Source organism: Pseudomonas sp. Leaf434, from assembly GCF_001425545.1.
Lineage (GTDB): Bacteria > Pseudomonadota > Gammaproteobacteria > Pseudomonadales > Pseudomonadaceae > Aquipseudomonas > Aquipseudomonas siliginis.
This window is the reverse complement of record NZ_LMQZ01000009.1, coordinates 625014-682684: the sequence shown is the minus strand read 5'-3', so window position 1 is coordinate 682684 and position 57671 is coordinate 625014. Positions and strand designations below refer to the sequence as shown.

Sequence of the window (57671 nt, the reverse complement as noted above, 5' to 3'; positions counted from 1 at the left end):
TGATAGTTACCTTTGCTTCATTCGATTCGTGCCATCACACCCGCGCCGAGCATCATCCGCCCATCTTCAATACTTCGGCGGATTGCATCCATGGAACAATCACTCAAACATTTGCGCTTCCCGTTGGCCATGCTGGCCGTACTGGTGATGAGCGCCTGCGGCAAAACTCCGGAGACTGCCGGCGCCCCGCCCGCTGCCAAAGTCAGCGTAGCCAAGGTGCTGGAACAACCGGTCAACGAGTGGGACGAATTTACCGGGCGCCTCGAAGCGCCGGAAACCGTTGAAATCCGCCCACGGGTTTCGGGCCAGATCGATCAGGTCGCGTTCACCGAAGGCGCGCTGGTCAAGAAAGGCGACCTGCTGTTCCAGATCGATCCGCGTCCGTTCCAGGCCGAGGTACGCCGCCTCGAAGCTCTGGTTGCTCAAGCCCGCGCCACCGCCACTCGCAGCGAAAACGAAGCCGCTCGCGGTGAACGTCTGCGTACCAGCAACGCCATTTCCGCTGAACTGGCCGACTCGCGCACCAGCGCTGCCCAAGAGGCCCGCGCCGCCGTCGGTGCTCTACAGGCACAACTGGACCTGGCCAAACTGAATCTGAGCTTCACCCGCGTGACCGCACCGATCAGCGGCCGCGTCAGCCGCGCCGAAATCACTGCCGGCAACCTGGTGACCGCCGACACCACCGCACTGACCAGCGTCGTCTCCACCGACAAGGTCTACGCCTATTTCGACGCCGACGAACGCGTATTCCTCAAATACACCCAACTGGCCCGCAACGGCCAGCGTGGCGCCACTACGCCGGTGTACATGGGCCTGTCCAACGAAGACGGCAACCCGCACCTCGGCCAGATGAACTTCGTCGACAACCAGGTCAATCCAAAAACCGGCACCATCCGTGGTCGCGCAGTCTTCGACAACGCTGACGGCACCTATACCCCGGGCCTGTACGCACGGCTGAAACTGGTCGGCAGCGGCACCTACAACGCCATGCTGATCAATGACGAAGCCGTGGGCACTGACCTGGGCAAGAAATTTGTGCTGGTTATGGATGGCGACAACAAGACCGCCTACCGCGCCGTCGAACTCGGTCCGAAAATCGAAGGCCTGCGCATCGTCCGCAACGGTCTGAACAAGGACGACACCATCATCGTCAAGGGCTTGCAACGGGTTCGTCCTGGCTCACCGGTCACCCCTGAAGTGATTCCGATGGCCAGCGAGCAGACCCTCGCCGCCCTCGCTCAACAACGTCAAGCGCTGGAAGCGAGCAACCTGCCCAAAGTTGCCCCTGCCAAGGGTGCATCGGGTTCGGCTGCGAAGCTGGCTGCTACGACCCCACGCGGTTAAGGGACGACAACTCCGATGAATTTTTCCCAATTCTTCATTTCCCGGCCGATCTTCGCAGCGGTGCTGTCGCTGTTGATCCTGATCGCCGGTGCGATCTCGCTGTTCCAGTTGCCGATCAGCGAATACCCGGAAGTCGTACCGCCGACCGTGGTCGTGCGCGCCAACTTCCCGGGCGCCAACCCCAAAGTCATCGGTGAAACCGTGGCCGCTCCGCTGGAGCAGGCCATCACCGGCGTCGAGAACATGCTGTACATGTCCTCGCAGTCGACCGCCGACGGCAAGATCACCCTGACCATCACCTTCGCCCTGGGCACTGACCTGGACAACGCGCAGGTGCAGGTGCAGAACCGGGTAACCCGGACAGAGCCGAAGCTTCCCGAGGAAGTAACGCGCATCGGTATCACCGTCGACAAGGCATCGCCCGACCTGACCATGGTTGTGCACTTGACCTCACCGGACAAGCGCTACGACATGCTGTACCTGTCCAACTACGCGATCCTCAACATCAAGGATGAGCTTGCTCGCCTCGGTGGTGTCGGTGACGTGCAGTTGTTCGGTATGGGCGACTACTCGCTGCGCGTCTGGCTTGACCCGAACAAGACCGCTTCACGTAATCTGACCGCCACCGATGTGGTGACCGCGATTCGCGAGCAGAACCGTCAGGTCGCCGCCGGTCAACTGGGCGCGCCCCCTGCCCCGACCGCGCAAAGTTTCCAGCTGTCGGTCAACACTCAAGGCCGTCTGGTTTCCGAAGAAGAGTTCGAGAACATCGTCATTCGCGCAGGCGACGACGGTGAGATCACTCGCCTGAAGGACATCGCACGCATTGAACTGGGTTCCAGCCAATACGCCTTGCGTTCGCTGCTGAACAATCAGCCGGCTGTGGCGATCCCGATCTTCCAGCGTCCCGGTTCCAACGCCATCGACATTTCCAACGAAGTGCGCGGCAAGATGGAAGAGCTGAAGAAAGGCTTCCCGCAGGGCATGGACTACAGCATCGTGTATGACCCGACGATCTTCGTTCGTGGCTCGATCGAGGCGGTGGTGCACACCCTGTTCGAAGCGCTGATCCTCGTGGTGCTGGTGGTGATTCTGTTCCTGCAGACCTGGCGCGCCTCGATCATCCCGTTGGTGGCGGTGCCGGTATCGTTGATCGGTACGTTTGCGGTCATGCACCTGTTCGGTTTCTCGCTCAACGCCCTGTCGCTGTTTGGCCTGGTACTGGCCATCGGTATCGTGGTGGATGACGCCATCGTCGTGGTGGAAAACGTCGAACGGAACATCGAACTCGGCCTGACGCCGGTCGAAGCGACCAAGCGCGCCATGCGGGAAGTGACCGGGCCGATCGTGGCCACCGCACTGGTGCTGTGTGCGGTGTTCATTCCAGCGGCGTTCATTTCCGGCCTCACCGGGCAGTTCTACAAACAGTTCGCACTGACCATCGCTATCTCGACAGTGATCTCGGCGTTCAACTCGCTGACCCTGTCGCCAGCATTGGCCGCTGTGTTGCTGAAAAGCCACGACGCGCCGAAAGACCGCTTCTCGAAAGTGCTCGACAAGATCTTCGGCGGCTGGCTGTTCCGTCCATTCAACCGCTTCTTCGATCGCGCCAGCCATGGCTACGTCGGCACCGTGCGCCGGGTTATCCGTAGCAGCGGCATCGCCCTGCTCGTATATGCGGGCCTGATGGTACTGACCTTCTTCGGTTTCTCCAGCACGCCGACCGGTTTCGTACCCGGCCAGGACAAGCAATACCTGGTGGCCTTCGCGCAATTGCCGGATGCCGCGAGCCTGGATCGCACCGAAGACGTGATCAAGCGCATGTCCGACCTCGCGCTGAAACAGCCGGGCGTGGAAAGCGCCGTAGCGTTCCCGGGCCTGTCGATCAACGGTTTCACCAACAGCCCGAACGCCGGCATCGTCTTCGTGACGCTGAAACCGTTCGACGAGCGTAAAGACCCGAGCATGTCCGCCGGCGCGATTGCCGGCGCCTTGAACGGCCAGTACGCGAACATTCAGGAAGCGTACATGGCGATCTTCCCGCCACCGCCGGTACAAGGTCTGGGCACCATTGGTGGTTTCCGCCTGCAAATCGAAGACCGGGGCAACCTGGGCTACGACGAGCTGTACAAAGAAACCATGAACATCATCAACAAAAGCCACAACGTGCCGGAACTGGCCGGTCTGTTCACCAGCTACACGGTGAACGTGCCGCAGGTCGATGCCGCCATCGACCGTGAAAAAGCCAAGACCCACGGCGTGGCCGTCAGCGATATCTTCGACACCCTGCAGATCTATTTGGGTTCGCTGTATGCCAACGACTTCAACCGCTTCGGGCGCACCTACCAGGTCAACGTTCAGGCCGAACAACAGTTCCGCCTTGAATCCGACCAGATCGGCCAGCTGAAAGTACGCAACAACAAAGGCGAAATGATCCCGCTGGCGACCTTTATCAAGGTTAGCGACACCTCGGGGCCGGACCGCGTGATGCACTACAACGGCTTCATCACCGCTGAAATCAACGGTGCCGCAGCCCCGGGCTACAGCTCTGGCCAGGCGGAAAAAGCCATCGAGAAACTGCTCAAGGAAGAACTTCCGAACGGCATGACCTATGAGTGGACCGACCTGACCTACCAGCAGATTCTGTCCGGCAACACCGCGCTGTTCGTGTTCCCGCTCTGCGTACTGCTGGCGTTCCTGGTACTCGCCGCCCAATACGAAAGCTGGAGCCTGCCACTGGCGGTGATCCTGATCGTACCGATGACGCTGCTGTCGGCCATCACCGGTGTGATCATTTCCGGCGGTGACAACAACATCTTCACCCAGATCGGCTTGATCGTACTGGTGGGACTTGCCTGTAAAAACGCGATTCTGATCGTCGAGTTCGCCAAGGACAAACAGGAAGAAGGCCTCGATCCGCTCGCTGCGGTGCTGGAAGCCTGCCGCCTGCGTCTGCGGCCGATCCTGATGACCTCCTTCGCGTTCATCATGGGGGTGGTGCCACTGGTGTTCTCCAGCGGTGCCGGTGCCGAGATGCGTCACGCCATGGGTGTGGCGGTGTTCTCCGGGATGCTCGGGGTGACCTTCTTCGGTCTGCTGCTGACGCCAGTGTTCTACGTACTGATCCGTAACTTTGTCGAACGCGGCGAGCAGCGCAAAGCAGCCAAGGCGCACACTCTTCAAAAGCCACTGGAGGCGCAACAATGAGTCTGAAAGTCTTCCTGCCGAGTCTGCTGGTGCTGGCCCTCAGCGCCTGCGCCGTCGGCCCCGACTACAAGACCCCAGCCACGGAGGCAGCCAACATCACGACCGCCACCGACGGCGCCGCCGGGCAAAAGAACTTCGACCGTTCGAAATTCGAAGGCATCTGGTGGCAGCAATTCGATGATCCGACACTCAACCAGTTGGTGACGCAATCGCTGCAAGGCAACCGTGAACTGCGCGTGGCGTTCGCCCGCTGGAAAGCCGCCCGGGCGATCCGCGACGACGCCAGCAATGACGCGATGCCGACCATCACCAGCCGCGCCAGCAGCGACTTGGGCAAGGGCCAGATTCCCGGCCAGACCACCGACCGGGTCAATAGCGAGCGCTATGACCTCGGTCTGGACATGGCCTGGGAGCTCGACCTGTTCGGCCGCATCCAGCGCAATCTGGAAGCCAGTGACGCCGACCAGCAGGCCGCCGAAGCCGATCTTTACCAGTTGCAAGTCACCATGATTGCCGAACTGGTCGACGCTTACGGTCAACTGCGCGGCGCCCAGCTGCGGGAAAAGATCGCCGTGGCCAACCTGAACAACCAGCAGGAGTCGCGCAAGATCACCATCAGCCTGCGTGACGCCGGTGTCGGTGATCAGCTCGATGTCGAACGCGCCGATGCGCGTCTGGCCAACGTCGAAGCCACGGTGCCGCAGCTGCAGGCGGAACAGGTTCGGCAGAAAAACCGTATCGCTACCCTGCTCGGTGAGCGCCCGGACAAACTGACCGTCGACCTGAGCCCGAAAGATCTGCCGGCCATCGCCAAGGCGCTGCCGATCGGTGATCCGGGTGAACTGCTGCAACGTCGTCCGGACATTCTCAGCGCCGAACGGCAATTGGCTTCGGCCACTGCGCGCATCGGCGTGACCAAAGCCGACCTGTTCCCACGGGTCAGCCTCAGCGGCTTCCTCGGCTGGACGGCCGGACGTGGCTCGCAGATCGGTTCGTCGGCAGCCAACGCCTGGGCACTCGGCCCGAGCATCACCTGGGCTGCGTTTGACCTCGGCAGCGTCCGCGCCCGTTTGCGCGGTGCCGATGCTGACGCCGAAGGCGCGCTGGCCAACTACGAGCAACAGGTGCTGCTGGCGCTGGAAGAATCGGAAAATGCCTTCAGCGATTACGGCAAGCGTCAGCAACGTTTGATCTCGCTGATCCGTCAGAGCGAATCGAGTCGCAAGGCCGCTGATCTGGCAGAAATCCGTTATCGCGAAGGCACCACCGATTTCCTCGTCCTGCTCGACGCTCAACGTGAGCGCCTGAACGCCGAAGACAGTCAGGCCCAGGCCGAAGTCGAGCTGTATCGCGGCATCGTCGCGATCTACAAGGCCCTCGGCGGTGGCTGGCAACCGGAGACAGTCGCCAGCAAGTAAAGATTGTTAAAGAGCTCCTTTGGTTGGCCGCAACCAACCAAGTTTTTTTGCCCCGCGTATCATTCGGTCGCGGGGTTTTTTTATGCCACTGAATCACCAATCCCGTGTAGGAGCTGTTGAGTGCAACGAGGCTGCGATCCTTGATGGGAATGTAGCCGGGGACGCTCTGCGTCCCAAGATCAAAAGATCGCAGCCTCGTTGCACTCGACAGCTCCTACAGGGGATCAGGGTTCCAGTACCGTCACGGTGGCGGTTGTACCGGCGCGCAGGCGATTCTTGCCGGCAAAGTCACCATCAATCCCAATGCGCACCGGCACCCGTTGCGCGAGCTTCACCCAGGTGTAACTCGGGTTGATGTTTGCCAGCAATCGGCTGCCGGGCGCGTTTTCGCGGTCGGCAATGGCGAAGGCGATGCTTTCCACTGTGCCGCCGAAGCGCTCACCACTCATCAATTGAATGCGTACGCGATCACCCTCCGCGATTCGCGGCAGCTTGGTTTCTTCGAAATAGCCGCTGACGTAGAACGAATCGCTGTCGACCAACGCCAGCAGTGCCCCGCCCGCCTGTGCGTAATCACCTTGGCGGGTAAGCAGGTTGGTGACATAACCGCTGACCGGCGATTCGACACGGGTGCGCTGCAAATCCAGTTCAGCCTGGGTCAGCGCGGCAATTGCCAGTTGCACATTGGCTTCGGCCAAGCCGAGGTTGGCCTGATTGCGCAACAGATCCGCCTGGGCAACCGCCACGTCGGTACTGGCCTTCTCCCATTCCTCACCGGAAATGGCGAAGCCTTGCTTCAGCGTACGTCGCCGGCGCTCCTCGCTCTGACGTTGTTTGAGCAACGCTTCACTGGCGACGATTGCCGCTTGCGATTGCCCCAGCGAGGCCTTGGACACCTCCACCGAGCGTCGGGCATGCTCGACCGCCAGTTGATAGCGCGCCGGATCGATCTCCAGCAACAACTGGCCCTTGTCGACATGCTGGTTGTCCTGCACCGCCAGTTTGACGATACGCCCCGAAACATCCGCCGACAGCGTTACCACATCCGCCCTCACCCGAGCATCCCGTGTCCACGGCGCGCGGGTGTAATACTCCCAGGCAAACCAGCCGAGGACGATCGCCAGGATCACCACTGCCACGGTCATCATTCGTGCAACTAGTGCTTTCAAGACATCAGGCTCCCATCAACAGAATCAGCGTGGCGCAGACACAGGCGTACAGGGCGCCTTCGAACAGCGCTTCATGCCAGACCAGGCGCAGTAGGCCCAGGCGGCGCAAGCACCAGTCCAGCAACATGAAAATCGGGATCGCCAGTAACAGAGCCTGGGCAATCGGCGGCAGATAAACCCCGCCAATTTCGAAATCAATGGGCAAGTTGCGGTTCTCCTTCCAGACCTTGAGGTTGCAAATGTTCGCCGTGGCGCTCGAGGAACGACACCACAATCAGCAGCGCCACACGCATGCGAAAAACCGACCATAAATGTTCATGGCTGGCGGCGTGCAGCTCGTCCAGCTCATCTCCGAGTTGGTGCAACGTCGCCAGCAGCGCCGGGAGCTGCACATCCGCGCGTCCGGCAACCAGGCGACCGGTCTTGCGTAACGCCGATGCCAGGCGCTGGCTGAACGCATCGGTGAGTAACGCGTTGTTCTGCGCCTGCTGCCTCAGCTGATGCATGGCCACGCCCAGGGCTACGCAAGCCAGGCTGATTTCATACAAGCGTTGCATGGCGCGATCGTTTGCCGCTGGCAGCAGGCCGAGCATGCTGGTCAGGCGATCGGTCATCCGACTCTCGAAGGCGAATTGTTGTTCATCGGTGGCCGGCATTTTGCTCAGTTGGTGCACCTGCTCCCGCGCTTCGCCGTACAGGCGCCGGATGCGCAAGGCCGGGCGGAACGGGAAGATCAGCGCATAAACGATCAGGGCCAGCATCGCTGCACTGACGTAGGCGCCGGCGAATTCGAACCATTGGATCGCCGTGTTCTGCCCAGTGCCGGTATTTTGCGGCCCGAGCATGAGGAAACTGGACAGGCCCAGGCCCATGCCGATACCGGCGGTGGCCGGACTGGAAATGCCCACGGCAATGGCATACAGCAGCGGCGCCAGCAGCAAGGCCAACAGCTCGAAATCACTGATCGCGGGCACCAGCATGAATTGATAGAACGCCGACACTACCAGCGCCAGACCCAAGCCTCGCGCATAGCTTTGCGCAGCCATCAGCGGACGCGGAAACGTCGCCATCAGCGAGCAGAGAATCCCCACCAGAATCATTCCGCCGCGCGCGCCATCCCACGCCGTTTCGATCCAGATCAATCCGCTGACCAACAGCGCGGTAAAGGCGCGAATGGCGTTCATCGAGGCCAGGGTGAAATCCAGATGCAACGGACTGCTCTGGCCGCGATAGAGGCAACTGGCCGGTCGCCCTTCCTGAATGGCGTCGCTCAGTTCGAGAATCTGCTCCAGTTGCTGCAACAGGCGCGCCTGCTCCCAACGTAGCGCCCAGGCCAGTGAACGCAGGGTCGCGCTCATGTTCTCGGTCTGCTGCTCGGCCTTGTACGCCAACGCTTCGAACTGTTGCTGCAAGGTCACGAAACGTTGCCGATCGGCGCCAGACAGCGCGCGGCCCTGTTGCGCCAGTTGCTCAAGCAACGCCAGTTCCTCGGCCCGCAGCTGCTGCACCTCCAGCGGCAGGTCGCCCTCCCAGCGTTCGATGAGCAATTCGCGCTGATGCCGTAGCGCGGTCAGTCGCGACGTCAGCAGCATCAGTTGATTGCCGAGCAGCAATACCAGGTTGTCGGCATCGCGCAAACGTGGGGCATCGAAATACAAATGACGTCGCAACCCCTCCAATGCGCTGATCTCGCCGAGCAGTTGCATCTGCCGACGCTGAAAATCGGCTTCGCTTTCTTCCGTGCGAAGCACTTCGGCGGCGTGGCTGGCGGCCAGTTTGATCACCTGATCGATTTTGGCGAAATAACCTTTGGCCACTGCTTCAGGCCGGGCTGTGAGCAGGCTCACCACGCACACGCAGGCAACGGCCAGCAGGGTTTCAGTGACGCGGGTGACCGCTAGCAAAAACGTGCCTTCCTGATCCGGGATTGCCAGCAAGGCCACCACCACTGCGGTGTAGCCACTGAGCACGAACGCCTGGGAACTGGTGTAGCGCAGCAAGGTGCCGCCCGCGGTGCACAGCGCCAGCCACAACGCCAATGTCGTGATGAACGGCAGCGGCGCCTGAGGAAAAATCGCCATGATCAGCACCGCCACCGCGGCACCCACGGTGGTGCCGACCACTTGGCCGAAACTGCGCGCCAGTGCCATCCCTGCCAATGGCTGACTGACAATCACCACAGCCATGATCGACCACTTCGGTTGTTCCAGATCGAAAATGAACGCCAGATATAGGGTCAACAGCCCGGCGGCGATGGTCCGCAGGGCAAACAGCAGAACAGCCTGACCGGGATGGATCAAAGCCTTGAAATAAGCGAACAGCGCTGGCATGGGCACACTCTTTAAAACGACTTCTGCAAGCGTAGACATTGCAGCAAAAGCCTGACGGATTTCACAGTCGACACGTGTTGTAGGACGATTCGCCGGCAACGGTTTGACTCCCGCGCCAAGCTGAACGAAGCTTGCCGCTCTGCTCAAGTTCGAAGCTTTCGGAAACCCCGCATGACTCAGTCTCGCCGCAACCTGCTGATCGGCCTAGGCCTCGTACTGATCCTCGGCGTCGTCTGGCTGTCATGGCGCAGCAGCACACCGACGATCCCCGATGCTATCAAACATGGCTACAGCGAAGCGCTGAACGCCGCGCGCACTGGTGAACCCGGAGCGGCGCGCCAGTTGTACCAGCAATTGGGCCGCCCGGACATCTCGGTCAAACGCCGGGTCTGGCTGCACGGCGAGCTGCCCAACTACCCCAGCCCGCAGGCCTTGAAACTGGCTGACATCGACCTGCATCACGAAGCGCCGCAAGTGCGCGTCGCCGCGATCAAAAGCATCGTCGGTCTGGTGCCCGGCGGGCAACGCAGTCTGCTGCTCGGACCGTTGCTCGACGACGCAGAACAAACCGTGCGGTTCGCCGCGATCAATGCCCTGCTCGGCCTGAGCCCGGACGAGCTCGGCCTGTATTTCGCACCGCTACAGCAGGCTATCGACGGCAGGCAACAGACCTTGGAAAACCAGCCGGAAAGCGCCGCCAACTATGCGCAACTGGCCCGTCTTTATATCCACAACGCCGAATACAAACAGGCCCAACAGGCGTTGGACAATACCTTGCGTCTGGAACCGGGCAACCTGGCGGCGCTGGTCATGCAGATCGATGTGCTTGACCGCCAGGGCCAGAGCGATGCCGCTCGCCAGTTGCTTGCCCGCCAGCTCAAGGCGCAGCCAGATTCGGCCTATCTGCAACATGCCCTCGGCCTGTGGCTGCTGCACCACGGCCAGCGCGAATACGCCCTGCTCGGCCTGTCCAAAGCGGTAGAACTGGAGCCGGACAACAAGGATTATCGCTACGACCTCGCCACCACTCTGCACAGCGCGGAAGAACTGGAGGCGGCGCAAAAACAGCTGCAGGAAATCGTCCAGCGCCACCCCGCCGACCGCAAGGCGCGGGTGTTGCTGATCAACTACTGGAAGGAAAGCGGCCAACTGCAGAATGTACAGATCCTGTTGGCGCAACTGGAGCAACTGAATCCGGACGACCCGGCCCTGCAACAAGGTCTTTAATCCAGTCAGGGCGGACTCAATTGGCCGCCCGTCCAAGAAAAAGCGGAACCGTGAACACGCCGTGAGGTCAAGTTACTCAGGCGGCTCACTCTAGCCAGCCGCCGGATTACCCTAGTCATAAGAGGGCGTTTTTTGACTACATCAAACGAGTTGATCAGTGCAAAGGCCGCCGTCGGCATTGTAGGCCTGGATGACATCCTTGCCGGTGGCTTGTCTCGCGGCCATGTGTTTTTGCTCGAGGGGGAACCCGGGACCGGCAAAACCACCGTGGCGTTGCATTTCCTGCGCGCCGGTGCGCTGGCCGGGGAACGCTGCCTGTACATCACTCTCTCGGAAACCGAGAAAGAACTGCGTCAAGGTGCGCTCTCCCACGGTTGGGAGCTGAACGAAAACATCAAGATCTTCGAGCTGACACCGCCCGAAAGCCTGCTCAATGCCGAACACCAGCAAAGTCTGCTGTATTCCTCGGACCTTGAACTGGGTGAGGCGACCAGGCAGATTTTCGAAGTGGTCGAACGCTTCAAACCGACCCGCGTAGTGCTCGACAGTCTTTCGGAGATCCGTCTGCTGGCGCAGAGCTCGTTGCGCTATCGTCGGCAGATTCTGGCGATCAAGCATTACTTCGTGCGCTACGACGCCACCGTCCTGCTGCTCGACGACCTGACCACCGAGTCCCTCGACAAGACCGTGCACAGTGTCGCCCACGGCGTGATTCGTCTTGAAGAGCTGACACCGAGCTACGGCGCTGAGCGTCGGCGCGTTCGAGTGGTCAAGTATCGCGGGCAGAAATACCGTGGCGGTTTCCACGACTTCACCATCATGGGCGACGGCGTCCATGTTTTTCCACGCTTGGTAGCGGCGGAACATCGCGGTGACTACCCACGTCTGCAGCTGTCCAGCGGCATCCCGCAAATGGACGCCCTGCTCGGCGGCGGCATCGAGACCGGCTCAAGCACGCTGATTCTCGGCCCGGCCGGTACCGGTAAATCGCTGATCTCAATGATCTTCGCCGCCGCAGCGGTGGCCCGAGGCGAAAAAGCCGCGCTGTTCATTTTCGATGAAGAGCTGGGCCTGCTGTTCGAACGCATGCGCCATCTCGGTATTGACCTCAAAGCCTTGCAGGCCACCGGTAATCTGCTGATCGAACAAGTAGACGCCGCCGAATTGTCTCCCGGTGAGTTGTCCCATCGCGTGCGGCGTTGCGTCGATGAGCTGGGTATCAAAACCGTGGTGATCGACAGCATCAACGGCTATCAAGCGGCGATGCCGGAAGAAAACGCGCTGGTGCTGCACATGCACGAGCTGTTGCTGTACCTGAACCGCAAAGGCGCGGCGACTTTCATGACGGTCGCCCAGCACGGTCTGGTGGGCGATATGCAGGCGCCGGTCGATATCACTTACCTGGCCGACACGGTGATTCTGTTGCGCTACTTCGAAGCCCTCGGCAAAGTCCGCCGGGCGATCTCGATTATCAAGAAACGTACCGGCAACCACGAGTCGACCATCCGTGAATACCGGATCTCCTCGCATGGCATGACCATCGGCCAACCGCTGGAATCCTTCCAGGGCGTGCTGCGTGGCGTGCCGACCTACATGGGAGCGAGCAATCCATTGCTTGAGGATGAAAGCTTGTGACGGTCAACACGCCGTTGGCCGAGCGGGTGCTGGTGCTGGCGCCCATGGGTCGCGACAGCCAGATCGCGTTGATGATCCTCAACGAAGCCGGCTACGGCGGCATGGTGGCGCCGAATCTCGGCGCTTTATGCACCGAGCTGGAGGTCGGTGCCGGACTGCTGGTGATTGCTGCTGAAGCGCTGCGCGGACCTGAACTGGAAGGGCTAATCGCCTACCTTGACCAGCAGCCCGCGTGGTCGGACATGCCAATTGTCCTGCTGACTCATCATGGCGGCGATGAACAAGGGCCGCCGTCGCGCCTCAGCACCCTGCTGGGCAACGTGACGTTTCTCGAGCGCCCCTTCCATCCCGCGACGCTGGTCAGCCTGGTCTCCGCCGCCCTGCGTGGGCGACGACGACAATATGAAGCGCGCGATCGGCTGATCGACCTGAGTGAAAGCGAACGACGCCTGCAATCGACTCTGGAAACCCTCGAACAGCAAGTCGAAGAACGCACCGCACAACTTCGCCACAACGAAGAAGCCCTGCGCCAATCGCAGAAAATGGAAGCGGTCGGCCAACTCACTGGCGGCATCGCTCACGACTTCAACAACATGCTCACTGGCATCATCGGCAGTCTTGAATTGCTGCGTCGACGTCTGGCCCGAGGCCGCACGGAAGACCTCGACAGCCTGATCGATCTAGGTGTGACGTCAGCGAACCGCGCCGCCGGCCTGACTCACCGTCTGCTGGCGTTCTCGCGCCGTCAGTCACTCGACCCGAAAGCCGTGCAAATGAACACGCTGGTGCTGTCGATGGGCGAGCTGCTGCAACGCAGCCTCAATGAAAGCATTCATCTGGAAATGCGCCTGGACGACAATCTATGGGTGGCCGAGGCCGATCCCAATCAACTCGAGAGCGCCCTGCTCAACCTGGTGATCAATGCCCGCGATGCGATGCCCGAGGGTGGCAAGCTGGTGGTGGAAACCAGCAATCAGGTGCTGCATCGCGAATTCACGGCTGCGTACAGCAATCTGGAGCCGGGCGATTACGTGATGCTCAGCGTGACTGACAACGGCAGCGGCATGCCGCAGAGTGTGGTCAGCCGTGCGTTCGATCCGTTTTTTACCACCAAGCCGATCGGCCAGGGCACCGGCCTCGGGCTGTCGATGATCTATGGCTTCAGCAAGCAGTCGCGCGGGCATGTGTCGATCGACAGTGAAGTCGATCAAGGCACCACGGTAAAACTCTACCTGCCGCGTTTCCGTGGTGAAGAAGTGGAAATTCCCGTCTCGGATTCGCAGCAGGCTCCGTATGCGATGGATGGCGAAACCGTACTCATCGTTGAAGACGACCCTGCGGTGCGCGTATTGGTCAGCGCCGTGCTCAGTGAGTTGGGTTATGCGTTCGTCGAGGCTGGTGATGCCGACGGCGCCATGCCGATTCTCAATTCGACGCAACGTATTGATTTGCTCATCAGTGACGTTGGTCTGCCGGGGATGAACGGTCGTCAACTGGCGGAGGTTGGTCGGCAATATCGCCCAGGTCTGAAAGTGTTGTTCATCACCGGCTATGCCGAGCACGCTGCGGTGCGCGGAGGCTTCCTCGACTCGGGGATGCAGATGATCACCAAGCCATTCACCTTTGATCTGCTCACCGCAAAGGTGCGCGAGATGATCAATAGCTGAATCGATAGGAGCTGCCGACGGCAGCTCCTACATATCAGGCCAGCAATTCCTGAATCTTTTCCTGCAACACATCCAGATCAAACGGTTTTTCCAGAATCGGTGCGCTGTTGGTAATCGGGCTGCCGGTCTCACGGATTTCCTGCGGATAGCCGCTGATGAAAATCACTTTGAGGTCCGGTCGCAATTTCACCGCCGGATCGGCAATCTGCACGCCGGAGATCCCGCCCGGCAGGCGGAAATCGGTAATCAGTATGTCGAGATGAGGTTTGCTGGCGAGGATCTCGAAAGCCTGCTCGCCATTTTCCGCTTGCAACACGCGATAGCCCTGCCCCGACAGGTAATCCGTCAGGACCATCAAGATAACCGGTTCGTCTTCGACGACGAGTACTACATCTTGCGCATCTACGCTCATGGGAAGCCTTTGTTCGGTCAATAGCTGCTGATACGACCGTGTGGTCACTCAGAGGTTGCGTCGGATATGCCGTTTTCCTGGATTGGCAGACAAACGCGAAACAGGGCGCCCTCGTTGATTTCACTCTCGACGACGATGGAGCCGCCATGGGCGGCGACGATCTGCTCGGAAATGAACAGACCCAGCCCGAGCCCGGCCACCACCGTCTTGGCGGACACCCGTTCGAACTGCTGAAAAATACGCTTCTGGTTCTCGGCGCTGATGCCGATGCCGTGGTCTTGTACCTCGACCCGGGCCTCGTCATCTTCGCGATAGACGCGCACCTGAATCGGGCTGCGACCACCATAACGCAAGGCATTGGTCAGCAGATTGGACACCACTTGCTCGATGCGGAACTCGTCCCAGCAACCTTCTACCGGCGCCGATGCCTCGAAGGAAACGCTGGTTTCTGCCGCTTCCATTTGCGAGGCAAAATTCTGCAGGAGATTGCTGACCAGTTGCACCAGATCGAAACGACTCGGTCGGATCGATAGTTTGCCGGTGCGGATTCGCGAGACATCGAGCATGTCTTCGATCAGGCGAATCAGGCTTTTGATCTGCCGCTCATCGCGGTCGACCATCGCCTGCATCTTGTCGAGGGTGAACGCTGAGGCGTTGTCTCGCGCCAGATGCATTTTACGCAACTGGGTTTCGAGAATCAGGCCATTGAGCGGCGTACGCACCTCGTGGGCGACGATGGACATGAAGTCATCACGCATGCGCACCGCTTGTTCCAGCTCCAGCTGGGTGCTTTGCAGTTGTTGCAGCAGCGCTTCCTGCTCACGCCGGGCCTGCTCCAACGCCTCGACCTGCTGCTTCATCGCCTTGCTCTGGCGATACAGATCGACGAAAACGTTGACCTTGCTCTTCACCGCATGGATATCCAGCGGCTTGTGCAGGAAGTCCACCGCACCGCTTTCATAGCCTTTGAACGCGTAGTTGAGTTCTCGGCCGGCAGCGCTGACAAAGATGATCGGAATGTTCTTGGTCTTCTCTGTACCGCGCATCAGCTCGGCGAGTTCGAAGCCGTTCATGCCGGGCATCTGCACGTCGAGAATGGCCATGGCGAATTCGTGCTGCAGCAACAGCGACAGTGCTTCGTCCGCCGACAGAGCCTTATAGACCGTGCGATCCTCGCGCTTGATCAGCGCTTCCAGCGCCAGCAGGTTTTCTGGCAGATCGTCAACGATCAACAGTTTGGCTTGGATATTACTCAGCATGCGATTCGTTCCAGCTCGACTAGCAGACGGCCGATGCCGTGAATGGGTAGGACATGATCCGGCTGCAGAACGTTCAGTGCAGCCTGGGGCATGGTGGCGACTTGTGCATCCTCGGGGTCTTGAACAATGGTCAGGCCGGCGCAACGCTTGACGTAAGCGAGCCCGCGCGCGCCATCGTGATTGGCGCCGGTCAGCAGGACAGCGGCGAGTGTCTCGCCGTAAACGTCAGCGGCGGATTCAAACAGGTAATCAATAGACGGCCGCGAATGATGTACGCGGTCCTCCAGGCTCAGTGACAAGCTGCGATCCGCTTCGACCGACAAGTGATAACCGGGCGTGGCGAAATACACCGTGCCGGCTTCAATGTCCTGCTTGTCTTCGGCTTCTCTGACCGGCATCGCCAGGCGCCGGGAGAACACTTCCGCCAGATGACTGCGGCGCTCTTCCGGCAGATGCAGAACGATGATGATCGGCAGCACATAGCCTTTGCGCAACGGCCCGAGCAGGGTCAGCAACGCCTCGACACCGCCTGCGGAGGCGCCGATCACGACAGCCTCGATGCGAGGCAGGCTCGGGGTGTCGTTCATGATTTGCGGTAGATCCGTTCTTGTTTGACCAACGCCTCGAACTGATTCGAATAGTTGGAAAAATCCAGGGTTTCCTTGCTGCCCAACACCAGAAAGCCGCGATGCGACAGTGATTCATGGAACAGCCCGAATGCCCGGTCCTGCAGCTTCTTGTTGAAGTAGATCAGCACATTGCGGCAGGAAATCAACTGGGTTTCGGAGAACACGCTATCGGTGGCCAGGCTGTGGTCGGCGAACGTCACGTTCTCGCACAGGCTCTTGTCGAAAATCGCGTAGCCATAGGCTGCGGTGTAGTAATCGGCAAACGAACGCTGGCCGCCGGCCTGCTGGTAATTGGCGGTGTAGGCGCGGACGTTTTCCATGGAGAAAATCCCTTGCTTGGCCTTCTCCAGCGAGCGCGGGTTGATGTCGGTGGCATAGATGATCGTGCGGTCGAGCAGGCCTTCTTCGCGCAGCAGAATCGCCATCGAATAGACCTCCTCGCCCGTGCTGCAGCCGGCAATCCAGATCTTCAGCGACGGATAGGTGCGCAGCAGCGGCACCACTTCGTTGCGGATCGCCAGGAAATGCGACGGATCGCGGAACATCTCGCTGACCGGGATCGTCAGCAGTTGCAGCAGTTGCATGAACGCCGTCGGGTCGTGCAGGACTTTTTCTTGCAGGGCCGAGATGGTTGCGCACTCGAACTGACTCAGCGCGTGCTGCACCCGGCGCTTGATCGAAGCGCCGGAGTAGTCGCGAAAGTCATAGCTGTATTTCAGGTAAATCGCCTCGATCAACAAGCGTAATTCGATTTCGCTGTTGCGCTCGGCTGAACTGCTGCGTTCCACTAGATGCGTTCCATTTTCGGTAACCACACACGTATCAGCGAGAACAGACGATCAAGGTCGATGGGCTTGGCCAGGTAATCGTTGGCGCCCGCTTGCAGGCAGCGCTCCTGATCGTCCTTCATGGCCTTGGCCGTCACCGCGATGATCGGCAGCTTGCGCCAGCGCGGATCCTTGCGGATTTCCATGGTGGCTTCGAAGCCATCCATTTCCGGCATCATTACGTCCATCAGCACCAGGTCGATGTCCTCGACTTCATGAAGTTTCTCAATCGCTTCGCGGCCATTACGGCCGATCACCACGACTGCGCCTTTGTGTTCCAGCGCGCTGGTCAGGGCGAAGATGTTGCGCACATCGTCGTCCACCAGCAGCACTTTGCGACCTTCAAAGACCTTGTCGCGGCTGCGCGCGGTCTTGAGCATCTTCTGCCGTTCATGGGACAGCTGCGATTCGACTTTGTGCAGAAAGAGTGTGACCTCGTCGAGCAATCGCTCCGGGGAGCGTGCGCCCTTGATGATGATCGAGCGCGAATACTTGCGCAGTTCGGCCTCTTCGTCGCGGGTCAGGTTGCGTCCGGTATAAACGATGACCGGCGGGAACGAGCAGATGTCCTCGGTGGACATGCGCTTGAGCAGATCGTTGCCGAGCATGTCCGGCAGCTTGAGGTCGATGACCATGCAGTCGTAGATGGTCGTGCGCAGCAATTCCAGGGCGTCCTGGGCCAGGCCGACGGCAGTGATTTCGATGTCTTCGTCGCCAATCAGCCGCGCGATGCTTTCGCGTTGCAGATCGTCATCTTCGACCAGCAACACGCGTTTGACCTTCTGCGTCAGCTTGGCCTCGAGACGGGCGAACACATCCTTGAGCTCTTCGCGGGTGGTCGGCTTCACTGCGTAGCCGATCGCGCCCATGTGCATGGCCGCTTCGACGCGGTCTTCCACGGAAATCACGTGCACTGGAATGTGTCGGGTTTCGGCGCGCTCTTTCAGGCGTTGCAGCACGGTCAGACCGGAATGATCCGGCAGGCGCATGTCGAGCAGGATCGCATCCGGAACGAATTCGCGGGCCAGGTCGTAACCTTCGTCAGCGCCGTGGGCGACCAGACACATGTAACCCAACTCATGGGCCAGGTCATAGAGGATACGGGCGAAGTTCGGTTCGTCCTCCACCACCAGAATGCAGCGGGTGGCGAACGGTGCCTTGTCACGATCGTCGGCAAAGCGCGGGATAACCGCTGGAATCGCCGATGCGAGCGGAGCCGCAACAGCAACTGGCGCAGGCGTCACAGGTGCCGGGTGAAAGGTCAGCGGCGCGGCCGAGGTATCACCGAATTCGTGATACTGGCGCGGCAACAGCAGCGTGAACGTGCTGCCCTGCCCCGGTACGCTGTCGACGCTGATCGAGCCGCCCAGCAACGTTGCCAGATCCCGCGAGATCGACAGGCCCAGGCCGGTACCGCCGTACTTGCGGTTGGTGGTGCCATCCGCCTGACGGAACGCTTCGAAGATACTTTCCTGCTGATCGGCAGCGATACCAATCCCGGAATCCTTGACGCTGAAAGCGATGTGATCATTCGGCTGCGCGGTGATGCTCAGGCTGACGGCGCCGTGCTCGGTGAACTTGATCGCGTTGGAGAGCAGATTCTTGATCACCTGCTCCAGACGCTGACGATCAGTGAACAGCAAGCCCGGTGCGTCCGGCTGGACCTCGACGGTGAACGCAAGGTGCTTGTCGGCAGCAAGCGGTTCGAACATCGAGCGCAAGCCGTCGACCAGACGATCGACGCGGGTGTTTTCGGCAATTACTTCGAGTTTGCCGGCCTCGACCTTGGAAATGTCGAGGATGTCGTTGATCAGGTTGAGCAGATCGTTGCCGGCCGAATAGATCGATTCGGCAAACTTGACCTGTTCCGCCGACAGATTCTGCTGCGGGTTTTCCGCCAGCAGCTTGGCCAGAATCAGCGAACTGTTGAGCGGCGTGCGCAGTTCGTGGGACATGTTGGCGAGGAATTCGGACTTGTACTTGCTCGAGCGTTGCAGCTCTTCGGCACGCTCTTCGAGTTGAATCTGCGCCTGATTCAACTCGGTGTTTTTCTTGTCCATCGCATCGCGCTGTTCGGCGAGCTGCTCGTTGGTCTGCTCCAGCTCCACTTGCTGGGTTTCCAGATGCGCCTGGGATTCCTTGAGAATCCGCGACTGTTCTTCCAGCTCTTCGTTGGCGGTCTTCAGCTCTTCCTGCTGCACTTGCAGTTCTTCGTTGAGCTGCTGGGTTTCGGCGAGCACTTCCTGCAAGCGTTGACGGTAACGCGCCGCTTCGATCGAGGTGCCGATGTTGCCGGCAATCAGCTCCAGCAGCTCTATGTCGCGCTCGGACAGCGGACGCAGAAAACCCAGCTCGATTACGCCGTTGACCCGATCATCATCGCTGGTCGGCACCACCAGCACGCTGTGCGGCAGGCCTGCGCCGAGGCCGGAGCTGACTTTGAAATAGTCGCCAGGGACCGCGTCGAGACGGATCAGGCGTGCTTGTTCTGCGACTTGGCCGACGATGCCTTCGCCGCTGTAAATCGTTTGATTGAGCTCTTCCTGCTCGCGGGAAAAACCATAAGTCGCCACGCGCTTGAGGCCGCCATGTTCTTCACGCACATAAAGCGCAGCGACGGCAGTGCCAAGGTATTGCGCGCAGAATTGCAGAATGTTGCGCCCCAGCAGGTTCAGCGTCAGCTGCCCCAGCACCTGCTCGGCCAATTGTGTCTGGCCGTTGCGCAGCCACGCCTGTTTCTCAAGGCGTTCGGCGCTGGCCAGTTGCGCCGCGAGGTTGGCGCTGTAATTGGTCGACAGATTGACCAGGTCACGGCGGCCGATGTAGGCCAGCAAACCGCTGATACCAACGATGAAAATCAGATAAAGGGTGATGCTCCAGATGGTGGTGCGACGCACATCCTCGTTGCGCGTGGCGCGCAGCACTTGCTCGGTTTCGATGACGTCTTCGAACTGCTTGCGAATTTCGTCGGTCAGTCGCTTGCCCCGCCCGGCCTTGACCGCACCGCGATAATCGCCGCTGCTGCGCTGCAGGTCGATCATCGATTGCGCGTAGTTGGCCCATTCCACCTGCAACGCTTGCAGGCGACGCAAGCGGTCGGTCTGCACCGGATTATCGGCGGTCAGCTCCAGCAACGTATTGAGAGCGACGTCGATACGCGGCTTGGCAACTTCGTACGGGTCGAGAAAGTGCTCGTCACCGCTAAGCAGATAGCCGCGCATGCCGGTTTCGAGATCGACAGTGAGTTTCACCGCCTCATTGGCGTTATTGATCACCCGGTCGGTATGCTCGACCCACTGGATGACGGACAGCAAATAGGTGATCAGTGAGACGAAAAACACCGCACTGAGCACGCCGACGCCCAGCGGCAGGCTGACGTTGCGACTCAGAAGTTTGCGGAACCGTTGTTCATCAACCGAGGACGGAGAGGACATGGGGCAGCCTTGTCGAACTGTTGAAAACCCGAGAGTTTGCCCCAAAACCCCGCCATGGATCCATTTTTCTCACACAAATGATGGCATTTTCCTACGCACACCTGCGCATTGGACGACGCCAACGGTTATCCTTGCCGCACCGCACTGACCTGTTCTTTTTTGTATCAGCTCGGGAACTTGTGGCTATGCGCCACTTACTCATGCAAGAGTCCGGCAAATTCGCTTGCCCGGTATCCCCCGATTTCATTTTTCTGAGAGTCCTGCCATGTCTGCCAATGCCTCCACTATCCTTGTCGTAGAAGATGACGACATCGTGCGCATGCTCATCGTGGATGTGCTGGAGGAGCTGGAATACACGGTATTGGAGGCTGATGATGGCAACGCGGCACTCGAAATACTTGCGGATCCTGGCAACGCCATTGATTTGATGATGACCGACCACGGCCTGCCTGGCATGGATGGCCGCGAACTTGCCGAAAAGGCGCGGGAGCTGCGCCCTGCTCTGCCCATCCTGTTCGCCAGCGGCTATGCCGAAAATATCGATGTGCCCAGCGACATGCATGTCATCGGCAAGCCCTTCTCCATCGATCAATTGCGCGACAAAGTTAAAGGCATTCTGAAATAAACCTGATAAATGCCCGTCGCAGATGCAACTTGTCACATCCGAAAATAATCAGCAACTAACTAACACTGCCATTGCTTAACCTGCCAGCTCTATCCTGAATCATCTTTGGCCGCGTTAATAAATAACGAAATACAGCCAGGGAACTTTCGATACTTATTCAGGATAGAGCCCATGCAGTTCATTTCTTCCGACGTGCCTGCCGCCGTCGATTGCTCCGCCTCCGACAAACAGGAACGCGCGCTTATTGTTCAGTTACTTGTTGAAGCCCTTAAGGCAACTGAGTTTGAAGTCTCGGCCGACAGTTACTCGGCAAGCGCCTCGCTGCCGGTCGCCACTGTATTCAATGTGCAAGATCGCTTCATACCCCGGGTCATCGGCAGCAGTTTTGACGAACGTTGTGAACCAGCACGCAATGCCTTGAAAAATTTAATTGCAACCCCGGAGTTTGCGCAGCTGTTACGCAACCATTCTTTTTCAGCTGATATTCAACTAGCAGTGGACACCAACGCCGGAGTTCTCGTTGTTTATGACTCAGAGTTCGAATCCCATCGTTTCAGTATTGCACTGGATAGTGCTGAAGTTTCGGTGTTTTCCGAAGAACTCGATATGCTCGCCGATTTGGCAAAAACCATCGGCGGCGTCGTTTATTCCGGCCAAGTGATTGGCATAGTGCAATGGTTGAAGTTCAACGGTTATGACGTGCCGACGAACATTGCCGAAACCCGGGCACTGATTGAATGGCTGACCTTCGAACTGCCCGAGCCACCCGCCTTGGGCGACTACCACGAATTGCTCCACGCCGATGAGTCGTCACCGTTTCATTTATCGATAGCGAACCGCAAAGTCATAACCCAGACAGTGCATGAGCTGACCCAAGGTGCGACAAGCCTGTTGCAGGTACTGGCGTTCGCCAACTTCAACCTGATTCCGGCACAGGACATACGCGACAACGCGGACAAGTTCCTGCACAACTTCCTGAGGCGAAAAACCGCTCGCGCCCTGGGAGAAACCCTGCATGCACGCCTTGGCTGGCATCTGGAAGCCAATAACGCGGACGTGCGCGAACGCCAGGTCAATGAGTTAGTCATCGCTGCGCTGATCATCGACATGCAATTGCGCTCCGATCAGCCTCTTGTCGCCGGCTATGACTTCTATCAACCGGCGAATTCCACACTCAGCGCTGCCGAAGTACGCGTCCTGTTCGAACAGCATCTGGTTGATCTGGGCCTGAGCGAAGCGCACAACGCGCCACTGGCAGCGCATCTATTGATCGCGGGTGCAGCACCGGAGTTGCTGATCGACCAGATCCCGCCCGGGCTCACGCTGGACAAGCCAGGCTGGGTAACTGCGCGCCAGAGCGCTGCCGTGGTCGAGCACGCCGCACCTGGCAGCTCGCGTGCAATGACGTTTGCACAACTCAAGGCGTTTTCCGAGCTGACCCCGGTTTCCGGTGAGCTCGACAAGTTGTACGAAGCGGCGGCGATCCCGGCGGTGGTGGACTGGGCGGTACTCAACGGAGTCATCCCTTACCGCAGCGACAAAGACTACGACAAGACCACGGTGATCAAGGCCAGCGCGTATTTCTCGCGTTACATGGAGGCTCTGGCCCAGTCTGAAACAGGCTTGTCCACCGCGCCACCGGACCGGCGCAAAATCGCTCTGCGTGCGCTGGAGCAAGTGATGCCCGCCGGCGCCTATCTCGAACAGCCGGCCTTCGAAATAAAGTACCTGGACAGCTTCGGCGAACGTAGCTGGCTCGAAGGGTTGAAGGCTGCGCATCCGGCGGGGATTCTTACCGAGTTCTGGAATTTCCTCGCCAGCGCCACTGACAACAACCAATACGCGATCAACGGCCTGTTGCGCCTACGCCTGTCGATTCTCGATCTGTATCTTTCCGGCGATCTGGTTGAAGACGGACAACTTTCGGACAAATTCAAGACCCGCGACAACTTCCACCCCCCGGCCGGTGCCTTCACCCGCCTGGCCGAACTGCAATCGCCGTCGCAACTGTTTGACCAGGCGTTTGATCGTTACTACCGGAACGTGCGCGAGGGTCTATCGTCCCTGATCAAAATGGCGATCACGCAGATGCCAGAGCATGATCGTCAGGCCTTGACCAGCGGCCAAATGACCTTCTACACCGTCAGGAAGGAAGTCAATCCACTGAATCCGCAGCAAGAAACGCAAATCCAGCGAGATGAGGCCAATGGGCGTTACGGGATCATTCTTTGCTGCGACAACGGTGATCGGCTGCGTGCTTACGAATTGTTCACGCTGCGCGGCGTCTGCTACGAGCGTCCGGATCTGGCGCTCAAGCTGCAAGACACCGGCGTCATTCATCAACGGCCGACCCTTTCATACACTGGCAGCAAGTACGATTTTCAGGACAAGAACAAAGCCAGCGAGTGGCCCCTCGATTACGCCGCCTACCGCGAGGGCAGCGAACCACGCCAGGGCATGACTTCCAAAGTAGTGGTGGAGAAGCTCTGGCAGTTGCAACTGCAAGAGACTGATGTGCGCGCGGTTCCGCTGTTCTTTTCTGCGCAACTGGATGAGATCGCCCAATGCGTGCTGGACAATCATCCTGTCGCCCGCCGCGAAGAGTTGTATGCCGCACTGGATGTGCGCAACGGCCTGGAAGAATGGCGTGACACCAGGGAGATCGTCGAGAACCTGGCAATCAACGTCATCGTGCCGTTCAAACAGTGTATTGAAGACATTCGTTCCGGACGCACCGACCGTGTCGCCGAAGGCATTGGTGGCTGCATTCTGGATGGCCTGTCGGTCATCGGCCTGCTGGTCGGTCTTGGCGCGTCGGCAGCGAGCATCATCGCCAAGACCGGGTCGACCACCCTAAAACTGCTGAAAGTCGCCAAAGCCGTGGCCCGAGCGGCCGTGTCGCTGATCAACCCGCTCGACGGTTTGCCCGCCCTCGCCCGCAAAGGTTTTCGTCTGGTCAAACGCGGCGTGGTCTTTGCCGGTGAAACCGCGCTCGACACCGCGCACACCGCCAGCGTGCAATTGAAAAGGTTGATCCATGGTGTCGAGAGTCGGGACTGGCTCAGGCTCTCCCACACCGGCGATGTGCGTCAGGCGACCTGGCGAGGCGCCGACGCGCTTGGCGAGGCGATCGACATCGCAGTGCTGGAACGCAACCAGGACTGGCACGCGCTGAGCATCCGCACCGGCGGTGCCTGGGGCCCGCGCCTGAAACTGCTCGACCTGGGTAACTTCGCCCCGTTGAAGCGCCTGTTCGGCCGCTTCAAGCCATTCAGTTACACCCGCGGTTATCTGAAAAAAGCCATTCCCCGCGCCCGGACCAAGCTGGACAACTCCATCAACGCGCTGTCGCAACTGTCTTCCAACGACGACATTCGCGCGGTGCTCAAGCATGTGTTCGGTAACGATTCCGATGAAGTGGCACAGCACGTGTCGAAACATCTCAGCGCGATGCGCAAGGATCTCGAGTCGATCAGTTTCAGCAATGTGACGTTCCGCCCGCATCAACCCGGCGTGATCGCCTCGCTTTCGCCACCGGCCTATAAGCGTTGGCAGACAGCGCTGCGCACAGGCGAAAAAATCGATGAGTCCGCAGGCCGGTTTCTGTCGATCTACCCGGACAATCTCGATGAGTTTTACAAGTTGTCGCGTTACGACGACGGCAGCGTCGCCGACGTGCTGATTCACGAAATGTCCCACGGTGGCCCGGACACCCTCGACCTGTACTACGGCAAGGTCTACCCGGAGTTGCATCAGGCGGAGTTCGATGCGGTCGGACTGCTGGAGCTGGCTCGGGACGCGCGCAAGGCGCATCCGGACAACCTGATCAATCCACATCACGCTCTGGCGCACCGACCGGGATTCGTCGAGTTCAACCAGGTAAAAACCAGTCTGCCGAAACTGGTCCAGGACCATCCGGCGCTGGCCAACGCTGAGTCATACATGCTTGCGGTATCGCTGCTCGATCAAGCACAAACGCGTCCGGCCATATTGAGCTTCAATGTGAAGACCATCGACGATGCCGTGCGCAACACCGCTGCAGGCAAGTTTCTACAAGGGCCGCTGCTGCTCAACCTCGCCAAACCGGTCATTTAAACGCTGAAACGGCTGGTCGGTGGACAGGGTGCATTTCAATCACTTCGCTGTGGTTTAATTGCGCCCTTTTTCTTCCATGGGTCAGAGGATCAGTCGTGAGCCATTCGCGTACCACCAAAGTTCTGGTCATCGGCTACGTCTGGCCAGAACCGCGCTCATCGGCGGCCAGCGGGCATGTCATGCAGATCCTCGAGACATTTCTCGATCAGGGATGGGACATCACGTTCAGCAGCCCGGCCGGCCCGGGTGAACACAAAGCTGATCTGACGGCGCTGGGCATTCGCGAAGTATCGATCGAGCTCAACAACAGCAGTTTCGACGTGTTCATCAGCGAGTTGGCGCCGGATATCGTGCTGTTCGATCAGTTCATGATGGAAGAACAGTTTGGCTGGCGGGTGGAGAAACACTGCCCGGGCGCCCTGCGCCTCCTGGAAACTTCCGACCTGCAAAGCCTGCGGCATGCGCGTCATCAGCGCCTGAAGGACCGGCTGAAAAGCAACGACGAGCAGACTGATTTCACCGGGCTGTTTGCACCGGCATTGCACGAAGAATTCCAGCTGATGGCCGGCACCGATCTGGCCAAACGGGAAATCGCTGCGCTGTATCGCTGCGACTTGAACCTGATGATTTCCGAAGTCGAGATCGACCTGCTGGTGGAGGAATTTGGCCTGCCCCGGCAAATCCTGCATTGGTGTCCGTTGATGATTGATCTTCCGGACACCGCCCCGCCAGGTTTCGAAGAGCGGGAGCATTTCCTCAGCATTGGCAACTTCCGTCACGCGCCGAACTGGGATGCCGTGCTCTGGATGAAGACCACCCTCTGGCCGCTGATCCGCGCGCGCCTGCCTCGCGCGCAACTGCATATCTATGGCGCCTATACGCCGCCCAAAGCCACCGCACTGCACAACCCGGCCCAAGGCTTTCACATCATGGACTGGGCCGAAGATGCACTTGAAGTGATGTCGGCAGCACGAGTCTGCCTTGCGCCATTGCGCTTCGGCGCGGGAATCAAGGGCAAACTGCTCGATGCCATGCTCTGTGGCACGCCGAGTGTGACCACACCGATCGGCGCCGAAGCCATGCACGGCGAAGCTCCGTGGCCGGGAGCCGTCGCCCTCGACGCAAACACCTTTGCCGAACAGGCGGTGCAACTGTACGAAAATCCGGCGCGCTGGCAGCAGGCGCAGATTCAGGCTTCGGCACTTTTGCAGCAGCGTTATCAGCGCAGCGTACATGGCCCGCGTCTGATCAACCGGATAGATGATTGCCGACAACACTTGGCACAACTTAGAAACGACAACTTCACCGGCGCCATGTTGCGACATCACACACTCAAAAGCACTCAATACATGGCTCAATGGATCGAAGCCAAAAACCAGTTGAGCCCAACAGAGCGCTGATTACATCAATTACATGACTTGCATTAAAAGCCAACTTTCGCAATAACACGAACATGCTTATAAACATCCTGCGCGCAACTTACTAACCACTTCGCAGGATGTGCAACATGGAAAACTTCGACGATATACCAACCCATCAATGGATGGCTTATTCACCACAAATCGATAATCTTTCGTTATTTGAAATGACCCTGCCCGGCGCGCATAATGCCGGTTGTGACTGGGAAGCGTCTTACGCCCTTATTCCCGGGAAAAACTGGCTTGCCTGCCAGGACGTTTCCTTTTATTCGCAGTTGAATCGCGGCGCTCGCGCACTTGATGTACGCCTTGTTTACAACAGCAAGGCGAAACAACTGGCGAGATTCCGTTTCCACCACAATGGATTCAACTCTTCGCGAACGCTTGAAGACCTGATCAGGGACATCAAGGGGTTTTATGAAAGAAGCCCGAATGAGTTTATCATTCTGGACTTTCATGAACTTTCCAGCGCTACAGATCCATTCAACCATGAGGAATTCAAAACAGCTTTGCTGGAGCACCTTGGGGAACGGATCATTCCCACCGACAATCTGCATCTGACAATTGGCCAACTCAAAGCCATCAATCCATTGCAACGCATTATGGTGGCCGCGCCGATGACCTGGGAAAGCGAAGACTTTCGTTTCTACAGACCAATCAATCACAAGTGGATTGGCAAATCACAGGTCAGCACCTCGGATCTTTATGGCTACATAGACAACGTACTGAGCACACCTGTCAGTACGCTTCGCCCATGGTCGCTGTCGGCAACCAGTTACACACTCGGCGGCCCACAGCGGATCCTCGACAGTCTTGACGAGTGGTTCGACCCGGAAAAATCCGATTGGGCGCGCAAGTGCAACATTATCAATTTCGACTTCATCAAAAATTCCAACATCGTGCGTTTCTGCCAAATGGCCAACCTGCAAAAGGCACGCGACAAGCTCAGCTGAGCGGTAACCAAGGACGGCCGGTCGGAAGTGGCACAAATGGCAAAAAACGAGGCATGATCGCGCAGCGATAATAAAAAAGTGCCCCGTCATGACCCGAACCGCTCGCGTGACCGACCCTTCCTACGAGTTGATGGACGACCATAACGGTTTGTCCATCATCTACCGCCAGCACGGCTTCCCCTGCCCGCTGGTGCGCTGGCATTTCCACAAGGAGTACGAGCTGCACCTGATCGTGGCCAGCTCCGGCAAGGTGTTCATCGGCGATTACATCGGCAACTTCTATCCAGAGACTTTGTTTTTGACCGGTCCCAACCTGCCGCACAACTGGATCAGCCAGGTCGCCGAGGATGAAGTGGTGGAGAAGCGCGACATGCTGGTCAACTTCACCGACGAATTGTTCGAGAGCGGGCACCAGGTGTTCGCTGAGCTGAAATCCCTGGCGCCACTGCTTGAGCGTGCGCAGTACGGCATCGAATTTCGTTGCAAGCGCACGATCCGTCAGGCCATGACACTGATGCAGCGGATCGCCGACAGCACGGGCATCACTCGCCTCGGGCATTTTTTCATCCTGATGGAATTGCTCGCGGCCAGCGATGATTTCCAATTGTTGTCCGGTGCCACCACGCCGCAACTGGCCGACGAACACAACATCGACCGCACCAACCGCGCGGTCGATTACATCTTCAGCCACTACGCGCGGGACATCTCACTGGAAGAAGTGGCCGAGCACCTGGGCATGACACCGACCTATTTCAGCCGGGTATTCAAACAGGCCACCGGGCGCAACTTCATCGAATTCGTCAATCGCCTGCGCATCAGCAAATCCTGTGAGCTGCTGGCCGATGGTGACAAACCGGTGACCGAGGTGTGCTTCGAGTCGGGCTTCAACAATATTTCCAACTTCAATCGACGCTTCCAGCAACTCAAGGGCATGACGCCGTCGCACTATCGACGGCTGGCGGTGCAGCGGCTGACTGAACAGAACCATCTCTGACGACACGCCACCTGTGGGAGCGAGCCTGCTCGCGAAAGCGGTCTGTCTGTGAAAAATCCTGTGGCTGACACACCATCTTCGCGAGCAGGCTCGCTCCCACAAAAAACCGTGCCCCGGCTGGCGAAATCTGTACGCATTCGCTAACGGTCCCTCGCGCAAAACCCCTTCCCTGCGTTCACCCGCTCAAACCCCAGTGCAAAAAAGTATCAACAAAAGTGCTAGGGATGATTTGTCAGCTCCGCCGTGGAAGGCTGTAATCAGCGCAGATTCTTCCTGCATTCGGAAGACACAAAAACAATAACTGTCCTTCTGCCCCGTCGGGTGTCAGAAAAGGAGTGCACGATGCAACCCACTGCAAAAGCTCTGCTCGCTCTCACCTGCATGACCCTCAGCAGCGTCAGCCTTGGCGCCCAGACCCTGACCATCGCCACCGTCAACAACAGCGACATGATCCGCATGCAGAAACTCTCGAAAACCTTCGAGAGCGAGCATCCGGACATCAAGCTCAATTGGGTGGTGCTGGAAGAAAACGTCCTGCGTCAGCGCCTGACCACCGACATCGCCACTCAGGGCGGCCAGTTCGACGTGTTGACCATCGGCATGTACGAAGCCGCACTCTGGGGCGGCAAGGGTTGGCTGGAGCCGATGAAGGACCTGCCGGCCAGTTACGCCCTCGACGATGTCTTTCCGTCGGTGCGCGAAGGCCTGTCGGTGAAGGGTTCGCTGTATGCGCTGCCGTTTTACGCGGAGAGTTCGATCACCTATTACCGCACCGACCTGTTCAAGGAAGCCGGGCTGACCATGCCGGAGCGGCCGACCTGGGAAGAGATCGCCGGGTTTGCCGAAAAGCTCACCCACAAAGACAAAGAGCAGTACGGCATCTGCCTGCGCGGCAAGGCCGGCTGGGGCGAGAACATGGCGCTGGTCACCACGGTCGCCAATGCTTATGGCGCGCGCTGGTTCGATGAGCAGTGGAAACCGGAATTCAGCGGGCCGGAATGGAAAAATGCGCTGAATTTCTACGTCAACACCATGAAGAAATCCGGCCCGCCGGGCGCATCCAGCAACGGTTTCAATGAAAACCTCGCCCTGTTCAACAGCGGCAAATGTGCGATCTGGGTCGACGCCAGCGTCGCCGGCTCGTTCGTGACCGACAAGACCCAGAGCAAGGTCGCCGATCACGTCGGTTTCACCTTCGCTCCGCATCAAGTCACGGATAAAGGCTCGGCGTGGCTGTATTCGTGGGCGCTGGCGATTCCGACCAGCTCCAAGGCCAAGGACGCAGCAAAAACCTTCAGCGCCTGGGCCACGTCCAAAGAGTACGGCGAACTGGTTGCCAAGACCGATGGCATCGCCAACGTGCCGCCGGGCACCCGCGCTTCGACCTACAGCGATGCTTACATGAGCGCCGCGCCGTTTGCCAAAGTGACGCTGGAATCGCTGAAAGCCGCTGACCCGAGCAAACCGACGCTGAAACCGGTGCCGTACATCGGCATTCAACTGGTGACCATTCCTGAATTCCAGGCAGTCGGCACCCAGGTCGGCAAGCTGTTCTCGGCAGCGCTGATCGGCCAGACCACGGTGGATCAGGCGCTGGCGGCGGCGCAGCAGACCACGGAACGCGAGATGAAGCGCGCGGGTTATCCCAAGTAACCGCTGAATGCCTTGCTCCTGCCTCTTGTGGGAGCGAGCCTGCTCGCAAAGGCGTCGTGTCAGCCAACACACATGACACTGACCCAGCGCTTTCGCGAGCAGGCTCGCTCCCACATGGGGATCTCCATAGGTCTGTATGACTCGGTTGTGAATGCCATGAATACTTCAACTGCCAAAGCCCACATCGACCTGTCGCCACCGCAGCGCAAGCTGCGCGTGCGCAATCCCGGCTGGTTTCTGGTCAGCCCCTCGGTGGCGCTGTTGCTGCTGTGGATGATCGTGCCGCTGGGCATGACCCTGTACTTTTCGATGATCCGCTACAACTTGCTCTATCCCGGCGAAAACGAATTCGTCGGGCTGGAGAACTTCACCTATTTCCTCACTGATTCGGGTTTCATGCCCGGTGCGACCAATACGTTGTTGCTCGTTGGCAGTGTGCTGCTGATCAGCGTGGTCTTCGGCGTATTGATCAGCGCGTTGCTGGAGGCCAGCGAATTCCTTGGGCGCGGCCTGGTGCGGGTCATGCTGATCTCGCCGTTTTTCATCATGCCCACCGTCGGCGCGTTGATCTGGAAGAACCTGATTTTCCACCCGGTCTCGGGGATCCTCGCCTACATCTGGAAGCTGTTCGGTGCGCAACCGGTGGACTGGCTGGCGCACTACCCGCTGCTGTCGATCATCATCATTGTTTCGTGGCAATGGCTGCCCTTCGCGATCCTGATTCTGATGACCGCGATGCAATCGCTGGATCAGGAACAGAAAGAAGCTGCACGCCTGGACGGTGCCGGCCCGATCGCGATTTTCTGGCACCTGACCCTGCCGCACCTGGCGCGGCCGATTGCTGTGGTGGTGATGATCGAAACGATCTTCCTGCTCTCGGTGTTCGCCGAAATCTTCACCACCACCAACGGTGGCCCCGGCTACGCCTCGACCAACCTGGCCTACCTGATCTACAACCAGGCGCTGGTGCAGTTCGACGTCGGCATGGCTTCGGCCGGCGGTTTGATTGCCGTGGTCATCGCCAACATCGCCGCGATCATTCTGGTGCGAATGATCGGCAAAAACCTGACTGACAAAGCGTGAGGCCTGCCATGACGCTCCAACAATCCCGTCGCCTGCAAAGCCTGCTGCTCGGCACGCTGGCCTGGGCCATCGCGATCGTGATTTTCTTCCCGATCTTCTGGATGGTGATGACCAGTTTCAAGAGCGAAATCGACGCCTTCGCCACGCCGCCGCAGGTCATCTTCACGCCAACGCTGGAGAACTACCTGCACATCAACGAGCGCAGCGATTACTTCAGCTTCGCCTGGAACTCGGTGGTGATCTCGTTCAGCGCAACCGCCCTGTGCCTGTTGATCGCGGTGCCGGCGGCCTACTCGATGGCGTTTTACGAAACCCAGCGCACCAAAAGCACATTGCTGTGGATGCTCTCGACCAAAATGCTGCCGCCGGTGGGCGTGCTGATGCCGATCTACCTGCTGGCCAAGAGTTTCGGCCTGCTCGATACGCGCATCGCGCTGATCGTGATCTACACGCTGATCAACCTGCCGATCGTGGTCTGGATGGTTTACACCTACTTCAAGGACATTCCCAAAGACATCCTCGAAGCCGCCCGCCTCGACGGTGCGACGCTGTGGCAGGAGATGGTTCGGGTGCTGCTGCCGATCGCCAAGGGCGGCCTCGCCTCGACCGTGCTGCTGTCGCTGATCCTGTGCTGGAACGAGGCGTTCTGGTCGCTGAACCTGACCTCATCGAATGCCGCACCGCTGACCGCGCTGATCGCCTCGTATTCAAGTCCCGAAGGGCTGTTCTGGGCCAAGTTGTCGGCCGTATCGACCCTGGCCTGTGCGCCGATTCTGATCTTTGGCTGGATCAGCCAGAAGCAACTGGTGCGCGGTCTCTCGTTCGGCGCCGTGAAATGAACATCCCGAATCCAACCCTATCCCCTGTGGGAGCGAGCCTGCTCGCGAAAGCGGAGTGTCATTCAACCCTGATGTCGACTGACACGGCCCCTTCGCGAGCAGGCTCGCTCCCACAGAAAAGCCGATCTGGTTTAACCCAATAATAAATTGCGGAGGCCCATCTCATGGCCAACCTGAAAATCAAGAATCTGCAAAAAGGCTTCGAAGGCTTTTCCATCATCAAGGGCATTGACTTGGAAGTGAACGACAAGGAATTCGTAGTCTTCGTCGGCCCGTCGGGCTGCGGCAAATCCACCCTGCTGCGCTTGATCGCCGGCCTTGAAGAGGTCAGCGGCGGCACTATCGAACTTGATGGCCGCGATATCACCGAAGTCAGCCCGGCCAAGCGCGATCTGGCGATGGTGTTCCAGACCTACGCGCTGTACCCGCACATGACCGTGAAAAAGAACATGTCGTTCGCCCTCGATCTGGCCGGCGTGCCGAAAGCCGAAGTCGAGCGCAAGGTCGGCGAAGCGGCACGTATTCTTGAACTCGGGCCGATGCTCGAGCGCAAACCCAAACAGCTGTCCGGCGGTCAGCGTCAGCGCGTGGCGATCGGCCGCGCCATCGTGCGCAACCCGAAGATTTTCCTCTTCGATGAGCCGCTGTCCAACCTCGACGCGGCGTTGCGCGTGCAGATGCGTCTGGAACTGCTGCGCCTGCATAAAGACCTGCAAGCGACGATGATTTATGTGACCCACGATCAGGTCGAAGCGATGACCATGGCCGACAAAGTCGTGGTGCTCAATGGCGGCAGAATCGAACAGGTCGGCTCGCCGCTGGACCTGTATCACAACCCGGCCAATCTGTTTGTCGCAGGCTTCCTCGGTACGCCGAAAATGGGTTTCCTCAAAGGCAAGATTGCCCGCATCGACGGCCCGAGCTGTGAAGTTTCGCTGGACGCCGGCACGCGCATCACCCTGCCGTTCAACGCCGCCAACCTCAGTGTCGGCAGCGCTGTCACGCTGGGCATTCGCCCGGAACATCTTGAGCTGGCGCAACCCGGCGACTGCACGCTGCAAGTGACTGCCGACGTCAGCGAACGCCTCGGCAGCGACACCTTCTGCCACGTCACCACCAGCGCCGACGAAGCCCTGACCATGCGCGTGCGCGGCGATCTGGCCAGCCGTTACGGCGAACAATTGAGCCTGCGCCTGGACCCGACTCACTGCCACCTGTTCGACGCTGAAGGTGTGGCGCTGACCCGTCCGCTGCGTGCTGCGGCCTGATTTCGAGACTATCCGATGAAACTCAACCAACAGAACCTCAATCGCCTCGCCGCCCAGGTGCAACTGCCAGGCTACGACCTCGCTGACACGCGTCAGGGCATCGCCCACATCGGCGTCGGTGGTTTCCATCGTGCGCATCAGGCGTATTACACCGATGCCTTGATGAACACTGGCGAAGCGCTGGACTGGGCAATCTGTGGCGTCGGCCTGCGCCCGGAAGATCGCCGCGCCCGCGATGATCTGCGCGAGCAGGATTACCTGTTCACCCTGTTTGAACTGGGCGACAGCGATGACACCGAAATTCGCGTCATTGGCGCGATCCGCGACATGCTGCTGGCCGAAGATGGCGCGCGAGCACTGATCGACAAACTCGCCGAACCGCAGATCCGCATCGTCTCGCTGACCATCACCGAGGGCGGTTACTGCATCGACGACAGCAACGGCGAGTTCATGGCGCATCTGCCGCAGATTCAACACGACTTGGCCCATCCCGAGGCGCCGGGCACCGTGTTCGGTTTCCTCTGCGCAGCGTTGGCCAAACGGCGTGCGGCGGGCGTTCCGGCATTTACTGTGATGTCCTGCGATAACCTGCCCCACAACGGCGCCGTCGCCCGTAAGGCGCTGCTGGCTTTCGCCGCCCTGCGTGATCCGGATCTGCGCGACTGGATCGACCAGAACGTCAGTTTCCCCAACGCCATGGTCGATCGAATCACACCGATGACCAGCACCGCGCATCGCCTGCAACTGGCCGACAAACACGGTGTCGACGATGCCTGGCCGGTGGTCTGCGAACCGTTTGTGCAGTGGGTGCTGGAGGACAAATTCGTCAACGGCCGCCCGGCGTGGGAAAAGGTCGGCGTGCAGTTCACCGACGATGTGTCGCCGTACGAAGAGATGAAGATCAAACTGCTCAACGGCAGTCACCTGGCGCTGACGTATCTGGGCTTTCTCAAGGGCTATCGCTTCGTCCACGAGACCATGAACGATCCGCTGTTCGTGCGTTACATGCGCGCTTATATGGATCTGGATGTCACGCCGCAGCTGGCCCCGGTACCGGGCATTGATCTGAGCGAATACAAGGACACACTGGTCGCGCGGTTTTCCAATCAGGCGATTGCCGATCAGCTGGAGCGCGTGTGTTCGGATGGCTCATCGAAGTTTCCCAAGTTCACCGTGCCGACGATCAATCGCCTGATCGCCGATGGCCGCGAGACCAAGCGCGCGGCACTGGTAGTCGCGGCGTGGGCGTTGTATTTGAAGGGCGTGGATGAGAATGGCGATACGTATTCGATTCCGGATCCGCGAGCGGCTTTCTGCCAGGGATTGGTGGCGGACGATGAGTTGATCACCGAGCGCCTGTTGGGCGTGGAGGAGATTTTCGGCACGGCGATACCGAAGTCGGCGGAGTTTGTTGCGGCATTCGAGTGGTGCTGCCAGAGTTTGCGCGAGGTTGGGGTTTCGCGGACTCTGGAACGGGTGCTCGGCTGAAAAGCCCCTCACCCTAGCCCTCTCCCGGAGGGAGAGGGAACCGACCGCGTGGTTCTTCCGTTATTCATCGACCTGAAATTCCGAGTCGAATACAGAGTGTGAAAGGCATGAAAATCTGCTCCCTTTCCCCCTCGCCCCCGTGGGGGAGAGGGCTGGGGTGAGGGGGTAGCTCTTGATCTTCAGCGCAATCTGACAGGCCCATACATGACAACAACAAAGCTCTTCCTGGGTATTGACTGCGGCACCCAAGGCACCAAAGCGATCATCCTCGATGCCGGCAGCGGCCAGGTGCTCGGTCTGGGCGCAGCGCCGCACACGATGATCAGTGGCGCCAACGGCCGCCGCGAACAAGACGTTCAGCATTGGCTCGACGCGTTCGTCAGCGCCACCCGCCAGGCCTTGCAAGCGGCGAACGTAGACGGCCAGGCGATCCTCGGCGTTGGCGTTTCCGGCCAGCAACACGGCCTGGTCCTGCTCGATGAGCAAGGCGCAGTGCTGCGTCCGGCCAAACTCTGGTGCGACACCGAAACCACGCCGGAAAACGAGCGCTTGCTCGCGCAAATGGGCGGCGAGCAAGGTTCGCTGGAACGCCTCGGCGTGGTCATTGCGCCGGGCTACACGGTGTCGAAACTGCTCTGGACCAAAGAGCAGCATCCCGACGTGTTCTCACGCATCGCCCGAATCCTTTTGCCCCACGACTACCTCAATTACTGGCTCACCGGCCGCGCCTGCAGCGAATACGGCGATGCCTCCGGCACCGGTTATTTCAACGTGCGCACGCGGCAATGGGATGTACAGATCCTGCGCGACATCGACGCCAGCGGCCGTTTGCAAGCCGCGCTGCCGGAGCTGATCGACGCGCACGCCGCCGTCGGCACCCTCCTGCCGGCAATCGCCGAGCAACTCGGCATCAACCCCAACGCGGTGGTTTCCAGCGGCGGTGGCGACAACATGATGGGCGCCATTGGTACCGGCAATATTCAGCCCGGCGCGATCACCATGAGCCTCGGTTCGTCCGGCACGGTCTACGCCTATTCGGAGGAGCCGAACGTCAGCGCCGATGCCTCGGTTGCCACATTCTGCTCCTCCAGCGGCGGCTGGCTGCCGCTGATCTGCACCATGAATTTGACCAACGCCACCGGTGCGATTCGCGAACTGTTCAAGCTCGATCTGCCGACCTTCAACGAACTGGTCGCGCAATCGCCCATTGGTGCCGAAGGCGTGAGCATGCTGCCGTTTCTCAACGGTGAGCGCGTCCCTGCCCTGCCCCACGCCACCGGCAGCCTGCATGGGCTGACGATGGACAACCTGACCCAAGCCAACCTGTGCCGCGCCGCTGTCGAAGGCACCACCTTCGGTTTGCGCTACGGGCTGGATTTGCTTCGCCAGAATGGTTTACAAAGCCTGCGCATTTGCCTGATCGGCGGCGGCTCGAAGAGCGCGGTGTGGCGGCAGGTCGTCGCCGACATTATGAACGCCCCGGTCATCTGCACCGAGCAAAGCGAAGCCGCCGCACTGGGTGCGGCGATTCAAGCGGCGTGGTGCGCATCGCGCTCGAACGGCGATGATGTGTCCCTGGCCGATCTGTGCGAACGCTGCGTCAAACTCGACGCGCGCAGTGAAACCCTGCCGATCGCCGCCAATGTCGCGGCGTTCCAGCAGGCTTACGAACGCTATCAACAGCATGTCGCAACCCTATAACGAGCAAACAACTATGTACCTGGTGTGTGGCGAAGCCCTGTTTGATTTCTTCAGCGAAAACGATGCCAGCGGTCTGGCCTCGAAAGTCAATTTCAAGGCGATTGCCGGCGGCTCGCCGTTCAACGTTGCCGTAGGTTTGCGGCGTTTGGGCGTGGACTCGGCGCTCTTCGGTGGGCTGTCCACCGACTACCTCGGCCGCCGTTTGCAGCGAGTGCTGCAGGACGAAGGCGTGCGCCCGGACTATCTGGTGGATTTCGCCGCGCCGACCACCCTGGCGATGGTCGCGGTAGGCGCCAATGGCTCACCGCACTACAGCTTCCGTGGCGAAGGCTGTGCCGACCGGCAACTGAGCGAGGCGCATCTGCCGACACTTGGCGACGAGGTGCGCGGCCTGCACATCGGCTCGTTTTCGCTGGTGGTGCAGCCGATTGGCGACACGTTGCTGAAACTGGTCCAACGCGAAAGCGGCAAACGCCTGATCAGCCTCGACCCCAACGTGCGCCTCAATCCCGAGCCGAACATCGAGCTATGGCGCGAACGCATCGCCACGCTGGTACGACTGGCCGATCTGATCAAAGTCAGCGACGAGGATCTGAGCCTGCTCTATCCCGAGCAGGATCCGCAGCATGTTATTGAAAGCTGGCTCGAGCATCGCTGCCAGATCGTGTTCCTGACACGCGGTGGCGACGGCGCAACGGTGTTCAGTCGCACCCATGGCTCGTGGTCGGTGCCGGCCAATCAGGTTCAGATCGCCGATACGGTAGGCGCCGGCGACACCTTCCAGGCCGCGCTGATCACCTGGCTGACCGAACATTCGCTGGACTCGGTCGAAGGCGTCCAGCAGCTCAGTCGAGAGCAAATCGACGGCATGCTCAGGTTCGCCGTACAAGCCGCCGCACTGACCTGCAGCAAAACCGGTCCGGATCTGCCCTATCGTCATCAATTGAGCTGAGCGCGTAGACTGTCGGCCTTTTTGCGCACGACGGAAAACAGCTCTTGAATCACAGGCACATCCTCGCCCTCCTGACCATGGCCACCCTGCTGAGCGGTTGCGGCACCTCGCCGCCCCGCTCCCCGGAAGACATCTGCGCAATCTTCCGCGAGAAAAGCGATTGGTACGACGCTGCGCAAGTCACGCAGAAACGCTGGGGCGTGCCGATCCAGGTGCCGTTCGCGATCATGTATCAGGAATCCGGCTACCGCTACGACGCCAAGACGCCGCGCAAATACCTGCTCTGGGTGATTCCTTGGGGCCGCGTCTCGACCGCGTCCGGCTACGCGCAAGCCAAGGACGAAGTCTGGGCCGACTACCAGAAAAGCACCGGCCGCAACTGGGCCGATCGCGAAGACTTCGACGACGCCATCGACTTCGTCGGCTGGTACATGGACAAGACCACCTCGATCAACGGCGTGTACAAATACGACGCCTATAACCAATACCTGAACTACCACGAAGGCTGGGGCGGCTTCCGCAACAAGACCTACGCGAGCAAAGCCTGGCTACCGCCGACCGCGCGCAAGGTGCAGAACCGTTCGGATCTGTATGCGCAGCAATATGCCGGCTGCAAGGAAGACCTCAATCGCGGGTTCTGGAGCCGGTTCTGGCATTGGTTGTAGAAGCCCTTCGCGAGCAGGCTCGCTCCCACAAGACCTTAGTGAACGCCGATTTTGTGTACACCCGAGAAACCTGTGGGAGCGGGCTTGCCCGCGATGGCAATCTCTCAAACACCATCAAAGTCTATGAAAGGCCCGATTTCACTGACCCAAACCGCCCTCCTAAGGGTTTTCCCTATGGCACTGACGCCCCACACCTACGCCATTTGCGCCTTGAATGAGGCCGTCTAATCCTGCAACATCCATCACCTGCTTATTCAACGGACGGAATTCAAGGCATGCTGGACGCCAATGCAACCCACATCACCCTCTCGATCGAAGACGCCAACGCCGACCTGCAAGTCCTCAGCTTCACCGGTCGCGAAGCCCTCAACGAACCGTTCCGTTTCGACCTCGAACTGGTCAGCGCCCGCCCCGACCTGAAGCTCGAAGAGCTACTGCACAAGCGCGCCTGCCTGACCTTCGGCGCCACCGGAGAAGGCAAGATTCACGGCCAAGTCTACCGCATCGAGCAGGGCGACTCCGGCAAGACCCTGACCCGCTACAGCATCAGCCTGATGCCGCAACTGGCGTATCTGCAGCACAACCATGATCAGCAGATCTTCCAGCAACTGACGGTGCCGAAAATCATCGCCCAGGTGCTGGAAGATCGCGGCATTCTCTCTGACGCCTACAGCTTCCAGCTCGGCGCCGAGTATCCGGAACGCGATTATTGCGTGCAATACGACGAGTCCGACCTGCATTTCATCCAGCGTCTGTGCGAAGAGGAAGGCATCCACTTCCACTTCCAGCACAGCAGCAGCGGCCACAAACTGGTGTTCGGCGACGACCAGACGGTGTTCCGCAAACTGAAGCCGGTCAGCTACCAGCAAGACTCCGGCATGGCCGCCGAGAAGCCGGTGATCAAGCGCTTTAACCTGCGCCTGGAAACCCGCACCACCCGCGTCAGCCGTCGCGACTACGATTTCGAAAAACCAAAGCTGCTGCCCGAAGGCGCGGTCAAATCCGAATTCGCCCCGGATCTGGAAGACTACGATTACCCCAGCCGCTTCACCACCCGCGAGCGCGGCAAGTTCCTCTCGACCCGCGCCCTCGAGCGCCATCGCAGCGACTACAAACTCGCCGAAGGCAAAGGTGACGAACCGACCCTCACCAGCGGCCACTTCCTCACGCTCGCCGAACACCCGCGCGCCGAGTGGAACGACCTGTGGCTGCTGCTGGAAGTCTTCCACGAAGGCAAACAGCCGCAAGTGCTCGGCGAAAACGTCACCAGCGACGTCACCGATAACAAGAGCGATTTCCACCAGGGCTACCGCAACAGCTTCCTCGCCACCCCGTGGGACGCGCACTACCGCCCTGCCCTCGAACATCCGAAACCGAAAGTCCTCGGCAGCCAGACCGCCGTTGTGACGGGCCCGCCCGGTGAAGAAATCCACTGCGATCAGTACGGCCGCATCAAAGTGCAATTCCACTGGGACCGCGACGGCCAGTCTGACGACAAAACCACCTGCTGGATGCGCGTCGCCAGCGGCTGGGCCGGCGCAGCCTACGGCGGCATCGCCATCCCGCGCATCGGCATGGAAGTGCTCGTCACCTTCCTCGAAGGCGACCCCGACCAGCCCCTCGTCACCGGCTGCCTGTACCACAAGGAAAACGTCGTCCCTTACGACCTGCCGGCCAACAAGACCCGCAGCACCTTCAAAACCCTCAGCTCCCCGGGCGGCAAGGGCTACAACGAATTCCGCATCGAAGACAAAAAAGGCGCCGAACAGATCTACATCCACGCCCAGCGCGACTGGGACGAAAACATCGAACACGACCAGAAAATCCGCGTCGGCAACGAACGCCACGACACCGTTGAAGCCAACGTGTTGAGCGAGTTCAAGGTCGAAGAACACCGGATCACCCATCTGGACCGCATCAGCGAAATGCGCGCGGATGATCACCTGACGGTGGGTGTGACGCAGCATGTGAAGGTTGGGACTGGGCAGTTTGTTGAGGCCGGCAACGAAATCCATTATTACGCCGGCCAGAGAGTCGTGGTCGAAGGCGCCATGGAACTGACCGCCAAGGCTGGCGGCAGCTTCGTCAAGGTCGATGCAGGTGGCGTGACCATCAGCGGGGCTGAGGTGAAGGTCAATACCGGCGGCTCGCCCGGGGTGGGCACGCCGGCGGCGCCGTTGTTGCCGGGGCCGATGAAGGTTGCGGATGCGGATAAGGCGGGGAAAGTCCCTGTCCCGCTGCCCAAACGTCTGAATGAGTCTGGAATAACGCCGTTGTGCGGCAAGCAAAGCAACGGCGCCTGCAGCCGTAAGGATTGCACATGCATGTGAAAGCGCTCAGCGCCCTCCTCGAAGCTCCACGCCATGGGTTCGTTGATTTACCGAGAGAAAGCTCTGAATCAACACTGTGTTTCATTATTGACCCGGTTCGACAGCCTGACGCGATGAGCCGCCTTTATCGTGTTGGCGAACCGGTGGTGGATGCACAGGGCCTGTTCCTCAAAACCGCCTTCGCTGAGATCGCCGCTGACGGTCCGCTCTGGATCACCGCGCCATGGGGCAGTCGCCTTGCGGCTGAGGCAGCAAAGCTGTGCGAGGAAAATTTCTCTGGCATTGCCATTACCACAGCTGATTCTGACAAAGCGCTCGCCCATGCGCGCTGGCTCTTGCGCGCTAATGATGGCTCTGGCGGACAAAGCCTGCTGAGCTACCACAAGCCAAGCCTGTGGGCCGCGCTGGCCTATACCGCTGGCGACAACTCCCATCAGCTGTTCGGCCCTTGGCAGCACGTATACAGCCCAGCGCCGGTTCATTTTGGGCGCAATAAAGGTCCATGGCTCAGTTGGCGCGCCGCCTCGGAAGTCGAATGGCTGGGCGATACTTCAGTGTTCAGCCTGCCGCCATCCGCGGCGAACGTTCAAGAGCATTTGGGTTGGGTTTATTGGGCAGATGAACATCACGCAGATTACGGCGAGCCGAGCGATGAGCATCTGCCCAACCTTGTGGCAAACCTCAATGTGCTGGTTGCCCACAATATTTACGAAGGCCGTCACTTGCTGAAGCTGGGGTCAATCACAAATGGCCCACTGCTTGAAACACAGCCACAGGCAATGGCCATCCTGCAATCCAGGGAAGAGTCGTTCATCAAAGTACAGCAGCTGCAGCAACTCACCACCAGCGTTGCTTGATGAACCCGTCCGTTAAGAATGAATGGAAGCGAAATGGATACTGAAATCTCAGAAGCAACAAAGGTAGATCGCGACAGCTCTGCGGCAACTGCCTCAGCCCCGTCGACACCGGTTGAAACGAAACCTGCCTTGGAGCTTGATCCTCAGCCTGTAATGCCTGCCAGTTGCCCCAACGCGTTCGACAAAGTGGAAACGGCTTGCTCGACAAGTTATGGCGAGGTGATCTACGCAACCAAGGAAAGAATGTTCTATCTGCTGCCTGAACGCGCTGCAAGCTCGATCAAAGAAGCGATGAATGAACTTGAGCAGCATATCAGCGCAAGCAAGTCTCCTGAGGAACGTTTAAAGGGGATGAACACCACGGGGTTGCTCGAGTACTTCCTCGAACCCAAGTTGTCAAACTTCCTGCAAGGTGAACAGAAAAGCCGAATGCTGGAAATCGAAGCTCAGGAGCCGGATATTGCGCAGCCAACCATGGCCATGCGCTTGAAAGCCGTGAGCCGTGACGCCCGAAATTCAGCGGCGCTGGAGAAGTTGCCGGATCAGAGTGAGTACGCACGGAACCGGGCACTGGCCGGTCAGCAACAGGCTAGCCTGCTTGAGGCCAACTCCGAGGGGCAAAAGCTGCAACGACTCTACAACGAGTGGAAGAAGCTGAAGGCTGTAGCAATAGAGCAAGCCAAGATAGCTGGCTATATCTATGAAAGTGGCAATCTGTTTTCGCCCGGTGCTCTTGAGGCTAGAACTCGTGTTCAGACCTATCTGAAAGCCCGTGCGGCACTCACAGCCAGCGGCAAGCTGACTACTCTCAAAGAAGAAGATTTCAAGAAGAACAAGAAGGCGTATCTGGACGCCACAAACTGTGTGATCGATGGCAAGGCCCGGATGTGCGGTTATTTGAACGATGTGGCCAACGAACGCAAAAAAATCGAAAAAGACTTTGCTGCCTATATCGATTCGATTTTGAAAGTCGCCGACTATGGCTTGGCACTTCCTGAGTTTGCCCTCATTCCTGACACAGGCGAAATCAGCGCAGGTATCGAGAAATTCAAATCATATCTCGAGATGGAACAGCGGCAGGTCAAACTGGCTGAACAAATCCGCACCAAATACAAAGCCTGGATTGACGCCAGCGGCCAAAACGTAGCGGCACCAGCGGGCATCGTGCAGGCTGAAAAAACCGAGTGGCAGCGCATTCAACAAGATCGCATGAAGCTTCGCGATGATGCAGAAGCCGCTGTAGCCGCAGCCCTACCACTGCGCCATCTGTTGTGGGAGCCAGAGCAATTTCAGCCGAAACCGGAAGAGCGCCTGGTCAAGGCTGGCTTTCCGTTGCGCGAAGTGGCGCTTTTCAATAGCCCCAACAGTCCGGTCAAGCATTTGAGTCTGCTTAATCTGGAAGGCATTGAAAAAGCCTTGAAAAAAGACGTAAGCGCGCTCGGTGCTACTGCAAGCAAAGACCTGCAGAAACTTCCCGGCAACAGCAATGGGAAAGCGCAAACTGACACAGACGATAACCCTTTCCATGAATGGCTACGCCTCCAAGGCGCGATGGCCATCAAGGATCAGGAAAGCAACTGGTTCGATGAAAAAGGCTGGTTCGATGTAGAACTCTTCCATTCCTATCTCAAGTCGAAAAAACTGACAGTGGATACTATTGAGGACGCAGGCGCCCGCAAAGACTGGGGGCTGCGCCTTCGGCAGCTGCTGTTCAAAGAAGAAGTTCGAAGTTCGTTGCGCCTGTTCGATAGCAGTCCTCAAGCACAATTGGTTCGTTGCCTCACGCCACCACAGTCCTCCATCCACACTGGAACCAAGGTCACTGGTCCGAGCTTCAGCGTCACCGATAACTTCAAGGCCTCTGCCAAAGCCGAAGCCAGCCTTGGGATTGACTTGGCACGCGGTGAAGTTGAGTTGATGAAGATGGATCTGCCGGGTAAAGATCAAGCAAAAGACATCCTGATCCCGTACCTGGATTACGAGAAAAACCGCAAAAACCTGAATCTCGGCAGGTTTTCGATCCATTTGGGCGCTAGAGCGTGGGGCTACACAGGCGCTACCCTCCTCCTCTCCTCCAGCGTGCAGTTGGGACGTGCAAACGTACAAGGCGGCCTCAATCTTCCGGAAATCACCGATGCAAAACGTCCGGAGACCACCAATGCCGTAGCAACTACAACTAGAAGCGAACCTGTTCTGGCGGGCGACGCCGCGAAAGTACGGGTTGAAGATGGGGCTAAAGCCCAATTCAATCTCTTTGCAGGAGTTCAGGCTGGGATTCTGCTGACAGGCGCCTTGAACTGGGCTCCGCCGAAAGATATCGCTGTGTTGCGCACCGCCCCTTCGCCCGGCATGGCGAACACCGTCAACAACGCGAAAGCTAGCCAATGGGCGAGCCTGGCCAGACTCACAGCAGGCTTTACTGCCGCGTATGGGCTGGGTACTACGGCAGATATTGGGATCTCCTTGCATGAAGGCCGCTTCATCATGCGGTTCAAGGCTTCCGTCATCGTCGGCGCTGGCGTCGGCGGCGAATTTCAATTTGAAGTAGGCTATGACGGTGTTACTGACTTGATTAACTTGCTGCGACGGGAAATGCATAAAAATCAGGATAAATCGCTAATTTTTGTGACGGACGAAGCCGCCGACTACATCGACAAACTAAACTTTCTTGGCGCTGCCGGGATGGAAGTGGCGATGACTTACATGCAAGGCGTTGATATGGTGATGTCGTTATATGAGGCGTTAACCGGGGGCGGCAGAGGAGCAATTATCGCTCATACGATTATGAATTATCATAATCAAGCTGAGTTAGACCAATGGATCTTGGCAGCGACTCCGGGTGCGCTTGGCCCAATGTTGATGACATTGATTTCCGCGCCGGAGAAATTCAAGATTTCTGAATATGGAGCGCCTAGTGCAAGCTCTAAAGCCACAGAAAAGTCTTATACAAAGGACCAGTGTCAACTGCTTCAGCAGCAGGCTGTTGAGCGCATACTAGGATTGATTGTCCGCCAAGCGGAAAAGCAAGGAACAATAACCCTTGCCCAAGCACAATTTGAAGAAGCATGCATGAGCATGAATCGGTTCGGAACCAAAGCCGCAGACGAAGCAGAACAGCTATATTGCGAGAATCGACTGCATATGGACAATTTCATGTCAGAAGCAATTCTGCGACTGCACGACGATGCGAACGACGAAATGCGTGCCCGGTATAAAGCGCACGTGAACCTTTTAGGCGCGAACCTAGATGGCTTTTGTCACAGAACCCGATACTACGGACAAACTTTTGTTCCTGGCGGAAAAGCAAAATATGTCCCTCCAGCTAAATACATCAAGGGATAAAAAAATGTTGCGCACACTTATATATATAGCAACCGCAATTGCAACCCTCTTATCAAACAATGTACTTGCCGAGCTTACACCAACTCAGCAGGCCGCAAAAACTCGTGGGATAATGCTTTTCAATCAATACAAGCCAGCAGAACTGGAACTTCGCATAGCAGCCGAAGCGGGCGATGCGGAAGCACAATTCTATTTAGCTGACGAGCTTCGTCAAAAAAAACAAGGAATGACTGTCGAAGCGCAAAAATGGTACGAGGCATCAGCATCACAGGGTGATTATTATGCGATGTTTAAACTCGCCACCGTATCGGAAGACCTGTGCTCGGTTGTCAACCAATGTCCTGCTAGTAGTAAAAAACCAAGTGACTGGCTAGATTTATTGATAAAAACTGCTACGCCTCGCGCTTTGGGTGGCGACGGCGAAGCGATGGCTGTGCTTTACAACGCGACTGCAGAGTTGGATTGGTTGCAGAAATCAGCAGCGGCTGGATATGCGCCGTCACAGTGGTTGCTCGCTAATCGTTACGCCGAGGGGGAAGGCACATTTTTGCTACCTTGGAAAAGAAAGAGTGCCGAGGAAGAGTTGCTAAAGGCTGCTTCGGAAGGAGGTTACCCTCCTGCAATGATCGAATATATTTCGATTCTTTCCCAGCGAAATGATCTGGCAGGTGTTCGGCATTGGTGGGAAGAAGCGGCGAAAACCGGTTATCAAAATGCCGTTGCAACCTATGGTGCATATCTTTCCCACACGCCCGACAAAGTTGGCTACCCCGTTGATTTGATCAAGGGCTACGCACTGGTCTCTTTGCTTAAAGAATTGGATGGCGGTGGAAACGTTCAAGTCTATGTGGAAGGTAAGCTTCCTAAAATTGCTGCAAAAATGACATCGAACCAGATTGAGGAAGCGGAAAAATATGCAATTGAGTGGAAGGCCACCCACCCGCCCCTTTCTTTCTTTCCAAGGAAATTGGGTTTTTAATTAGCAATGAAGCAGAATGCAAGAAATAACCGGTACGAGGCTAATTCTCCCAAATCAGAACAATCGACAGCCTTGTCGTTCGCGCTCCGCCGTATCGTTTTCAAAAGTTTCACAAAGACCGACATATCAGCTAAACAACTGCAATCGAGAAACAACTTAGCACTTACACTACCAAAAGTATTCACCACTACGCTTATTTTATTAACGTTAGCGTCGCCCCAGTCATTGGCGCTTACGAACGAACAATCTCAGGCAAAAATCAAGGGCATTGAACTATACACTCAACACAAAGCCATCTCCGCAATTGAACCATTACAAATAGCAGCCGAAGGCGGTGACGATGAAGCACTTTATTATCTCGGTGAAGCGCTAAGAAAAAACAACCGTCACATGACTCCGGAGGCTAAAAAAGCATACGAAAGCTCCGCAAAAAAGGGGAACATCTACGCCATGATTCGCCTTGGAAGGATTGGAGAAGATTTGTGTACGACCATGAAAAACTGTCCTCCAGGTGAAGATTCTGCCAGCAGCTGGGTGATTAAAGCTAAAAGCCTTGCCGTTGAACGAGCAAAGCAGGGAGATAGCGAATCGATGTACTTGTTATATGAAATGACGGGCAACGATGAATGGTTGGAGAAATCCGCAGAGAACGGATTCGCATTTGCTCAGTTCCGTCTGGCGACGAAGTACCAAGAAGGGAATGGCTCATTTTTACTACCCTCAAGGCGCAAACAAGCTATCGAACGATGGATGAAGGCGTCCGCTGAAAATGGTTATCCACTCGCAATGATGGGGTTAGCCGCAATCAAGATAGAAAAAAATGATCTAGCCTCGTTCAGATTCTGGAACGAGAAAGCCGCCGACTCAAGCTATGTAGAAGGTGTATTTGGATATGCATCCTACATAGGTGAAGAAAACTCCAAGTACGGTTTCGCATTCGACCCAATTAAGTCCTTTGCTCTACTTTCAAATCTGCTGGAGCTTAATGGCGGAGGTAACGTAACACGAGATGTCAATGACACATTACCTGACATAGAAAAAAACCTGTCAAAAGAGCAATTAAAAAAAGCAAAAGAACTCGCAAAAACGTGGAAGGCCACTCACCCACCGCTCTCGTTTTTTCCAGATAAGTTAGGGTACTGAAATTTAGCAGTACAGCCTTATCATTAATTTTTTTTGAGCACGTCAAAGCCCGTACCCTAATGATTCATATCGCAAACGACAAATGCCCGAGACAAGGGAAAAGCAACCGTAAATAACTCAGCTCATGTTCACATCGGTTAACTCAGCCTTAACGCCACAGTCAGAGACTCCATATCACCGCACACCCTCAGCTCTCCCCCGCTGACGCCCAGTGCGGCAGGCTCGCCCGGCTTCGTGCCGGGCGCCTATTCGTTAGGCTGGAGTCCTCTCATGAACATTCGTCCCTTCCTGCTCACTGCCACCCTCGCCTGCAGCTCATACGCCGCACTGGCCCAAGCCAACGACACCTCCGCCACATCGAATCAAACCCCCTACCAATACGGCATGCCACTACACGTGGCGAAGGTGCTTTCGCTAACCGAGCCGCCGACCCTGGAATGCAAAGTCATCACCGCCGACATGAAATACATCGACAACACCGGCAAGCCCGCACAAATCAGTTACAGGAAATTATCTGACGCTTGCAGTCAACAGAACTGACAGACGCTTCTGATTTTCCGGTTGGCCATAGGCTTGGGGTGGTTTCGGCGGTTATGCTCGGGGCCTTCCCTACTGCCGCAAGGATTGGCCATGCAGTTGTCGTTCCGCACGTTGTCGAGCTTCACTTCAATCCTGTGTTTTCTGCTGGCGCTGGTCTGGGGATTTTTTCCAGAGGTGTTGCTGGCGATCTGGAGTATTGGCTATTCGGAAGGCACTGGCGTAGTCGCAAGGCGCAGCGCGGTGCTGTTTGCGGCGTTGGCGGTGATGTTTTGTTTGCTGCGCAATGCTCCGCCGTCAGTGGCACGCAGTGCACTGAGCAATGGTTTTATCGTCGGCTGTTTCGGTTTGGCGGCGTTGGGTTTTGGCGAATGGCTCAATGGCCATGCCGGCCCCGGGATCTTGCTCGCGGTGCTGGTCGAGTTCGCGCTGGGCCTTGGTTTTGTGCAGGCCCGGCGCGTGACGGTCGAACTGGGTAAGACGGTGGGTTAAACGGCTCGAGAACGAGCGCTGGTTTGATGTGTTGTGGTCTGTTGCGCGAGGTCGGAACGCAGGCCAGCGACCAGGTTGTTGATTTCACGGCAGCTGTTCAGGCGGCTGGCGTCGATTCCACTGACGTAGAGATCGGCTTGGTCGGTTCGATGGTCGCCAAATACTTTGACGGACATCGACAAGTCGGGTGACAGCGTGCACTGGCAGCGTTTCGGCAAGAAGCTGCTTTCAATGATGTTGCGTAATTCCAAGGCAGATAAAAACATGGCGAACCCTCTCCTTTCTGTGCGATTGCCAATCAAGTATTCACGCTGACCCTCTGCTGCGCCTTCACGGGTGTGCCCCCGCTGTTTCCCTGGTGCGGCAAGTGGTGGTACTGCGAAATGCCCATTGGAGTGTAGGCGCCCAAATCCTGTGCGCCTCACCCAAAGAACGCATAAAACGTGCCTTTGATCGGTTCGTTTTGCTCCCTTAAAAATCAAGCACTTGGAAATGTGGCCAGTATCCTGCTATTTGCAAATTGCATGAATCGACCACCCGTCCCCTGCAATCTGCAATCTCCGGGCAAATTTGCTTTCGAAGACTATGACGGCAAGAATGTCTCCCATTGCAATTCAACCCGCACGGAGGCCTCCATGAATTCCTTAAGCGTTTGCGCGATCACCGGCCTGTTGATCGCCAACCTTTCCACCCTCGCCCACGCCGCCAAGCTCGAAGACGTCGCGCCGTATCCCAAGGCCGAAGCCGGGTTCACCCGACAAGTCATCCATCTGCCCAAGCAAGAGCAGGAAGAGAATTTCCAGGTTGAAATTCTCGCCGGCAAAACCCTCGAAGTGGATTGCAATCACCAGCGTCTGGGCGGTGTGCTCGATGAAAAGAATCTGCAAGGCTGGGGCTATCCGTTCTATCGCCTGGAAAAGGTCATCGGCCCGATGAGCACGATGATGGCCTGCCCGCCTGGCAGCAAGAAAAAGCGCGCGTTCGTTCCGGTCGTCGGTGATGGCTTCATGTTGCGCTACAACAGCAAGCTGCCAGTCGTGGTGTACGCGCCTTCGGACGTCGAAGTGCGCTATCGCATCTGGTCGGCGTCGGACAAAGTCGGCACCGCCCTGCAGGAATAACCGGAGCCCAGCCCTTGATTACTTGCCACGTCAGATATGTGATCGATCCTTACCAGTTACCCGCTTTCGAAGCCTATGCCAAAGCGTGGCTCGACATCGTTGAGCGCTTGGGCGGCACCCACCACGGCTACTTCCTCCCCTCCGAGGGCGCGAGCAACATTGCTTATTGCCTGTTCAGTTTCCCATCGCTGGCCGATTACGAAAGCTATCGACATATTGCAATGACCGACCCGGAAAGCACCGCACTGGTTGCCGATCTGGTCGAGAAGAAATTCATCGTCAGTTACGAGCGCACGTTTCTGCGCCCGCTGCTGCCCTGATCGACATCACGCCGGCACGCCGCAAGCAGCGGCGCGTTCGGCGACATGGCGCAGGCTGTCGAAGTTGATGTTGGCCCCGGAGTCGATGGCGACGAATGTCTGATCGCGAACCCCACTGCGCGCCACGTACTGCTTGATCCCCGCAACAGCCAGCGCACCCGAAGGTTCAGTGATCGAACGGGTATCGTCGTAGATATTCTTGATCGCGGCGCAGAGTTCGTCATTGCTGACCGTGATCACTTCATCTACGCATAAGCGGCAAACCTCAAAGCCGTACGCGCCGATCTGCGCAACCGCTACGCCATCGGCAAAGGTGCCGACGCTCGATAGAACCACCCGCTCGTCCGCACCTAAAGCCGCTTGCAGGCACGCCGAATGTTCGGATTCGACGCCGATGATCCGCACTTCCGGGCGCAGGTATTTGACGTAGGCCGCGATACCTGCGATCAAACCTCCGCCGCCGACCGGGATGAAGATCGCGTTCAGCGTGCCTTGATGCTGGCGCAGGATTTCCATAGCCACGGTGCCTTGTCCGGCGATTACGTCAGGATCATCGAAGGGTGAAACGAACGTGCATCCGCTCTGCTCGGCCAAATGCAACGCGTGGGCCAGAGCAAAGGGAAAACTCTCTCCATGCAGCAGGGCTTCGGCACCGCGACTGCGCACGCCTAGCACTTTGAGCTCAGGGGTGGTAGACGGCATGACGATCGTCGCGCAGATGCCCAACTCCCGTGCCGCCAGCGCTACACCCTGCGCGTGATTACCCGCCGACGCAGTGATCACTCCCCGCGCTCGCTGCTCATCGCTCAGTTGCACGAGTTTGTTGTAAGCACCACGGATCTTGAAAGAGAACGTCGGTTGCAGATCTTCGCGCTTGAGCAGGACCCGATTGCCCAATGCTTGCGACAATGCCGGCGCAGGCTGCAACGGGGTACGCACCGCAATGTCGTACACCGGCGCGGCCAGGATTTTCTTTACGTAGTGCTCGAGCAGAGCTTGCTGGTCGGGGCTGTGCGGCATGGTCGTCTCCTGACATTTATCAGAACCCCGGAGACAGAAAGTAAAAACCCGCCTCTAGGGCGGGTTGGGTGCTGCAGTCGTGAGCTAGCCCGCCAAATGAGGAATGGCGGTAATAATGCTTGGCTGGCAGCGCGATACGGTGAAAGTCATGGGCTGGAAATTAGCCTGCCGTTGGATGACAAGTCAATGGCCCGCTGTAGAACTTTGAATCTTCCGCAGAACTGAACAGTCACTGCAAAGGAGAACAACAACTTCTGCTCCAAGCCGATGAAAGTGGAGATCGACCATGAATATCCGCCAAATGCTGTTCGCCGTCCCGCTGCTGGTCGCCGTCCTGTCCAGCCCTGCTGCTTTCGCCGTCAATGAAAGCGACGCCGTGAAAAAGCCCGAATGTCCGAAAGGCCAGGTGTGGGACAGTAAAACCCAGCAATGTGTGTTGCAGACCAGCGGCACAACGCAGCCCTGAAATTCGTCATACGGTTCAGGCCATGGCCGGCAACCACAGCCTGAATCGCGCCCCACCCAGCGGCGAACTCTCAACGGTAAGTGTGCCGCCCTGTGCTTCCAGCGCTCGGCGGCTTATTGCCAAACCGAGGCCGAACCCACCCGTCGCGCGATCACGGCTGCGGTCGAGCCGGTAGAACGGTTCAAAGATCCGCTCGCGCTCGTCGTCGGGAATGCCGATGCCATCGTCGTCAACCCAGATCTCACACCCGCCAGCAATGACCTGCACGCCAATCTGAATGCGCTTTTCGCAATAGCGCATGGCATTGCGCAAAAGGTTCTGGATGGCCCGGGCGGTCAGGCGCGGATCCAGCGCGAAGCGTTCGAGCTGACCGTGCAGCAGAACGTCAATCACGATGTCTGGCGACTCCAGTTCCTCATCGACGCTGCCGAGAATGCTGTCGATGAATTCGTCCAGCGACACCTCGATGCGCTCAGGCGACTGCGCCGGATTCTGCAAACGGCTGTAGGAAAGCAACTCCAGCACCAGTTCATCCAGTTCACGAATATGCGCAACCAGGCTCTGCAAACGCTCGCGACTGGCGGCTGGCAAGTCTTCGGACAACGCCAGCGCCAGGCCGAAATCCAGACGCGTCAACGGCGTACGCAGCTCATGGGAAACGGCGTTAAGCAGATCACGTTGCTGGTTGAGAAGGTTTTCGATATCGCCGGCCATGGTGTCGAACACGTTGGCGAGGCTGCCGATGTTCGAACTAGGGGCAATTCTGGTTCGCTCGCTCAAGTGGCCTTTGCCGAAGCGTTCGGCGGTGCCTTTCAGGCGCTCGAGATCGCGCCAGTGCGGGCGCAGCCAAAGCAATAGACAACCGAGCAACATGGCGCCGATCAGCACGTTGATGCTCCAGTACAACAGATCGACGTCGACAGGATCCGGCGGTACGACCATACGCACGGCCATGTCCGCATTCAGCGGAGTCACCGCCAGCGTTCGCCAGCCCCAATCGCCGATGCGCACCACGTTCTCACCACGGTGCAAACGTTCCTGCTCGATGGGCGTGAACACCGGGTCGTCGATTGGCGTCAGGACGATGTGCAGCGGCTGGAATTCCTTGTCCATCGCCGCCGCAATCGCCGGCCATTGCTCTTGCGGCGCAGCATGAAACTGCTTGGTGATCAGCGATTGCAGACCTCGGGAGAACTCCAGGTTGTAGGTGACGAAGCGGTCCCGAAAGGCCATGACCACCAGATCCGGCACCAAATAGATCGCCGCACTATAGGAGACGATCGTCACCAGATACAGGCGAAACAGAATGCGAAACATCAGCTCAGCATTCCCACTCGGAGCGGCTGAACAGATAGCCCTTGCCCCACACGGTCTTGATCTTGCGCGCCTCGCCGGCGTGATCATCGAACTTGCGCCGCAGCTTGGAAATCGCCACGTCCACCGAGCGGTCAGTGCCATTGAACTCGATGCCGCGCAGCCGCTGCAGAATCTGATCGCGACTCAGCACTTCGCCAGCGTGCCGGGCCAGCACCACTAAAAGATTGTATTCGCCGCTGGACAGCTCAACCGCTTGATCACGCCAGGTCACGGTGCGCTCGGACAGATCGATGCACAGATTGCCCATGACGATCCGATCGTTGACCGCCAGCGGTTCGCCGAGGCTGCTGCGCCGCAACAACGTGCGCACCCGCGCCAGCAGCACTCGTGGCTCGCAGGGTTTGGTGACGTAGTCGTCAGCGCCCATTTCCAGGCCCAACACCTGATCATGGCTGTCATCGCGAGCCGTGAGCATGAGGATCGGCAGTGTCGCCGAATCGGCACGCAGCAAACGGCATACCTGCAAGCCGTCGAGGCCCGGCAGCATGAGGTCGAGGATCACCAGATCCGGCGGACTGATCCGCGCGCGCTCGCGCACATGGTCGCCACGGCCGATGACGCTGACGGAATAACCGTTGCGTTCCAGGTAGCTGGAAATCAGTTCGGCGAGGGCGGTGTCGTCTTCGACCAGGAGGATGTTGGGCATGGGGTGTTCCAGAGAATGCTGTGGCGACAGTCAGGGCTCATTCGCTCGCACATTGAAATGCGATCTCCTGTGGGAGCGAGCCTGCTCGCGAAAGCGATCGAACTGTCGCAATAAATTTCAAGGCCTGCAGGATATACGCCCTCACCCGCTACTGAGCAAAACCCTTACACAATTTCACACAGCAGCTACAAAGCTTCACCGCTAACCTCCCCGTCTGGCCGTAGGATGCGGCCTTCAATATTGGGGGTTGTACATGTCTGGAAAACTGCTGGCCGGGCTCGGCCTGATCGCATTGGCGCTGACGCTGAGCGCTTGTGATTCATCCTCGAACGCCGAAGAGCAGACGCCGCCGGCCACGGTGCGCATCGAGATCATCAAAACCCAGCCATTGTCGATCAGCAGCGAACTGAGCGGCCGCATCGCCGCGCCACGGATTGCCGAAGTGCGCGCACGAGTGGCCGGCGTGGTGTTGCAGCGCACCTACCGCGAAGGCAGTGACGTGAAAAAAGGCGATGTGCTGTTTCGCATCGACCCGGCGCCGTTCAAGGCCGATCTGGACAGTGCCGAAGCCGCGCTGCGCAAAGCTGAGGCCAACGCCTTTCAGGCCAGATTGCAAGAACAACGCTATGCGCAGTTGATCGAGGACCAGGCCATCAGCGGTCAGGACTACGACAACGCCCGCGCCGCTGCCCGGCAGACGGCAGCTGATGTCGCGGCCAGCAAAGCGGCGCTTGAACGGGCGAAACTGAACCTCGGCTATGCCACCGTCACCGCGCCGATTTCCGGCCGTATCGGTCGCGCCTTGGTCACCGAGGGTGCGTTGGTCGGGCAGAACGAAACCACGCCGCTGGCGTTGATTCAGCAACTCAACCCGATCCATGCCGACCTCACCCAGTCGACCCGCGAGCTCAATGAACTGCGCCGGGCATTGCGCTCCGGGCAGTTGCAGGAAGTCGGTCAGGATCAAGCGAAGGCCACGCTGATTCAGGATGACGGTAGCGTGTATCCGTTGCCCGGCAAGCTGCTGTTCAGCGACATCACTGTCGATCCCGGCACCGGGCAGATCATTGTGCGCAGCGAGTTTCCCAATCCGGATCTCGACTTGCTGCCGGGCAGCTTCATCCGCGTACGCCTTGAGCAGGCAACCATCCAGAACGGCATCACCGTACCGCAACGCGCGGTGCAGCGTGACAGTGCCGGCATTGCCCAGGTGCTGACTGTCGATGAACAGATGCGCGTGGCGCAGCAACCGGTGCAACTGGGTGCGGTGCAGAACAATCGCTGGATTGTCACCGGCGGCCTGAAGCCCGGCGACCGTGTTGTCATCGAAGGCCTGCAACACGCCCGTCCCGGGGAAAAGGTGCAGATCGACGAAACCCCACTTCCACTTGCCCAGACCACTGGTCAGTAAGCAGGACGCTTCTATATGCCGCAGTTCTTTATCGACCGCCCGGTGTTTGCCTGGGTGGTCGCCCTGTTCATTCTGTTGGCCGGTGCGCTGGCCATTCCGCAGTTGCCGGTGGCGCAATACCCCGACGTCGCCCCGCCGCAAATCGAGATTTACGCCGTCTACCCTGGCGCCTCGGCGCAAACCGTCGATGAAAGCGTGGTCAGCCTGATCGAGGAAGAGCTCAACGGCGCCGATCACTTGCTCTATTTCGAATCGCAGAGCAGCCTGGGCAGCGCGACGATCAAGGCAACCTTTCAGCCGGGCACCAATCCCGAGCTGGCGCAGGTCGATGTGCAAAACCGCCTCAAGGTGGTCGAGTCGCGCCTGCCGCAAGCGGTCAATCAGCAGGGATTGCAGGTGGAGAAGGTCTCTTCCGGTTTCCTCTTGCTGATCACTTTGACCTCCAGCGACGGCAAGCTCGATGACGTGGCGCTCAGCGATTATCTGGCGCGCAACGTGATGAACGAGATAAAGCGTCTGGACGGTGTCGGCAAGGCGCAGTTGTATGGTGCCGAGCGGGCTATGCGCATCTGGATCGATCCGCAGAAACTGATCGCCTTCAACCTGACGCCGGCCGATGTCAACGAAGCCATTGTCGCGCAGAACGCCCAGGTTTCAGCAGGTAGCATCGGTGATCTGCCGTCACCTTCGACGCAGGAAATCACCGCGACAATTCTGGTCAAAGGCCAATTGTTGACTCCGCAGGAATTCGCCGACATCGTGCTCAAGGCCAATCGCGATGGCTCCACGGTGCGCATCGGTGATGTCGCGCGAGTGGAGATCGGCAGTCAGGAATATCAGTTCGGTACACGCCTGAACGGCAAGCCGTCCACCGCCGTTGGCGTGCAGCTTTCTCCAGGCGCCAACGCGCTGAACACCGCGACACTGGTGCGGGCGAAAATGGACGAACTGGCGCGCTACTTCCCGGCTGGCGTGGAATACAAGATTCCTTACGACACTTCGCCATTCGTCAAAGTCTCGATTACCAAAGTGATCTACACCCTCGGCGAAGCGATGCTGCTGGTATTTGCAGTGATGTTCCTGTTCCTGCAAAACGTGCGCTACACGCTGATCCCGACACTGGTGGTGCCGGTGGCGTTGATGGGCACTTTCGCGACCATGCTGGCGCTGGGGTTCTCGATCAACGTGCTGACCATGTTCGGCATGGTGCTGGCCATCGGCATTCTGGTGGATGACGCCATCGTCGTGGTGGAGAACGTCGAGCGCATCATGGCCAGCGAGGGCCTGTCGCCCAAGGAAGCCACGCGCAAGGCGATGACGCAGATCACCGGGGCGATCATCGGCATTACTCTGGTGCTGGTCGCGGTGTTTATTCCGATGGCGTTCATGCAGGGTTCGGTCGGGGTGATCTACCAACAGTTCTCGCTGTCCATGGCCACCTCGATTCTATTCTCGGCGTTCCTTGCTCTGACGTTGACCCCGGCATTGTGCGCGACCTTGCTCAAGCCTGTCGGCAAAGGCGAGCATCACGAGAAGTCCGGATTTTTCGGCTGGTTCAATCGCCGATTTGAGCAATTGACCGACCGTTATCAGGGTTGGGTCGGCTATGCGCTCAAGCGTACGGGTCGCTACCTGATGATCTACGTGGTCCTGCTGATTGGACTCGGAATCTGTTTTGCGCGCCTGCCCTCCTCGTTTCTGCCGACCGAGGATCAGGGCTACACCATCACCGATATTCAATTGCCACCCGGCGCAACCAAGAACCGCACTGTACAAGTAGCCGAACAGCTCGAAGCGCACAACGCCGGTGAGCCGGGAATCAGTGACAGTGTGGTGATCCTGGGTTTCAGTTTCTCCGGTAGCGGGCAGAACGCAGCGCTGGCGTTTTCGACACTCAAGGATTGGTCGGAACGTGGCAGTGACGATACTGCCAGCTCAATCGCCGACCGCGCCAACGCGGCGCTGAGCCAGATCAAGGACGCCATGGCCTTCTCGGTGCTGCCGCCGCCGGTGGATGGCCTTGGCACGTCCAGCGGTTTCGAGTTCCGCTTGCAGGATCGCGGTGGTCTGGGCCATGCGACGTTGATGCAGGCGCGTACGGAACTGCTCGCCGCCGCCGAGAAAAGTCCGGTATTGATAAACGTCCGTGAAAGCGCGCTGGCAGAAGCACCGCAGGTGCAACTGATCGTCGACCGCAAGCAGGCGAATGCCTTGGGCGTTTCGTTCGCCGACATCGGCAACGTGCTGTCCACTGCCGTGGGTTCGAGCTACATCAATGACTTCCCCAATCAGGGCCGCATGCAGCGGGTAGTCGTGCAAGCCGAAGGTGATCAGCGCAGTCAGGTGGATGATTTGCTGAAAATGCATGTGCGCAACAACGCTGGAAACATGGTGCCGCTGTCGGCCTTCGTTCAGGCCAACTGGATTCAAGGCCCGGCGCAGTTGACTCGTTACAACGGCTATCCAGCGATCGCGATATCTGGTGAACCGTCACCTGGGCACAGTACCGGCGAGGCCATGGCGGAAATCGAACGACTGGTTGCGCTGGGGCCGAAAGGTCTGGGTCAAGAGTGGACCGGTTTGTCGTTGCAGGAACGCCTGTCCGGCAATCAGGCGCCGATTCTGCTGGGCCTGTCGCTACTGGTGGTATTCCTGTGTCTGGCGGCGCTGTACGAGAGCTGGTCGATTCCGACCTCTGTATTGCTCGTTGTCCCGCTTGGTGTGCTCGGCGCGGTACTCGCCGTGACACTGCGCGGCATGCCCAACGACGTGTTCTTCAAGGTCGGACTGATCACCATCATTGGTCTGTCGGCGAAAAACGCGATCCTGATCATCGAGTTCGCCAAGAGCTTGTATGACGAAGGTCACGATCTGATCGATGCGACGTTGCAGGCCGCGCGTTTGCGTCTGCGGCCGATCGTGATGACATCGCTGGCATTCATTCTCGGCGTAGTGCCGCTCGCGATTGCAACTGGCGCGAGCTCGGCAAGTCAGCAAGCAATCGGCACAGGTGTGATTGGCGGGATGATCACTGCGACACTGGCGGTAATCTTCGTGCCGGTGTTTTTCGTCGTGGTCATGAAGCTCGTACAACGATTCACCAAACAACGCTGATCAAACTGTGGGAGCGAGCCTGCTCGCGAATGCGTCCGGTCTGCCAACATTAATGTTGAATCTGCTGACGTCTTCGCGAGCAGGCTCGCTCCCACAAGGATTGGCCAACATCATGCGCAGTGGCCACATCTGTCAACGCTGGGCTAAGGTGGTGAAACCTCCCTCGCCTACCGAGCTTTCATGCGCTTCCTCGCCCGCACCCACCCTCGCCTTTCCGCTGCCGC

Annotated in this window: 43 protein-coding genes and 1 pseudogene (1 of these 44 only partly in view); 32 read left to right on the top strand and 12 right to left on the bottom strand. The window is 58.5% G+C overall.

Features of this window, described 5'->3' with window-relative positions; genetic code table 11:
* Nucleotides 1-90 precede the first annotated feature (90 nt).
* Genes mexE through ASG55_RS20415 form a run of 3 tightly spaced genes read left to right on the top strand, consistent with a single transcriptional unit; the run spans nucleotide 91 to nucleotide 5969 of the window.
* Nucleotides 91-1344, top strand: a complete 1254-nt coding sequence (gene mexE, locus ASG55_RS20425; RefSeq protein ID WP_039761553.1) for a multidrug efflux RND transporter periplasmic adaptor subunit MexE — start codon at nucleotides 91-93, stop codon at nucleotides 1342-1344.
* A gap of 15 nt (nucleotides 1345-1359) precedes the next feature.
* Complete coding sequence (locus tag ASG55_RS20420) at nucleotides 1360-4551, top strand: efflux RND transporter permease subunit (protein WP_041480270.1); 3192 nt, start codon at nucleotides 1360-1362, stop codon at nucleotides 4549-4551.
* Nucleotides 4548-5969, top strand: a complete 1422-nt coding sequence (locus ASG55_RS20415) for an efflux transporter outer membrane subunit (protein ID WP_056789794.1) — start codon at nucleotides 4548-4550, stop codon at nucleotides 5967-5969. The genes ASG55_RS20420 and ASG55_RS20415 overlap by 4 nt, the downstream gene beginning before the upstream one ends.
* Nucleotides 5970-6193: 224 nt before the next feature.
* Here the strand turns inward: ASG55_RS20415 and ASG55_RS20410 are convergent, their stop codons facing one another.
* Genes ASG55_RS20410 through ASG55_RS20400 form a run of 3 tightly spaced genes read right to left on the bottom strand, consistent with a single transcriptional unit; the run spans nucleotide 6194 to nucleotide 9468 of the window.
* Nucleotides 6194-7117 (bottom strand): biotin/lipoyl-binding protein, encoded by a 924-nt coding sequence (locus ASG55_RS20410; RefSeq protein WP_435406089.1) that lies wholly within the window; start codon nucleotides 7115-7117, stop codon nucleotides 6194-6196.
* A 25-nt stretch (nucleotides 7118-7142) separates the two neighbouring features.
* Nucleotides 7143-7343, bottom strand: a complete 201-nt coding sequence (locus ASG55_RS20405; protein ID WP_024013080.1) for a DUF1656 domain-containing protein — start codon at nucleotides 7341-7343, stop codon at nucleotides 7143-7145.
* Complete coding sequence (locus tag ASG55_RS20400; protein ID WP_056789787.1) at nucleotides 7333-9468, bottom strand: FUSC family protein; 2136 nt, start codon at nucleotides 9466-9468, stop codon at nucleotides 7333-7335. Before ASG55_RS20400 ends, ASG55_RS20405 begins: the two co-directional genes overlap by 11 nt.
* A gap of 171 nt (nucleotides 9469-9639) precedes the next feature.
* Here ASG55_RS20400 and ASG55_RS20395 point away from each other — a divergent pair, with 171 nt between their 5' ends.
* From ASG55_RS20395 to ASG55_RS20385, 3 genes are all read left to right on the top strand, one after another.
* The gene (locus ASG55_RS20395; protein WP_056789784.1) at nucleotides 9640-10695 is read left to right on the top strand and encodes a tetratricopeptide repeat protein; all 1056 of its coding nucleotides are present in this window, start codon (nucleotides 9640-9642) and stop codon (nucleotides 10693-10695) included.
* 132 nt (nucleotides 10696-10827) lie between these two features.
* Entirely contained in the window at nucleotides 10828-12330 is a 1503-nt protein-coding gene (locus ASG55_RS20390) for an ATPase domain-containing protein (protein WP_056789781.1), read from the top strand.
* Nucleotides 12327-13997 (top strand): ATP-binding protein, encoded by a 1671-nt coding sequence (locus ASG55_RS20385; protein ID WP_056789778.1) that lies wholly within the window; start codon nucleotides 12327-12329, stop codon nucleotides 13995-13997. The genes ASG55_RS20390 and ASG55_RS20385 overlap by 4 nt, the downstream gene beginning before the upstream one ends.
* 34 nt (nucleotides 13998-14031) lie before the next feature.
* Here the strand turns inward: ASG55_RS20385 and ASG55_RS20380 are convergent, their stop codons facing one another.
* The 5 genes from ASG55_RS20380 to ASG55_RS20360 are packed head-to-tail and all read right to left on the bottom strand — an operon-like array spanning nucleotide 14032 to nucleotide 20558.
* Nucleotides 14032-14409 (bottom strand): response regulator, encoded by a 378-nt coding sequence (locus tag ASG55_RS20380; RefSeq protein ID WP_056789776.1) that lies wholly within the window; start codon nucleotides 14407-14409, stop codon nucleotides 14032-14034.
* A 44-nt stretch (nucleotides 14410-14453) separates the two neighbouring features.
* Nucleotides 14454-15668, bottom strand: a complete 1215-nt coding sequence (locus ASG55_RS20375; protein ID WP_041480260.1) for a hybrid sensor histidine kinase/response regulator — start codon at nucleotides 15666-15668, stop codon at nucleotides 14454-14456.
* Complete coding sequence (locus ASG55_RS20370; RefSeq protein WP_056789773.1) at nucleotides 15662-16255, bottom strand: chemotaxis protein CheB; 594 nt, start codon at nucleotides 16253-16255, stop codon at nucleotides 15662-15664. The genes ASG55_RS20375 and ASG55_RS20370 overlap by 7 nt, the downstream gene beginning before the upstream one ends.
* Nucleotides 16252-17085, bottom strand: coding sequence for a CheR family methyltransferase (locus ASG55_RS20365; protein WP_016774863.1), 834 nt, complete (start codon nucleotides 17083-17085; stop codon nucleotides 16252-16254). Before ASG55_RS20365 ends, ASG55_RS20370 begins: the two co-directional genes overlap by 4 nt.
* Nucleotides 17085-20558: a response regulator gene (locus ASG55_RS20360; RefSeq protein WP_056789771.1), complete on the bottom strand. Its 3474-nt coding sequence runs from the start codon at nucleotides 20556-20558 to the stop codon at nucleotides 17085-17087. Before ASG55_RS20360 ends, ASG55_RS20365 begins: the two co-directional genes overlap by 1 nt.
* Before the next feature lie 265 nt (nucleotides 20559-20823).
* Between ASG55_RS20360 and ASG55_RS20355 the strand changes: the two genes are divergently transcribed.
* The 20 genes from ASG55_RS20355 (at nucleotide 20824) to ASG55_RS20260 (ending at nucleotide 47972) form a co-directional block, all read left to right on the top strand.
* Complete coding sequence (locus ASG55_RS20355; RefSeq protein WP_056789768.1) at nucleotides 20824-21183, top strand: response regulator; 360 nt, start codon at nucleotides 20824-20826, stop codon at nucleotides 21181-21183.
* Nucleotides 21184-21789: 606 nt separating this feature from the next.
* Nucleotides 21790-25278, top strand: coding sequence for a hypothetical protein (locus tag ASG55_RS20350; RefSeq protein ID WP_236708186.1), 3489 nt, complete (start codon nucleotides 21790-21792; stop codon nucleotides 25276-25278).
* Between the two features lie 95 nt (nucleotides 25279-25373).
* Nucleotides 25374-26678: a glycosyltransferase gene (locus ASG55_RS20345; RefSeq protein ID WP_056789763.1), complete on the top strand. Its 1305-nt coding sequence runs from the start codon at nucleotides 25374-25376 to the stop codon at nucleotides 26676-26678.
* Between the two features lie 107 nt (nucleotides 26679-26785).
* Nucleotides 26786-27649: a hypothetical protein gene (locus ASG55_RS20340; protein ID WP_056789760.1), complete on the top strand. Its 864-nt coding sequence runs from the start codon at nucleotides 26786-26788 to the stop codon at nucleotides 27647-27649.
* Nucleotides 27650-27737: 88 nt separating this feature from the next.
* Nucleotides 27738-28643, top strand: a complete 906-nt coding sequence (locus ASG55_RS20335; RefSeq protein WP_056789758.1) for an AraC family transcriptional regulator — start codon at nucleotides 27738-27740, stop codon at nucleotides 28641-28643.
* 342 nt (nucleotides 28644-28985) lie between these two features.
* Nucleotides 28986-30296, top strand: a complete 1311-nt coding sequence (locus ASG55_RS20330) for an ABC transporter substrate-binding protein (RefSeq protein WP_056789755.1) — start codon at nucleotides 28986-28988, stop codon at nucleotides 30294-30296.
* A gap of 156 nt (nucleotides 30297-30452) precedes the next feature.
* Nucleotides 30453-31379, top strand: coding sequence for a carbohydrate ABC transporter permease (locus ASG55_RS20325; RefSeq protein ID WP_041480415.1), 927 nt, complete (start codon nucleotides 30453-30455; stop codon nucleotides 31377-31379).
* An 8-nt stretch (nucleotides 31380-31387) separates the two neighbouring features.
* Nucleotides 31388-32218 (top strand): carbohydrate ABC transporter permease, encoded by an 831-nt coding sequence (locus ASG55_RS20320; protein ID WP_056789752.1) that lies wholly within the window; start codon nucleotides 31388-31390, stop codon nucleotides 32216-32218.
* A 164-nt stretch (nucleotides 32219-32382) separates the two neighbouring features.
* Complete coding sequence (locus tag ASG55_RS20315) at nucleotides 32383-33486, top strand: ABC transporter ATP-binding protein (RefSeq protein WP_056789749.1); 1104 nt, start codon at nucleotides 32383-32385, stop codon at nucleotides 33484-33486.
* 15 nt (nucleotides 33487-33501) lie between these two features.
* On the top strand, nucleotides 33502-34974 hold the full coding sequence (locus ASG55_RS20310) for a mannitol dehydrogenase family protein (RefSeq protein ID WP_056789745.1): 1473 nt from the start codon (nucleotides 33502-33504) through the stop codon (nucleotides 34972-34974).
* A gap of 204 nt (nucleotides 34975-35178) precedes the next feature.
* Entirely contained in the window at nucleotides 35179-36675 is a 1497-nt protein-coding gene (gene xylB, locus ASG55_RS20305; RefSeq protein ID WP_056789744.1) for a xylulokinase, read from the top strand.
* 13 nt (nucleotides 36676-36688) lie between these two features.
* Nucleotides 36689-37627 (top strand): carbohydrate kinase family protein, encoded by a 939-nt coding sequence (locus tag ASG55_RS20300; protein ID WP_056789741.1) that lies wholly within the window; start codon nucleotides 36689-36691, stop codon nucleotides 37625-37627.
* A gap of 77 nt (nucleotides 37628-37704) precedes the next feature.
* On the top strand, nucleotides 37705-38292 hold the full coding sequence (locus ASG55_RS20295) for a transglycosylase SLT domain-containing protein (protein ID WP_041480414.1): 588 nt from the start codon (nucleotides 37705-37707) through the stop codon (nucleotides 38290-38292).
* Nucleotides 38293-38567: 275 nt separating this feature from the next.
* On the top strand, nucleotides 38568-40622 hold the full coding sequence (locus tag ASG55_RS20290) for a type VI secretion system Vgr family protein (RefSeq protein ID WP_056789738.1): 2055 nt from the start codon (nucleotides 38568-38570) through the stop codon (nucleotides 40620-40622).
* A complete protein-coding gene (locus ASG55_RS20285) occupies nucleotides 40613-41479 on the top strand; it encodes a DUF4123 domain-containing protein (protein ID WP_056789731.1) in 867 nt (288 codons plus the stop codon). Before ASG55_RS20290 ends, ASG55_RS20285 begins: the two co-directional genes overlap by 10 nt.
* A gap of 33 nt (nucleotides 41480-41512) precedes the next feature.
* Nucleotides 41513-44821 carry a hypothetical protein gene (locus ASG55_RS20280; protein WP_236708185.1) on the top strand — a complete coding sequence of 1103 codons (3309 nt, stop codon included), beginning with the start codon at nucleotides 41513-41515 and terminating at the stop codon, nucleotides 44819-44821.
* Nucleotides 44822-44825: 4 nt separating this feature from the next.
* Complete coding sequence (locus tag ASG55_RS20275; RefSeq protein ID WP_056789724.1) at nucleotides 44826-45800, top strand: tetratricopeptide repeat protein; 975 nt, start codon at nucleotides 44826-44828, stop codon at nucleotides 45798-45800.
* Between the two features lie 6 nt (nucleotides 45801-45806).
* Complete coding sequence (locus tag ASG55_RS20270) at nucleotides 45807-46943, top strand: tetratricopeptide repeat protein (RefSeq protein ID WP_236708184.1); 1137 nt, start codon at nucleotides 45807-45809, stop codon at nucleotides 46941-46943.
* A gap of 270 nt (nucleotides 46944-47213) precedes the next feature.
* Entirely contained in the window at nucleotides 47214-47483 is a 270-nt protein-coding gene (locus ASG55_RS20265) for a DUF2790 domain-containing protein (RefSeq protein WP_056789721.1), read from the top strand.
* Nucleotides 47484-47573: 90 nt separating this feature from the next.
* On the top strand, nucleotides 47574-47972 hold the full coding sequence (locus ASG55_RS20260; RefSeq protein ID WP_056789719.1) for a hypothetical protein: 399 nt from the start codon (nucleotides 47574-47576) through the stop codon (nucleotides 47970-47972).
* Here ASG55_RS20260 and ASG55_RS20255 read toward each other — a convergent pair.
* Nucleotides 47969-48238 carry a DUF1652 domain-containing protein gene (locus tag ASG55_RS20255; protein WP_016774885.1) on the bottom strand — a complete coding sequence of 90 codons (270 nt, stop codon included), beginning with the start codon at nucleotides 48236-48238 and terminating at the stop codon, nucleotides 47969-47971. The two genes, ASG55_RS20260 and ASG55_RS20255, sit on opposite strands and share 4 nt — an antisense overlap.
* A gap of 369 nt (nucleotides 48239-48607) precedes the next feature.
* Here ASG55_RS20255 and eco point away from each other — a divergent pair, with 369 nt between their 5' ends.
* Together eco and ASG55_RS20245 are read left to right on the top strand one after the other, a co-directional pair.
* Nucleotides 48608-49093, top strand: coding sequence for a serine protease inhibitor ecotin (gene eco, locus ASG55_RS20250; protein WP_056789716.1), 486 nt, complete (start codon nucleotides 48608-48610; stop codon nucleotides 49091-49093).
* Nucleotides 49094-49107: 14 nt separating this feature from the next.
* The gene (locus ASG55_RS20245; protein ID WP_056789713.1) at nucleotides 49108-49413 is read left to right on the top strand and encodes an NIPSNAP family protein; all 306 of its coding nucleotides are present in this window, start codon (nucleotides 49108-49110) and stop codon (nucleotides 49411-49413) included.
* 30 nt (nucleotides 49414-49443) lie between these two features.
* Here the strand turns inward: ASG55_RS20245 and ilvA are convergent.
* A pseudogene (ilvA, locus tag ASG55_RS20240) lies at nucleotides 49444-50433 on the bottom strand (threonine ammonia-lyase, biosynthetic); the annotation flags it as partial.
* Between the two features lie 286 nt (nucleotides 50434-50719).
* Here ilvA and ASG55_RS20235 point away from each other — a divergent pair.
* A complete protein-coding gene (locus ASG55_RS20235) occupies nucleotides 50720-50899 on the top strand; it encodes a hypothetical protein (protein ID WP_056789710.1) in 180 nt (59 codons plus the stop codon).
* Between the two features lie 15 nt (nucleotides 50900-50914).
* Here ASG55_RS20235 and ASG55_RS20230 read toward each other — a convergent pair whose 3' ends face one another.
* A complete protein-coding gene (locus tag ASG55_RS20230) occupies nucleotides 50915-52216 on the bottom strand; it encodes an ATP-binding protein (RefSeq protein WP_041480214.1) in 1302 nt (433 codons plus the stop codon).
* A 4-nt stretch (nucleotides 52217-52220) separates the two neighbouring features.
* Nucleotides 52221-52922, bottom strand: a complete 702-nt coding sequence (locus ASG55_RS20225; protein WP_016774890.1) for a response regulator transcription factor — start codon at nucleotides 52920-52922, stop codon at nucleotides 52221-52223.
* Nucleotides 52923-53175: 253 nt separating this feature from the next.
* On the opposite strand from ASG55_RS20225, the gene ASG55_RS20220 reads away from it, so the two are divergent.
* From ASG55_RS20220 to ASG55_RS20210, 3 genes are all read left to right on the top strand, one after another.
* Entirely contained in the window at nucleotides 53176-54333 is a 1158-nt protein-coding gene (locus ASG55_RS20220; RefSeq protein WP_056789707.1) for an efflux RND transporter periplasmic adaptor subunit, read from the top strand.
* Between the two features lie 15 nt (nucleotides 54334-54348).
* Nucleotides 54349-57447 carry an efflux RND transporter permease subunit gene (locus ASG55_RS20215; RefSeq protein WP_056789704.1) on the top strand — a complete coding sequence of 1033 codons (3099 nt, stop codon included), beginning with the start codon at nucleotides 54349-54351 and terminating at the stop codon, nucleotides 57445-57447.
* A gap of 180 nt (nucleotides 57448-57627) precedes the next feature.
* Nucleotides 57628-57671, top strand: the 5' end (the start) of a protein-coding gene (locus tag ASG55_RS20210) for a DUF1345 domain-containing protein (RefSeq protein WP_056789701.1). Its footprint extends 598 nt past the window's final position; 44 of the gene's 642 nt are visible here — the first part of the coding sequence; it begins with the start codon at nucleotides 57628-57630; the stop codon falls past the right edge of the window.

Bases quoted from the DNA above. Each gene is read 5' to 3' on its own strand.
- ASG55_RS20335 (WP_056789758.1), top strand. From the start codon at position 27,738: ATGACCCGAACCGCTCGCGTGACCGACCCTTCCTACGAGTTGATGGAC.
- ASG55_RS20285 (WP_056789731.1), top strand. From the start codon at position 40,613: ATGCATGTGAAAGCGCTCAGCGCCCTCCTCGAAGCTCCACGCCATGGG.
- ASG55_RS20420 (WP_041480270.1), top strand. From the start codon at position 1,360: ATGAATTTTTCCCAATTCTTCATTTCCCGGCCGATCTTCGCAGCGGTG.
- ASG55_RS20320 (WP_056789752.1), top strand. From the start codon at position 31,388: ATGACGCTCCAACAATCCCGTCGCCTGCAAAGCCTGCTGCTCGGCACG.
- ASG55_RS20380 (WP_056789776.1), bottom strand. From the start codon at position 14,409: ATGAGCGTAGATGCGCAAGATGTAGTACTCGTCGTCGAAGACGAACCG.
- ASG55_RS20265 (WP_056789721.1), top strand. From the start codon at position 47,214: ATGAACATTCGTCCCTTCCTGCTCACTGCCACCCTCGCCTGCAGCTCA.
- eco (WP_056789716.1), top strand. From the start codon at position 48,608: ATGAATTCCTTAAGCGTTTGCGCGATCACCGGCCTGTTGATCGCCAAC.
- ASG55_RS20315 (WP_056789749.1), top strand. From the start codon at position 32,383: ATGGCCAACCTGAAAATCAAGAATCTGCAAAAAGGCTTCGAAGGCTTT.
- ASG55_RS20280 (WP_236708185.1), top strand. From the start codon at position 41,513: ATGGATACTGAAATCTCAGAAGCAACAAAGGTAGATCGCGACAGCTCT.
- ASG55_RS20275 (WP_056789724.1), top strand. From the start codon at position 44,826: ATGTTGCGCACACTTATATATATAGCAACCGCAATTGCAACCCTCTTA.
- ASG55_RS20310 (WP_056789745.1), top strand. From the start codon at position 33,502: ATGAAACTCAACCAACAGAACCTCAATCGCCTCGCCGCCCAGGTGCAA.
- ASG55_RS20220 (WP_056789707.1), top strand. From the start codon at position 53,176: ATGTCTGGAAAACTGCTGGCCGGGCTCGGCCTGATCGCATTGGCGCTG.
- ASG55_RS20325 (WP_041480415.1), top strand. From the start codon at position 30,453: ATGAATACTTCAACTGCCAAAGCCCACATCGACCTGTCGCCACCGCAG.
- ASG55_RS20215 (WP_056789704.1), top strand. From the start codon at position 54,349: ATGCCGCAGTTCTTTATCGACCGCCCGGTGTTTGCCTGGGTGGTCGCC.
- ASG55_RS20330 (WP_056789755.1), top strand. From the start codon at position 28,986: ATGCAACCCACTGCAAAAGCTCTGCTCGCTCTCACCTGCATGACCCTC.
- xylB (WP_056789744.1), top strand. From the start codon at position 35,179: ATGACAACAACAAAGCTCTTCCTGGGTATTGACTGCGGCACCCAAGGC.
- ASG55_RS20395 (WP_056789784.1), top strand. From the start codon at position 9,640: ATGACTCAGTCTCGCCGCAACCTGCTGATCGGCCTAGGCCTCGTACTG.
- ASG55_RS20370 (WP_056789773.1), bottom strand. From the start codon at position 16,255: ATGAACGACACCCCGAGCCTGCCTCGCATCGAGGCTGTCGTGATCGGC.
- ASG55_RS20255 (WP_016774885.1), bottom strand. From the start codon at position 48,238: ATGTTTTTATCTGCCTTGGAATTACGCAACATCATTGAAAGCAGCTTC.
- ASG55_RS20295 (WP_041480414.1), top strand. From the start codon at position 37,705: ATGGCCACCCTGCTGAGCGGTTGCGGCACCTCGCCGCCCCGCTCCCCG.
- ASG55_RS20235 (WP_056789710.1), top strand. From the start codon at position 50,720: ATGAATATCCGCCAAATGCTGTTCGCCGTCCCGCTGCTGGTCGCCGTC.
- ASG55_RS20360 (WP_056789771.1), bottom strand. From the start codon at position 20,558: ATGTCCTCTCCGTCCTCGGTTGATGAACAACGGTTCCGCAAACTTCTG.
- ASG55_RS20270 (WP_236708184.1), top strand. From the start codon at position 45,807: ATGAAGCAGAATGCAAGAAATAACCGGTACGAGGCTAATTCTCCCAAA.
- ASG55_RS20410 (WP_435406089.1), bottom strand. From the start codon at position 7,117: ATGATGACCGTGGCAGTGGTGATCCTGGCGATCGTCCTCGGCTGGTTT.
- ASG55_RS20260 (WP_056789719.1), top strand. From the start codon at position 47,574: ATGCAGTTGTCGTTCCGCACGTTGTCGAGCTTCACTTCAATCCTGTGT.
- ASG55_RS20300 (WP_056789741.1), top strand. From the start codon at position 36,689: ATGTACCTGGTGTGTGGCGAAGCCCTGTTTGATTTCTTCAGCGAAAAC.
- ASG55_RS20290 (WP_056789738.1), top strand. From the start codon at position 38,568: ATGCTGGACGCCAATGCAACCCACATCACCCTCTCGATCGAAGACGCC.
- ASG55_RS20340 (WP_056789760.1), top strand. From the start codon at position 26,786: ATGGAAAACTTCGACGATATACCAACCCATCAATGGATGGCTTATTCA.
- ASG55_RS20400 (WP_056789787.1), bottom strand. From the start codon at position 9,468: ATGCCAGCGCTGTTCGCTTATTTCAAGGCTTTGATCCATCCCGGTCAG.
- ASG55_RS20355 (WP_056789768.1), top strand. From the start codon at position 20,824: ATGTCTGCCAATGCCTCCACTATCCTTGTCGTAGAAGATGACGACATC.
- mexE (WP_039761553.1), top strand. From the start codon at position 91: ATGGAACAATCACTCAAACATTTGCGCTTCCCGTTGGCCATGCTGGCC.
- ASG55_RS20375 (WP_041480260.1), bottom strand. From the start codon at position 15,668: ATGCTGAGTAATATCCAAGCCAAACTGTTGATCGTTGACGATCTGCCA.
- ASG55_RS20225 (WP_016774890.1), bottom strand. From the start codon at position 52,922: ATGCCCAACATCCTCCTGGTCGAAGACGACACCGCCCTCGCCGAACTG.
- ASG55_RS20350 (WP_236708186.1), top strand. From the start codon at position 21,790: ATGCTCGCCGATTTGGCAAAAACCATCGGCGGCGTCGTTTATTCCGGC.
- ASG55_RS20230 (WP_041480214.1), bottom strand. From the start codon at position 52,216: ATGTTTCGCATTCTGTTTCGCCTGTATCTGGTGACGATCGTCTCCTAT.
- ASG55_RS20415 (WP_056789794.1), top strand. From the start codon at position 4,548: ATGAGTCTGAAAGTCTTCCTGCCGAGTCTGCTGGTGCTGGCCCTCAGC.